This is a genomic window from Streptomyces sp. NPDC031426 (assembly GCF_055581585.1).
Map to the genome: position 1 here is coordinate 295,526 of NZ_JBVIJE010000002.1, position 47,672 is coordinate 343,197.

Sequence of the window (47,672 nt, forward strand, 5' to 3'; positions counted from 1 at the left end):
GGGGGGTGCGGCGGGCCTGGCGTCAGCCGTGGTCGGACGGCAGCTCGGCCCAGACGACTCGGGCGGGCCGGCCGGACACCGGCGTCACGCCCCAGTCCCGGCTCAGCGTGTCGACCAGCAAGAGCCCGCGCCCGTGCTGGTCGTCGGGTCCGGGGCGGAGCGCGGCTGGCAGTGTGGGGCCGCCGTTTCGGTCCTCGACCTCGATCCGTATCCGGTCGGACGTACCGTGCAGCCGGCAGGTGATCCGCTCGCCGGCCGTGTGCACGAGGGCGTTCGTGACCAGCTCCGAGGTCACCAGGACCGCGTCGTCCCGGGGGCCGTCGGGGATGCCCCAGGCGGTCAGCAGGTCCTGTACGACACGCCGGGCCGTGCCGACGGCCGCCGGCTGCGCGGGCAGGTCGAACGCGGCGGCGCGGCGGGGGAGCGGGTCCCCGGAGGCGAGCCGGTCGGGGCCGAGGGGCCCAGGGAGTCGACCGAGGCGCCCGCCTCCGGGTGGTCTCGGGACACCGGCCCCGATCGGCGGCCGGTACGGGTGCTTCAGGGGGCCCGGGACGGGGTGTGGGCCCGCCTCGGAGTCGTCCGTGGCCCGGTCCGGGACGTCCGCCGTGTCCGTGCGCCGGAGCGGTTCCTCAACGGCGTCCACCCGGCCGCCCCGCCGTTCCGCGCTCTCCGGCGCCGGGCGTGACTGGTCCGTGCCGTCCAGGATTCGGGTTGGCTGGTTTGCGCTGTCAAGCGATGGGTGCGGCTGGTCCGTATCCGACCCGCCCGCGTCGTTCGGCATCGGGTGTGGGCGGTCAGCGGTGGCGTCCGGGCGGTCCCCGTAACCGTTCTGGCGGGGTAACGCCGACAGGCGGGACGGGCCGGGAGGCAGGGGTGCCTGGGCGGCGCTCCGGTTCTCGGGTCGGTGGTGGAGCGGTCGGGGGAGGGAGGGCGGAGCCATCGCCGTGCGCCTTTCGTCCGGCCTCGCATGGGGGGTTGCGGTGTCAGGCCGACCGTGCGCAGCGGACGACACGGCTCCCGCGAGGCCGTGATGCGGCCCTGGTCTCCCCCAACCAGGCCGCGCCGCCTGCTCCTTCGGTCGGCCGGAGCAGTGAATCCACTCTCGCATCGCCCAACAACGGTCCGCAACCAGCAAGTTGAAATTTGCAAGTGGCGAAGTGCATGCTGCTCCGGCCAGAACGTGATCGAATGGGCCCGGGAGAGCGACCGTGTGTGACGGTGTCCCTTGACCTGGTGAGGGGGTGTGGGGCATGACCGCGGAGACCGACTGGGGCGGCGCCCCCTCCGTCCTGCGCATGATCCTCGGCCGGCAACTGGAGGAGCTGCGGACCCGGGCCGGCCTCAGCTACGCCGAGGCGGGCACCGCCATCGGCGTCAGCCACTCCACCATCCGCCGCATGGAGGCCGCCAAGGTGGCCCGGCTGCGTCTCGCGGACGCCGAGAAGCTGCTCCAGGTCTACGGCGTCGCCGACCGGGACGAGATCGACACCTTCCTGAAGTCCGTGCGCGAGGCCAACAAGCGCGGCTGGTGGCACACCTACCGCGATGTGATGCCCGACTGGTTCGCCGCCTATCTCAGCCTGGAACAGGCCGCGTTGCAGATCCGCGCATACGAGAACCAGTTCGTGCACGGCCTGTTGCAGACCGAGGACTATGCCCGCGCCCTGATCGCCGCGGACAGTCCGCACGCCTCCGCCGAGGCCACCGAGCGCCGGGTCGCGCTGCGCATGCGCCGCCAGGAGCTGCTGGCCCGCGAAGCGCCGCCGCGGGTGTGGGTGGTGATGGACGAGACGGCGCTGCGCTGGCCGGTCGGCGGACCGGCGGTGATGCGGGCGCAGATCGATCACCTCGTCGAGATCAACCGGCTGCCCCACGTGACCCTGCAGCTCATGCCGTTCGCCAACGGACCGCACCCGGCGATGCGGGCGGGCGCCTACCATCTCTTCCGGTTCAGGGCCCGCGAACTGCCCGACATCGTGTACCTCAACGGCCTGGTCGGGGCCGTCTACCTCGACAAGGCCGACGACGTCGTGGTGTACCGGGAGGCGCTGGACCGGCTCGGCGCCCAGGCCGCGCCCGCCAGGAAGACCGAGGCCCTGCTCGCCGCGATCCGCAGGGAGTTGTGACGCACGCCCGCACCGCCCCCTGTACGCGAGAACCTGACCCCTCGACCGAATGGAGACACGGCGTTGCCCGACAACGGATGGCCGGCCGACCGCATCGACACCGAGAACGCCCACTCCGCCCGCATCTACGACTACATCCTCGGCGGCAAGGACTACTACCCCGCCGACCAGGAGGCCGGTGACGCCATGTCCCGGGAGTGGCCCGCGCTCCCGGTCCACATGCGCGCCAACCGCGACTGGATGAACCGCGCCGTGCGCTGGCTCGCCCAGGAGGCGGGCATGCGCCAGTTCCTGGACATCGGCACCGGCATCCCCACCTCGCCCAACCTGCACGAGATCGCCCAGGCCGTGGCGCCCGAGTCCCGGGTCGTCTACGTCGACAACGACCCGATCGTCCTCAGCCTCTCGCAGGGCCTGCTGGCCAGCGCGCCCGAGGGCCGTACCTCGTACATCGAGGCCGACTTCCGAGACCCGGCGGCCATCCTGGACGCCCCTGAGCTGCGCGAGACCCTGGACCTGGACAAGCCCGTCGCGCTCACCGTCATCGCCATCGTCCACTTCATGCTCGACGCGGACGACGCGGTCGGTGTCGTACGCCGGCTGCTGGAGCCGCTGCCCTCGGGCAGCCATCTGGCGATGTCCATCGGCACCGCCGAGTTCGCCCCCGCGGAGGTGGGCCGGGTCGCCCGTGAGTACGCGGCCCGCAACATGCCGATGCGGCTGCGCACGATCGATGAGGCCCATGAGTTCTTCGAGGGCCTTCAGCTGGTCGAGCCGGGCATCGTTCAGGTCCACAAGTGGCACCCCGACGGCACCGGAGAGCGGGACATCCGCGACGAGGACATCGCGATGTACGGCGCGGTCGCCCGCAAGCCCTGACACTCCGATTTCAGGCCTCGACAGACCAGGGGCCGGGGTCCGCACCCACCTCCCGGACCCCGGCCCCGCCACCCCTTTCGTACGGCGGGGCGGCGGTACGCCGGCCGGTATGACCGCCCGCGTCCATACCTTCGACGCCCGGGAGGGCGGTACCTTCCGGGTCTCCCTGAGCTACGACGACCCGTCCGCCACGGGCATCCCCGACGACATCCCCCGCGAGGACAACGAACTGGGCACCCGCATGGCCCTCGACAACCTCGCCCGGCTCGTCGAGGGACCGCACGCCCGCCGGCCGTCCGTGGCGGAATGACCGAAAGGACGCTGAAAGGCGACCGGAATTCGGCACAACCATCCGACTGCCTCATGTTCCGGGTCCGGAGTGGGAAAAAGCCGAGAGAAAGCGGAACCGGTGCGAGGGAAATGAGGTCTTAAAGTCCGTCGACGGCCGGGATCAGTCCGGTCGTACCGAAACCGGGGGAATAAGACCTATGTCCGTCCGCAGTCGCAAGATCATAGTCACCGCCGTCGCCCTCACCGGCGGCCTCACGCTGGCCGCCGTGACCCCCGCCCTCGCGGGCACCGGCGCGAGCCGCACCACCCGTGCCGCCGGCGTGTCCTCCGCCCAGGGCGACCCGCGCAATGTCACCCAGCACGTGGCCGACTTCTACGGCGCCTACATCGACGCCGTCTGGTCCACAGACGACAAGTCCGCCGGTGACGCGGCCAAGGCGCTGCGGGCCTTCTACCTCTCCGCCGCCGCACAGAAGAAGGTCGCCGCCTTCGAGAAGAAGGAGCACGCCGACGGCATCCTCTTCGCGCAGAACGTGCCGGTGAAGTGGAAGGTGACCTACACCGGCTCCGGCGCCGGCCACGCCACCAGCCGGGTCACGCTCACCTGGAGCGATGGGCCGCACGCCGAGGTCAGCCGGATCGACGTGCAGTCCGACCTGAAGACCCTGAAGATCACCGACCTCAAGTCGGTCCGCTGACCGGGGGGCGTGCGGTCCCGCCCCGCCCCCACTCGGGGCGGGGCCCACGCCTGCCGTGACGGCAAGGGCAGTTGAACCGGGCGGCCGTGCGTCCGCAGTGGCCAACCTGTGCGCCGTCCGGCACTGCACCGGGGCCGAGAGCCAGCGCTGGGCCCGCTTTTCGGCCCGGACGGCAACACGATCACCAACCGGCTCGCAAGGCGGTCACCCCGAAGGGCAACTCGCTCGCCGACGGCACCTGGCTGACGCCGTGGACGAAGAGCGGGGCCGATGTGCAGGAGTGGAGCGTGGACGGGTTCTGAGCGCGCACGGCCTTCGAGCGTCCCCGGCCTTCCGGCAGGTGCCGCCCGCCCTCACCCGTACCGGAAGCCGTTCGCGCCGGCGACCCGGCCGTGGTGGCGGCGTCGGTCGACCGTCGTGCGGTGCAGCGCGATGAGCGCGGCGTCGTCGTCCAGCCGGCCACCGGCATGGGCCAGCAGGTCGCGTCGCACATGGTGCATCAGCGCCTCAGGGGCGTCGTCGGTCCAGAGCGCGGCCCGCTCGGTGAGCGGATAGAACCGGCCGCGGGCGTCCCGGGCCTCCACCACGCCGTCGGTGTACAGCAGCAGGGTGTCACCGGGCTCGAAGGAGAAGACGTCCAGCGTGTGCTCGCTGTTGCAGCTGTGCACCCCGAGCGGAGGGGAGGGGTGCAGGCTCGGGACCGTGACGGCGTGGCCGGGGCTCAGCAGCAGCGGCGGCGGATGGCCGCAGCTGGTCATCCGGGTCACCGGATCCCGGTCCGGGATCTCCACCAGCAGCGCGGTGGCGAACCGCTCGCCCGCCTCCTCCGGCGGGTCCAGATCCGCCGCGTAACGAGTGACGCTCTGCTCCAGCAGATCGGCCAGTTCCTCGAGCGGGATGTGCCGGTGGGCGCTCTCCCGGAAGGCGCCGAGCAGCAGCGCGGCCTCGCCGATCGCGGGCAGCCCCTTGCCGCGCACGTCACCGATCAGGACCCGTACCGCGCCGTCGCACCGGGTCGCCGCGTACAGGTCGCCGCCGATCTGCGCCTCGTCCTCCGCCGCCAGATACAGCGAGGCGATCCGCAGCGGGCCGATCTGCTCGGGCAGCGGCCACATCAGCACGTGCTGTGCGGCCTCGGCGACCGTGCGGACCTGGGCCAGCTGGGCCTGCCGGCGCTCCCGCAGCGCGCTGTAGACCACCAGCGTCACCGTCAGCACCGCGAGGGTGATGATCTGCACGATGTGGTTCGTGGTGCCGATCCCGCCGTGGGTGAAGCCGATCAGGGTCTGCGCGGCGAGTGCCAGCCCCCCGACGGCCGCCGTGGTCCGGGGCCCGGCGAAGGAAGGGGTGATCGCGGGCGCGATCACCAGCGCCGGGCCCAGGTGGATACTGGTGGGGGCCTGCATGTCCACCACCGTGATCACCACGATGAGGGCAACCGGGAGCAACAGCAGAGCGTGCACCGACTGCCACGGCTGCCGCGGGCCCGCTCTGAGCCAGGGGGTCATCCTTCCAGCGTGCTCCCGGCCCGCAGACGATGCACGCCCGTGCGGCCGCAGGCCGACGAGACGGCGTCCGGCGGGGCACGCTCACCGGCCTCGGCGTGCTGAGCACGCCGGCGGTCGCCACGGTGCAGGGCGATCCGCGACCCCGCCACCCTGGCGCCGGCCGGGGCGGGCGAGCCGCCGTGAACCCGCCCGACCGTGCGCCGTGTCGGTGCGATCGCGCCGGGTACCCGTACGCCCCTGGGTCCGCAGCCGACCCGGGGCCTAGGGGCCGCGAACGGAGATGCCATGACGCACAACGGGGAGGACGCCGCTCCCCTCCGGCGCCCGGAGGTCACCGAGCTGCGCCTCGCCGCGGGCGGACCGGACCAGCCCGCCACGCCCGGACCGGACCTGCCGCAGGACCGCAGCCAGGCGATCCTGGAGGCCGCCAAGCAGATCGGCGCCCTGCTCAAACGCGCCGGCCACCGCTTCGCGCTCGCCGGCAGCGTGGCCGTCTACGCCCACGGCGGCAGCCGCTACCTCCAGCACGACGCCGACTTCTGCGTGCTGCCCGACGACGCCGAGGCGGTGGCCGCGTCCCTGCGCGAGGCCGGCCTGCCCATCCGGACACCGCCCGAGGACTGGCTGCTGAAGACCACCTGCCGTGGGCAGAACATCGACATCATCTTCGCCCTCGCGCACCAGCCCGTGACGGAGGAGATGCTGGATCGCGCCCATGTCCTGCCGGTCGACTCGGTGCTGATGCCCGTCCTCTCCCCGACCGATCTGATCCACAGCCTGATCAGCGCCTTCTCCGAGCACTACTGCGATTTCGGGGCCGTCCTGCCGGTGGCCCGCGCCGTCCGCGAGAAGGTCGACTGGGACGCGCTCCGGGTGGCCTGCGGCGATCAGCCCATGCCGGCCGCCTTCCTCTTCCTCCTCGAACGGCTGAACGTGATCGACCCCCAGGAGGGGCAGCCATGACCGACACGAGCCCGCCGCCCCCGTCGGCGGCCGGCAACCTGGACTACCGCGTCGCCCATCTCGCCGAGCGCCTGGCCACCGGGGACCTCGGAGAGCTCGGCGTACGGCTGGAGCTGCGCGGCGACGCTATTCTGCTGACCGGCACCGTGCCGTCCAGCCAGTGCCGGGACGACATCTGCCACATGGCCCGCGAAGAACTGGCGGGGCACCCCGTCCACTGCGACATCCTCGTCGCCGGGACCTCCTCGCCCGACCACGGAGAGGACCTGACATGATCCGCGTCGCGGCCGTCGGGGACATCCACATGAGCCCCGAGAGCCAGGGCACGCTGCGCTCCTCCTTCGAGACGCTGCGCGAGTGCGCCGACGTCCTGCTGCTCGCCGGGGACCTCACCCGGCACGGTACGACCGAGGAGGCCGCCGTCGTCGCACGGGAGATCAAGGACCTCGGGGTGCCGGTCGTCGCCGTCCTGGGCAACCACGACCACCACGACGAACGGCCCGAGGAGGTCAGCATGATCCTGCGGGACGCCGGGGCCCACGTCCTGGAGGGAGAGGCCGCCGTGGTGGGCAACGGCGGGACCCGGATCGGGGTCGCCGGGACCAAGGGCTTCGGCGGCGGATTCGTCGGACGCTGTGCCGGGGAGTTCGGCGAACCCCTCATGAAGGAGTTCGTCCGCTACAGCCGTCGGTGCGCCGACAGTCTGCACGCGGCCCTGAAGGACCTGGCCGACCGGAACTGCGACGTCCGGATCGCCCTGACCCACTTCTCGCCCGTTCCGGACACCCTGGCCGGGGAGCCGCAGGAGATCTATCCGTTCCTCGGCAGCTATCTGCTCGCGGAGGCGATCGACACCGCCGGCGCCGACCTCGCCGTCCACGGCCATGCCCACGCGGGCACCGAGCACGGCATGACCAGCGGCGGCGTTCGCGTACGGAACGTGGCCCAGCCGGTCATCGGCCAGGCCTTCCACGTGTACAACCTGCCGGGCCACGAGGAGGACGCGCCGGGGTGAGCCGGGCGGACCGCCCGCTTCCTGGTCCGTCCGGGTGCGTGCAGCGCGTTTCCTGCCTTGTCGGGGGCGGGGCCGAGCGCGTGTCTCTGGGCTGGTCGGGGGGCGTGGCCGGTGTCTTCGGGCCGGTGTGGCAGCCGGATTCGGGGCTTCCGGCTGGTCAGGGGCCGTGCCCAGCGTCTCTGGGCTGGTCAGGGGGCCGTGGGCGGTGTCTCCGGGCTGGTGTGGGAGCCGGATTGGGCGCTTGCGGCTGGTCAGGGGTCGTGCCCAGTGTCTCTGGGCTGGTCAGGGGTCCGTGGCCGGTGTCTTCGGGCCGGTCAGGGAGCCGTACCCAGGCGACTCTGGGAGGGTCAGGCGCACGTGCCCAGAGCCTCCCGGGCGGTCATGTCGCCGTCCTTCGCGGGCACGGTCACCGGCACCAGCCCACCCCGCCGCCGGACCAGCAGGCCCGCGCCGATCGACCCGGCGATGAGGAGACCACCGGCGATCAGGGCGCCGCGTGCGCCCGCCCACTCCATGAGCAGGCCCAGCAGGGGCGGCCCGCCGAGGCTCCACACGGTGCCGATGCTGCTCCACACCCCGAGCACCCGGCCGCGCAGATGGGCCGGCGGGTCGGTCTGCAGGACGGCCGTCCCCGCGGTGTCGGAGACGGACTCCACCACGGCCATGGGCAGCACCAGCACCATCAGCACGGCCAGCGAGGGCGACAGGCCCGCGACGACCTGGAGGAGGGCGCCCGCCGCCGCGAGCAGCCCCACGACCCGTACGGAGGGCTTGCGGAGCCGGGCGCCGAGGATCGCGCCGATGATGCCGCCGACCGCGAGCACCGTGGAGACGGTGCCGAACGAACCGGCGCCGCCCGCGAGCGGGCCGGTGACGAGGACGGCGAGGGTGAGGCCGTAGTTGCGGCCGAAGACCGAGCTGATCCCGGTGATTCCGGCGAGGGCCATCAGACGGGGCCGGCGCACGAAGAACCGCAGGCCGTCGCGCACGCTCATCTCCGCCTGTGCCGGGGCGGGGGCCGTCTGCGGCTCGGCCGCCGGCTCCCGCACCGCTCCGTGGACGGGCCGCAGGAAGGGCACGACCGAGGCCACGAACAGGAAGGACAGCCCGTTGGCGGCGTACGCGGCGCCCGTGCCGACGAACCCGACGGCCACACCGGCGAGCGCGGTGCCGGCCAGCCGCCCCGCGCTGTGCACGAGGGCACCCACACCGATCGCCGACGGCACGTCCTCGCGGGGCACCAGATCATTGCCGAGCAGCGCGCACGCCGGCCCGTCGACAGTGGCGATGATGCCGGTCACGGCGGCCAGCACCAGCAGCGTGGTCATGTCGATCCGGTCCAGCGCCACCAGCAGCGCCGTGGTGAACGCGACGGCGCCGAGCAGCGTCTGGCTCACCGCGACCGTCAGCTTCCGGGGCCAGCGGTCCACGGCCGCGCCGCCGAGCAGGCTCACGAACAGTGCGGGCGCCGCCTGCACGGAGATCGACAGGCCGGTCGCCGCGGCGGAACCGGTGATGTGCAGCACGAGCAGGTTCTGCACGGTGAGCTGCATCCAGGTGCCGGCGTTCGACACGAAGTTCGCGGCCGACCACCAGCGCATGCTGCGGTGTCGCAAGGACCGCCACGGCGAGCGGGAGACGGGCGCGGAACTGGGCACGGCCGTGGGCTGGGCAGGGGCAGCAGACACAGGGGGGTACTCGACAACCAAGGGAGTCGGGGAGAGACCGGCGGAACCCGTCGAGCCGGCTGCACTGCGCGGCCGGGCCGCCCGGTCAGGGCGCCAGCCCATCGTGGCAGACGGGAGGGCACAGTGGTCGGCGAGGTCTCTGCCGAGGGGCTGTCGGGAGGGCCAAAGCCCCGGGCAGGTAGGGCATTTGAGCCCGGCGTGGGGTTCCTCACAGGCCCCGGTTTGTCCGAGCGCGAGTGCGGGCTGCGCGGTCGGCAGCACACCGTGACGTCCCGCCGAAGGAGGCCCTTATGCGTGACGAACACCACGGACGCACAGCGCCACCGGAGCCCCGGTCACGCTCCGGAGCGTTCGGTCACCGCTTTCCGCGCACCGGCACCGAACCGGCCACCGCCCGCAGCGCACTTCGGCTGCGCCAGCTGCTGTCCGCCGTCTTCCTGCCGCTGTTCGCCGCGGCGACGGCCGGCTTCGCCGTCTGGGCGGCGCACTCGGGTCCCGGCGCCGGCCCGGGCAGCGGTCCGCTGACCGCCCTCGCGGTGGTGTGCGGTGTCCTCACGCTGGCAGCGGCGCTGGATCTCGCGGTGGTGACGGCGCGCAGGCGGCGGGAGCGGGGCGTGGACGCCGCGGGTCCGGGCCCTCGCCGGTGAGCGGGGCGTGCTCACGAGCACCCTCAGCACGCGCGCACCTGAGGACCACAGACGGGGCGCGCCCCAGCCGCCACCGGTGATCCGGGCCCGCCGCTGCGTCCTCTCGGCGGACTGGCGTCTGAGGTCCTGGGTCCCCGGCTGTGCCGGATCTGGGTGGTGCGTCCTTTCGGCGGACTGGTGTTTGCGATCCTGGGATCCCGGCTGTGCCGGAGCTGGGCGGTGCGTCCTCTCGGCGGGCTGCCGTCCGTGGTTTCGGCTTCCGGCCGTGCCGGGCCCCCCGGTGTGTCCTCTCGGCGGACTGGCGTCAGCGGTTCCGGCTTCCGGCCGAACCGGGCGCCGCGGGGATACGTCCGAGGGCCGCCTGCCGGGCGGCACACGAACCCGTCGAGGGTCCGCAGGCCCACCTGATCGCCTGCGCCCTACCGCTGCGGGTGGCGGGCAAGCCCCGTCCCGGATATGCGGCTACCGCGCGGGCGCGAACAACCACGACGGACCTGCAGTCACCGGATGGCAGACCCCTTGCACCTCCTGAGGCGCTCAGCGATTGACCGCGCGCATCCCCGCCTCGTCGTACCGCTCGCCCGCCACCTCGGGCAGCTCCGCGTCGATGCGGGCCAGGTCCTCCTTGGTCAGCTCGATGCCGACTGCGGCAGCGTTCTGCTCCAGGTAGGTGCGCCGCTTGGTGCCAGGGATCGGCACCAGGTCCTCACCCTGGGCCAGCACCCAGGCGATGGCCAACTGGGCAGGCGTCACGTCCTTCTCGGCGGCGATCTCCTTCACCTTCGCCGCCAGCCGCAGGTTCGCCTCCAGATTGGCGTCCGTGAAGCGCGGGTTGTTGCGCCGGAAGTCGTTCTCGTCCAGCTCGTCCGGCGACGTGAAGCGGCCGGCGAGGAAGCCGCGGCCGAGCGGGGAGTACGGCACGAAGCCGATGCCGAGCTCCCGGCAGGCCGGCAGCACCTCGGCCTCCACATCGCGCGTCCACAGCGAGTACTCGCTCTGGACGGCGGTGATCGGGTGCACCGCGTGCGCCCGCCGGATGGTCTCCGCGCTCGCCTCGCTCAGCCCGATGTGCCGCACCTTGCCCTCGGCGACCAGCTCGCCCAGCGCGCCGACCGTCTCCTCGATGGGCACGTTCGGGTCGACCCGGTGCTGGTAGTACAGGTCGATGTGGTCGGTGCCCAGCCGCTGCAGCGAGCCGTGGACCGACTCACGGACGTGCTCGGCGGAGCCGTCCTGCCGGCCGACGGTCGACATGTCGCCGGGCACGGCGTCGTCCATCCGGTAGTTGAACTTGGTTGCGAGCACATACTCGTCGCGGTGCCCCCGGATCGCCTCGCCGACCAGCGACTCGTTGGTCAGCGGCCCGTACACCTGCGCGGTGTCGAGGAAGTTGATCCCCAGTTCGAGGGCCCGCCGGATGGTCGCGATGGCCTCCTCCTGGTCGGCGGAGCCGTAGAAGGCGGACATGCCCATACAGCCAAGGCCGAGAGCCGATACTTCGAGATCCCGCAGACTGCGCTTCTGCATGTGATGTCCCAGCCTCTCCTGCACACACTCGATGGTCGCTCCGTACGGCACACGGATGCGCACACCCGCGTGCCGTACGTCTGCGACGCTACGAGTTGGAGCGCTCTCCAAGTCAAGCAACGCTCCGAGCGCGACCAGGAATCCAGCCGCACCGGCAACTCGAACAGGTCGTTCTGGTTGACCACCGTGTGGGCGCGTCCCCGGCCGGGATGGTCTTGCCGCCGACCGGCACGTCCTCGGTGGCGAAGCGGATCAGGACGTGTGAGGTCGGGGTGGGCGGACCGCCTTGCGGAAGCTGTTGAAGCGGGCGGCGCGGGCCTTGCCGGCGTCGGTGCCGGGCGTGGGCCGTGGCCCGCCGGAGGGGGGCGCCGAGCGGAAACGTTCGGCTTCGGCGAGGGCGCGGCCGGGCGGCGCCCGGGGAGGCCGGCCGGGCCCCCTCCGGCGGGGCGGCGGGCCCGTGGACCGGGGCGGCCGCCACGGCGGCCGGAGCCTCGGCCGGCGCGGCGGTGCGCGGCAGCGGCAGCGGCCTCGAGGGGTCGGTGAGGATGTCCCGCGGGACGAGCATCAGCACACCCGTGCCGCCGCGCGCGGACGGCCGGAACGACACCGTCAGCAAGGTTCCGCGCTCCATGAACTGAGCGGCCGTACCCGCGCGTTGACCGCGAAGAGAACGACTCGCGCGCTTCGGGCCCGCGCCGCGCCGAGCCGTTCAAGGGGCCTGCATGGGAGGACGGATCCGAGGGGGTGAAGGTTGCCTCCAGGGCCCGGATTCCGCCGCTGTGGGCCTGTGGGTCTTCCCACACCCCTGTCCGTCCGTAAAGGATCTTGACGCTTGCCTCCCGGCTCGCTGAACTGTCACCGATCGGGTCTCACCACCACAGAGGCCCACACCGGGGGAGGGACCGGGCGCATGTCGGAACGGCAGCGGCGCGACCAGCAGGTGATCGACGAGTTCCGGACGGCGGCCGGCGTCGGCGGCGGCCGCCCGCACCACCCGGCCCTGCACCACAACCCCCGCGCCCGCCCCGCCGCCCGCGTCGAAGTCAGCACCGGCACTTGATCCGTACATCTCTACGATGACGGTTGAAACGGGTGGATCACGAAAAAGCGCCCCGAGGCCGGAATACCGGGACCGGGGTGAAGGGGGCGATGGACATGACGGGGGAGCCGAAGGCGATGGGCTGCCGTGTCTCATGACGACTGAAGCGCGCATCGAGTGGTGCCGCCCGCTCCTCGCACGGCTCGCCCGCTTCACCGGGCGCACGCTGCGGGGCGAGTGGCACGCCATCGTTGTCGAACCCGTGCGGCGGCTCATGCGGCGCGGACTGTCCGGGCTGCTGCTGGCCTTCGTCGCCGCGTTCGGCGTCATCTTCTTCCACGCGATCGCCCAGCATCCGCTCGGCGCGGTATGGGTGACGCGGCTCGGCGGTGTAAGAGCCGACCTGCCCCTGTGGCTGTCGCTGCTGCGCACGCCCGTGTCTCTGTACGTCCCGGCGCTCGACCTGCCCGTGTGGGCGGGCATCACCCAGCTGTTCCTCGCCTTCGCCTGGGCCGAACTGGCCCTGGGCCGGGGCCGGACGCTGGCGATCTCCTACGCCACCACCGTGGCCGGCACGCTCACCGCCCGCGTGATGATCGCGCTGGGTCCCGGCTGGTGGGGCTTCGGGCTGCCGCACACGTACGCCGGGGTGCTCGACACCGGACCCTCGGCGGCCGTCGTCGGCCTGTTCACCTATCTCTCGGTGGTCAAACGCGCGCCCGTGGTGTTCACCCTGACCGGCGGCTCGATGGTGTGGGAGTCCATCGCCGTGCCCAACCTGGCCGGCCGTGAGCACCTGATCGCGGTGGCCTCGGCGATCGTCCTCGGCCTGCTGCACGGCCGCCGCGCACGACTGCGGGCCCGTCTGGGGTCCCTGCTGCCTGTCCGGGACCGCGGACCCGCGCCCACGGAACCCCCCGTGACCCCCGCGTCCGCACCGCCCCGGACCGTGCCGGTACAGGCGAGCGCCGAACGGTCGCGGGCAGCGTCGCAGGAACGGTCGGAGGACACCGCGATGACCTCCCTGGAGTGCTGATTCCATCGCGTGTGCCTGTGGCGCTGCCCACCCCGTCGATGTGATGGTTTTCGCACGTCCACACACGCGGCCACCCCCTAAGGTTGCCGCGAAGTACCGCAGGGCGTGGCTGACACCATGGTGTTCGTCGCCGGCAGGCAGCTGAAGGGAATCCAGGATGTTCCGCAAGGTGCTGGTCGCCAACCGTGGAGAGATCGCGATCCGCGCGTTCCGGGCGGGCTACGAACTCGGCGCGCGTACCGTCGCCGTGTTCCCGCACGAAGACCGCAACTCACTGCACCGGCTGAAGGCCGACGAGGCGTACGAGATCGGCGAGCCGGGGCATCCGGTGCGGGCGTATCTCTCCGTCGAGGAGATCGTGGGCGCCGCCCGCCGGGCCGGTGCCGACGCCGTCTACCCGGGCTACGGCTTCCTGTCCGAGAACCCGGAACTGGCCCGCGCCTGCGAGGAGGCGGGCATCACCTTCGTCGGCCCGAGCGCGGCCACGCTGGAGCTGACCGGCAACAAGGCCCGCGCGGTCGCCGCCGCCCGCGCGGCCGGCGTGCCCGTGCTCGGCTCGTCCCAGCCCTCCAACGACGTGGACGAACTGGTGCGCGCCGCCGAGGAGATCGGCTTCCCCGTCTTCGTCAAGGCGGTCGCGGGCGGCGGCGGGCGCGGCATGCGCCGCGTGGAGGACCCCGCCCTGCTGCGCGAGTCCATCGAGGCCGCGTCCCGCGAGGCCGACGCCGCGTTCGGCGACCCGACCGTCTTCCTGGAGAAGGCCGTCGTCAACCCGCGCCACATCGAGGTGCAGATCCTCGCCGACGGCGAGGGCAACGTCATCCACCTCTACGAGCGCGACTGCTCCCTCCAGCGCCGCCACCAGAAGGTCATCGAGCTGGCCCCCGCTCCCAACCTCGACCCCGAGGTGCGGGCGCGGATCTGCGACGACGCGGTGCGCTTCGCGCGGGAGATCGGCTACCGCAACGCGGGCACCGTCGAGTTCCTCCTCGACCCCGCGGGCAACCACGTCTTCATCGAGATGAACCCGCGCATCCAGGTCGAGCACACCGTGACGGAGGAAGTCACGGACGTGGACCTCGTCCAGGCCCAGCTGCGGATCGCCTCCGGCGAGACCCTCGCCGACCTCGGTCTCGCCCAGGACACCATCACCCTGCGCGGCGCGGCCCTGCAGTGCCGTATCACCACCGAGGACCCCGCCAACGGCTTCCGCCCGGACACCGGCCGGATCAGCGCCTACCGCTCCCCGGGTGGCTCCGGCATCCGCCTGGACGGCGGAACCACCCACGCCGGTACGGAGATCAGCGCGCACTTCGACTCGATGCTGGTCAAACTCACCTGCCGCGGCCGGGACTTCAAGGCGGCCGTCGGACGCGCCCGGCGTGCCGTGGCCGAGTTCCGCATCCGCGGTGTGGCCACCAACATCCCGTTCCTGCAGGCCGTCCTGGACGACCCGGACTTCCAGGCGGGCCGGGTGACCACCTCCTTCATCGAGCAGCGCCCCCACCTGCTCACCGCCCGCTCCTCCGCCGACCGCGGCACCAAGCTGCTCACCTACCTCGCCGACGTGACCGTCAACAAGCCGCACGGCGAGCGCCCCGACCTGCTCGACCCGGTCACCAAGCTGCCGCCGCTGCCGGCCGGCGAACCGCCCGCGGGCTCCCGCCAGCTGCTGGTCGACCTCGGCCCCGAGGGCTTCGCCCGCCGGCTGCGTGAGTCGCCGACCATCGGTGTCACCGACACCACCTTCCGCGACGCCCACCAGTCCCTGCTCGCCACCCGCGTGCGCACCAAGGACCTCCTCGCCGTCGCCCCGGTCGTCGCCCGCACCCTGCCGCAGCTGCTGTCCCTGGAGTGCTGGGGCGGCGCCACCTACGACGTCGCCCTGCGCTTCCTCGCCGAGGACCCCTGGGAGCGGCTGGCCGCCCTGCGCGAGGCCGTCCCCAACATCTGCTTGCAGATGCTGCTGCGCGGCCGCAACACCGTCGGCTACACGCCGTACCCCACCGAGGTGACCGACGCCTTCGTGCAGGAGGCTGCCGCCACCGGCATCGACATCTTCCGCATCTTCGACGCCCTCAACGACGTCGGCCAGATGCGCCCCGCCATCGACGCCGTACGCGAGACCGGCACCGCGATCGCCGAGGTCGCCCTCTGCTACACCGCCGACCTGGGCGACCCCGCCGAGCGGCTGTACACGCTCGACTACTACCTGCGCCTGGCCGAGCAGATCGTCGAGGCCGGCGCCCACGTCCTCGCGGTCAAGGACATGGCCGGACTGCTGCGCGCCCCGGCCGCCGCCAAGCTCGTCTCCGCGCTGCGCCGCGAGTTCGATCTGCCCGTGCATCTGCACACGCACGACACGGCCGGCGGTCAGCTCGCCACCTACCTCGCCGCGATCCAGGCGGGCGCCGACGCCGTGGACGGCGCGGTCGCCTCCATGGCCGGTACGACCTCCCAGCCGTCGCTGTCGGCACTGGTGGCCGCCACCGACCACTCCGACCGTCCCACCGGGCTCGACCTGCAGGCTGTCGGCGACCTGGAGCCGTACTGGGAGGGCGTCCGCAAGATCTACGCCCCGTTCGAGGCGGGCCTCGCCTCCCCGACCGGCCGCGTCTACCACCACGAGATCCCCGGCGGCCAGCTGTCCAACCTGCGCACCCAGGCCGTAGCCCTCGGCCTCGGCGACCGCTTCGAGGACATCGAGGCCATGTACGCCGCCGCCGACCGCATCCTGGGCCGCCTGGTCAAGGTCACTCCGTCCTCCAAGGTGGTCGGCGACCTCGCCCTGCACCTGGTCGGCGCCGGTGTCTCCCCGAAGGACTTCGAGGAGACGCCCGAGAGGTTCGACATCCCGGACTCGGTGATCGGCTTCCTGCGCGGCGACCTGGGCACCCCGCCCGGCGGCTGGCCCGAGCCGTTCCGCACCAAGGCGCTGCAGGGCCGGGCCACGCCCAAGCCGGCGCCCGAGCTGTCCGCCGACGATCGCGAGGGCCTCGCAAAGGACCGCCGGGCAACTCTCAACCGGCTGCTGTTCCCGGGCCCGACGCGGGAGTTCGACACCCACCGGCAGTCCTTCGGCGACACCAGCGTGCTGGACAGCAAGGCGTTCTTCTACGGGCTGCGTCCGGCCAAGGAGTACGCCGTCGACCTGGAGCCCGGCGTCCGGCTGCTGATCGAGCTGCAGGCGATCGGAGAGGCGGACGAGCGTGGCATGCGCACGGTGATGTCCACGCTCAACGGCCAGCTGCGGCCCATCCAGGTCCGCGACCGCGCCGCGGCCTCGGACGTGCCGGTGACGGAGAAGGCCGACCGCGCCAACCCCGGGCATGTGGCGGCGCCCTTCGCCGGTGTGGTGACCCTGGCGGTGGCCGAGGGCGACGAGGTCGCCGCCGGTGCCACCGTCGCCACGATCGAGGCGATGAAGATGGAGGCCACCATCACGGCTCCGAAGGCGGGCCGGGTCTCCCGCCTGGCCATCAACCGCATCCAGCAGGTGGAGGGCGGCGACCTCCTGGCGGAGCTCGCCTGACTTCGGCGCCTACCCGCTCGCCGGGACTCAGTCCCAGAGCGGGTAGGTCATGACCTGCTTGAATCCGTCCGGCCGGGCGCCGGTGTAGGTCAGGCTGATCTGCGCGTAGCGCTCGAAGGACGGATGCTTCTTCCACTGCTGCTCGCCGGTCAGCCGGATGACGACCGGGTACTGGTGGAAGGTGCCGGCGGCGCAGTACGGGTTGCAGTCGTTGACCCAGTTCACGCCCTCGGCCTTCGCCCCGCCCGGACCCCACTGGGTCCAGTGGAGTCCGGCGAGCCGGCTGTTGCCGTCGCCGCAGGCCAGGATGAAGTCGGTCGGGCGGACGTTCCGGTGGAAGAAGCAGTCCACCAGCACGGGCCGGGCGGTACTGGCCTTCACGCCGGTCCCGTGGGGGGTCGGGGGACTGGCCGAGGCCGTCGTCATTGCCGTGGTCAGCAGGGCTCCTGCCGCCAGGGTGACCGCCGTTCCCACCAGTGCTCCGCGCATGGCCGCTCCCACCGTCGTGCTGTGTTCGACCGTCCACTCGACGCTACGACCGTGCGGCGGTTTGCACCAATCGCGCAGGTCGCGCCGCGTGTCACCCGTGTGCGACGGTCAGGCCGTAGAACGCAACACGGGCGCCGTTGGTCGTGCTGTCCGAGGAGGACTGGTTGTAGGAGCCGGCCTTGAAGTACTGCTTGTACCGCTGGAACGACGACGGGATCCCGTAGTGGGTGGTGGTGCCGTTGACGGTCAGGTCGACGGTGTTGCCGCCGGAAACGGCGATGGTGTAGCTCCAGGTCCTGCCGACCGGCACATGCCCCACGGTGTGCGGGGTCTGCCCGCCGGACGGCGAGTTCTCCGTGCCGAGGACGATGTCGCCGTTCGCGTGGTAGTACAGCTCCAGCAGCGGCTTGGTGGAGGAGCCGCCGCTGCCGAGGTGGATCTGCCCGACGCACACGTTCTTCGTCACGGACACCACGCGCAGGGTCGCGTTCATCCGGTGCGAGCCGGACAGTGCCCAGTCGGCGGCGCTGCCGTCCCGGTTCATCTCGCGCAGCTCGGAGCGGGCGTAGTTGGAGTTCGGGGTCGTCACGCCCTTCTCGGGCGCCCAGAAGGTCATGGCGCCGTCCCGGGCGTCGGTGTAGAAGTACGCGTCCTGGTAGCCGTTCGGGCCCTGGAGCCGGGACGGCGGGATGGTGGTGGGGCTGCCGGGGGAGCCGACGGGCTCCTGCAGCTCCCAGACCGACAGGTCGAAGTTGCCGCCGGGGGCGACATGCGGATCGGCGGCGACCGCGCTGGGGCTGCCGAGCAGGGCGAGGGTGAGAGCGAGTCCCGCGGTGGTCGGCACCGCGAGGAGCCGGGATCGGGTCATGTGGGGGGTCCCTTCCGCGAACCTGAGGCGGACGCGGATGCGTTCAGAATGATGAACTCTGAACGCATCCTTGGTCGCTGATGACCCGAGAAGCTAGAGGTCTGAACCAGACACGTCAAGTGCTCAGCAGGCGCCCTCGTCCTGCCACGGCCCCCATTCCGAGGCGCCGGGCACCTCGTTCTGGGTCCACCACTTGGCCTTCCAGTTGTGCTTGTTGTAGGAGACCTCGTTCCCCTGTGTGTACACCGCCGTGGAACTCCACGCGGGCTTGCAGGAGGACGGTGTCGGCGTGGGGGTCGGCGTCGGCGTCGGGGTCGGCGGGGTGACGCCGGCGAACTGCACCGAGTACTTCGCGAAGTCCCACGAGTTCTGGGTGACGCTGGAACATGTCCCGGAGGTACGGCCCCCGTTGTCGGGCGGGCTGCACTGCCGGTCGCGGTTCAGGGACCAGAACGTGAAACGGTCCATGTTGTGGCTCGTCGCGTAGTCCAGCACCGTCTGGAAGTCGGCCTGGGTGAAGTACTCGCCCGAGTCGCTGCGGCCGTTCATGCCGGAGAAGCCCTCGTGGGCGTACGCGGTCGCCTGGTCCCAGCCGAAGGTCGACTGCAGGATCGAGTTGAAGTTGGTCAGCGCGCTGGTCTGGCTCGCCGCCCCGTTGAAGCCGCCGTCGAACGGCATGATGGAGAAGTTGTTCGGGGTGAACCCCTGTGACTTGGCCTCCAGCAGCATCTGCTTGCCGAACCAGCCGGTGCCGTCCGCCGTACCGGCCGTCGTCACCGAGACGTACAGCCCCGGGTTGTTCTGCTGGAGGATCTTGGCCGCGCCGATCTCGTTCTTGATGGCCGCGCTGTTCTCGTACTCCGGCTCTTCCAGGTCGAAGTCGATGGCGTGCAGCCCGTACTTGGTGATGACCTGCTGGTAGGCCGCCGCCGTGGCCGCCGCGTCCGCGCACGCCTGGCCCAGCTTCGTGCCGCCGTAGCCGCCGATGGAGACCGAGACGTCACCGCCCTTGGCGCGGATCGTGTTGATCAACGACTGCACGGCCGTGTCGGAGGAGACGGGCGCGGTTCCGCCCCAAGTGGGCGAGCAGCCACCGCCGTTGGGGGCGAGGACGAAGGCCAGCTGGAAGGCCTTCAGGCCGGTGGCATCCATGATGGCCGCCGGGTCCGGCGGGTCGTTGTCCAGCGGCATGAGATAGGGGGCGGCGGCGTACCAGCGGTTGCTCAGCGCGCTCGTAGCGCCCGAGGCGCTGCTCGCCATGAGCGCGGTCGTGCCGGCGGCGGCGAGTGTGACGGCCGCCGCCGCGCCCAGACATGCCCGAAGACGTCTCACTGCGTGCCTCCAGAGAGTGGGGGAGTCCCCAGAGCGGGGAGCCCCACCCTCCGGGAGCTGTTGCGGTCACGTCAACAAGTTGGACTAGACCAACACGCTCTTTGGACTAGACCATACGATTCCTTTACCTCTCGTCGACCAGTCGCACAGTGAAGCCCCGGTCCAGCGGCAGGCTCGGTGCGGTGATGGTCGTGACCTGCGTGCCGGCGTCGTACGACCAGGCGGAGACGGAGAGTTGGCGGCCGTCGAGGAGGATCCGCGCGGGCGCCCCCTCGCCGTGCACGGTGAACCGGTAGGAGCGGGCGTCCACCTTGCCGGCATAGTCGCCCCTGCTCGCGCCCACCGAGACGGTCGTCCCGCCGCCGTCGGAGTGCAGGGAGACCCGCTGGACGGCGGCGGCGCCCTCGGTGAAGTCGCGGGTCAGCCCGTCGTCCTCGTACAGCGTGTAGTGACTCGTGCCGTGGGCCGCCGGATACAGGTCCCAGTCCAGCTCGTGCCGGTCCCGGGCCTGCCAACTCGTCGTCCCCTTGGGCCACATCGGCACGATCGCGCCCTCACGCACGAACAGCGGGAGTGTGTCGAGCGGGGCGTGGTAGCCGTTGAGGGTGGTCGGGCCCTGGTAGGTGCGGCCGGTCCAGTAGTCGGTCCAGGTGCCCTTCGGCAGATAGATGCCGTCGCGCGTGTCGGAGTCCTGGTACACCGGGGCGACGAGGAAGTCGGGGCCGGACAGGAACTCGTACTTCGCCTGGTCGGACAGGGTGTCCGGGTCGTCCGGGTACTCCAGCCACAGCGGACGCACCGCGCCGACACCGGTCTTCGCCGCCTCGGCGGAGAGTGTGTACATGTACGGCAGCAGCCGCTCCTTCAGCTGCAGGTACTTCCCGTTGACGGAGGTGTACGGCTCGCCGTCGAGCCAGGGCTGCTGGTCGGCGGGCTTGTTGGTGGTGAGGTCGGTCGCCCAGCCGTCCATGGTCATGATGGCCGGCAGGAACGCCTTCCACTGCAGATCGCGGGCGTACATCTTCGCGTCGTGGCGGTAGATGCTGCCCACGTCACCGGTGTTGTAGGCGATACCGGACATGGTCGCCCCGGCATAGGTCGGGATCTGCCAGCGGATGTAGTCCCACGACAGCTTCTGGTCGCCGCTCCACAGCACCCCGCAGCGCTGGGCGCCCGCCCAGGACACCGGCAGCCACACGAAGCCGCGCGCGCCGCTGTTGTCCTCGATCCCCTTCTTGGCGGCGTCGCACGCGTCCAGCGCGAACCTGTAGCCGTTGCCGACCCAGGCCACGTCCAGCTTGGCCACCCGCTGGCCCGCCCTGACCTGGTCGGCGAGCTTGTCGATGCCGTCCTGGGTCCACAGGCCGAGCTGGGCGTGGTGCTCCTGCAGACCCTGGGCGGTCTGCTGAAGGTTCTCGTACCCGCAGCCGTAGCCGTCGTTGACCAGCATCCAGCCGAGCGGCATCTGGTGCTGTGCGTACCCGTCGGCGATCTTCAACGCGTCCAGGGTGTGCCGCTCGCCCCGGTTGGCGTTGTGCAGGTAGCAGTCGGAGTCGCCGGGTTCGAGACCGTACACCGGCGGCATAAAGGGCCTGCCCACCAACGCCGTGTACTTGCCGATGACCTGCTTGGCGTCGCCGAGGAAGTAGTAGGCGTCCAGCCGCCGTTCCTGCTGGCCCGTGGTCACCGGTGAGCCGAAGGTGTACACGCCCGGCGCGAACGTGTTGCGGAAGGCGCCGTAGCCCGCGCTGGAGAGGTAGAACGGCTGGGAGTTGTTGTAGCCGCCCTCGTTCCAGTCGAAGCTGTTGGCCACGTACATCGTCCGCCCGCGGTGCGAGAAACTGCCGTTCTGCTCCCCGCCGCCGAAGAACTGCTCGTCCGCGCCCCGCGTGAGGCTCTGCCGCATGCCGCCAGTGGACCAGCGCAGCGGCTTGTCCTCCTGCCAGATCCGGGTGCGGTTGTCGGGCTTGTACAGCCCGAAACGCAGCGGCTTCTTGTACACGCGCAGCACGGCCTGCGGCGAGCGGATGCCGTAGTAGTCGCCCGCGTCGAAGGACGAGGTGCGCCGCTCCACGGCCGGCGGCCTGCGCACGATGGCCGTGCCCGCGGGATCGCTCAGCGAGCCGGACGGGTCGGCCTGCAGCCGCAGTTGGCCTCCCGTCAGAAAGTCCGCCCGCGCTGTGAGCTGTCCCGCCTCGACGGTGTAGCTGCCGTCGCCGCCCGAGAAGGACGTGAGATCGCCCGCGTCCGTGGTGGCGGGCAGGTACGCGGCGCCCGTGAAGGAGTTGTCGTGCACGTCGTACGGCACGACCACCACGTGGTACGTCCCGGACGCCCGCGGAATCACCGTGGCCTCGGGGTCGGCCGTGCCCGCGCTGGACGCGACCTGCTTGCCGTGGTCGTCGTACACGTACAGGTCGAAGTCGTCGGAGGGCTTCTGCCACCTGATCGACAGGGGGACGCCGCCCTCGGGGTTGTCGTCCCAGTAGCCGTCCGGCACCGAGACGGTCAGATCGAAGCGGTCGCAGACCTTGCCGTCGGGGTCGGCGGCCGGATCGGGACAGCTCTCGGTGCCGCCGCCGGTGCCCTTGGCGTAGACCGGGCTCTGCCAGCTGACGCTGCTGTGCGCGGCGTCGAGTACGGCGCCGGAGGCGGTGGCGGCGGCCCGGGCGGGCGCCGGGGCGGCGAGCAGGGTTCCCGCCAGGGCGGTCGCCAGCCCCAGCGGTACCCAGGCCGGCCACGGCACACGGTGGCGCAGTCTTCGCGATCTTTGCACGGCGGAACAGCTCCCCTCGCAGTACTGCGGACTGACTGTTCTTGCACTGGTGCGCGCAAGCGCTCGAAACAGGCTTGAATCGAGCAACTTCAAGCAGGCAGCCTCGGGGCTGACGCAGGTTCATGTCAATAGCGAGGGCCTGGAACCCCGCCGGACACGACGAAGGCCGACCCCCCGACAGCAGGGGCCGGCCTTCGCGGGCGGGTCGCTCAGCCCGCGTTCTTCCGGAGCACGATCTGGGTCTGCGTGGTCTGGCCGACCAGCCGGTCCCGGTCGTCGCGCAGGTCCGTCTGCACCACGATGAGCGTGCCGCCGAGGTGCAGCGGCCGGGCGGTGGCACGGACGTGCCCGGAGGTGACCCCCCGCAGGAAGTTCGTCTTGGACTCCACCGTCGACGTACCGGTCGCCCCCTCGGGCAGGTTGAGGTAGGCGCACACCGCCCCGACGCTGTCCGCCAGCGCCATCAGGGCACCGCCGTGCAGGGCGCCGCCCGCCGTACACGCCTGCCGGGACCAGGCCAGCGAGCCGACGGTGCGCTCGGCGGTGGCCTCCTTCAACTCGATGCCCAGCCCGGCCGCGAAGGGCATGGCGGCCAGCAGCTCGGCAGGCTCGGGATGCGACGACATGGCGTACCGCCTTTCGTGAGTGCCACGATGATCGGGCAGTGTGTCAGTCAGCCCCCGGACGGCTCCTGGAGCATGGCGAGTTTCAGGACACCGCCGCCGATGCCCCAGCCGCCGTCCGCCACCTCCTCCACCAGGACCATGGTGGCGGCGCGGGCCCGCTCGCCGTAGATCTCGACATACAACTCGGTCGTACGGGTGACGAGCAGCTCCTTCTGCTTGTCGTCCAGGCTGCCGGCAGGCACCTTGAAATTCGCGAACGGCATGGGTTTTCCTCCTTGATCCGAGGGGTGTCAGAGGGAACTGCACGGGGTGAGCAGGTCGTCGAGGCCGGCGCGGCGGAAGAACTCGGTGCGGATGCGGTCGGCGACCGCGGAGACGACCTCGCTGCCGTCACGGGCGGGGTCCACGTGGGTGCGCAGCGGCCGGCGGCCGGCGGGCAGGTCCACCAGGCGTACGACGGCCGCCGCGACCTGCGCCGGGTCCGCGTCCGGCGGGACCAGTGCCCCGAGCCGCTTGTCCAGGTCCGCGAGCAGGGTGCCGTAGCGCTCGGCATAGGCCGCCGCGCGTCCGGTGTCGGCGGGGGCGCCGGCGTGCAGGAAGTGGTTCGTGCCGGAGGTGAAGGCGCCCGGCACGACGAGCGCGCTGTCGATGCCGAACCGGACCAGTTCACCGGCGTAACTGACCGCCAGCGCGTCCATCGCCGCCTTGGCCGCGAAGTACGGCCCCAGGAAGGGCGGACAGCCGCCGCGGGTGCTGGAGCTGCCGATCCATACCAGCAGGCCCTCGCCCTGTTCCCGCAGCCGGGGGAGCGCGGCCCGGTTCACGCGCTGAGCGCCCAGCACGTTGACGTCGTACAGATCCGCGAGCTGCTCGGGCGTGAAGGCCTCGGCGGGCCCCGTGACCATGTGGCCCGCATTGTGCACCAGCACGTCCAGCCGGCCCTCGGCGGCCAGCACGCGGGCCACCGCCGCGTCGGCGGAGCCCTGGGAGGTGACGTCCAGTTCGACGGCGTGCAGGGACACGCCGTGCTCGGCCGCGTACCGGTCCAGGCCGGCCACGGCGGGTGCGTTGCGGCCGGCCGTCTGCCGGATCCCCGCGTAGACGGTGTGGCCGGCGTCGGCGAGGGCGCGCACGGTCAGCGCGCCGAAGCCGCTGGAGGCGCCGGTGACCAGGATGGTCCGGGGTGTGTGGGTGGTCGTTCGGGGAGTGTCCGTGGTCATGGTTCCTCGATGGCGTGGGGATCGGGACAGGATGGGGACTGGAGGTCAGACGATGCCGCCGTTGGCGCGCACGACCTGGCCGTTGATCCAGTGGCCGGCCGGGGAGGCGAGGAACGCCACCACCTCGGCGATGTCGGCGGGCGTGCCGAGGCGTTCCAGTGGCGGCTGGGCGGCCAGGCGCGCGATGGCCTGCTCGTCCTTGCCGTCCAGGAACAGCTCGGTGGCCGTGGGCCCGGGGGCCACGGTGTTCACGGTGACGTCCCGGCCGCGCAGCTCGCGGGCCAGCACCAGGGTCAGCGCCTCGACCGCGCCCTTGCTCGCGCTGTAGGCGCCGTAGGCGGGAAAGGCCAGGCCCACCACGGACGTGGAGAAGGCGACGAACGAGCCGCCCCGGCGCAGGGTGCGGGCCGCCTCACGGGCGACCACGAACGTGCCGCGGATGTTGGTGCGGTGCAGCGCGTCCAGCTCCGCGAGGTCCAGCTCGGCGATCGGCGCGAGGTACATCCGGCCGGCCGCGTGGACCACGACGTCCACCCCGCCGAACTCCGCGGCGGCCGTCCCGAACAACTCGGCGACCTGCTGTTCGTCGGCGACGTCGGCGCGCACGGCGACCGCGCCGCCGCCGGCCGCGGTGACCTCCTTGACGGCGGCCTCGGCCGACTCGCGGTTGCCGGCGTACCCGATCACCACCGCGTACCCCTCGGCGGCGAGCCGGCTCACGGTCGCCCGGCCGATGCCGCGCGAGCCCCCGGTGACCACGGCCACGCGGGGCCGCGCAGTCGACTCCCGGGGCGCCGATTCCTGGACGGCTGTTTCCCGGATGGCTGTTTCCCGGGTGGCTGTTTCCCGGGTGGCTGTTTCCTCAGCGGACATGAGCGGTCTCCTGCCGGACGGGGCGGTGCGGAACTCCTTCAGCCTGGGCCGCCGCGCCCGGGCCAGCCACGGCTGCGCTCACCCTGGGGTCGGCAACCCCTGGATACGCGTCCCCCCAGGCGCGACCATGGAGGGCGTGAACCATGCCGAACTGGCCGCCTTCCTGAAGTCCCGGCGCGACCGGGTCCGCCCCGCCGACGCCGGCCTGCCCACCGGCCCGCGGCGCCGGGTCCCGGGTCTGCGCCGCGAGGAGGTGGCCCAGCTGGCCGGGCTGTCGGCCGACTACTACACCGAGCTGGAGCGGGGCCGCGGCGCCCAGCCCTCCGCGCAGGTCCTGGCCGCCCTCGCCCGCGCGCTGAGGCTCGGCGGCGACGAACGCGACCATCTGTTCCACCTCGCCGACCGCCCGTTGCCGGCCGAGGCGTCCGGGCCCACCGCGCTCGTCCAGCCCGCCCTGCTCGGCCTGCTGGACCGGCTCACCACGACCCCCGCCCAGGTCATCACCGACCTGCACGAACCGCTTGTGCAGAACCCCCTCGCCGTGGCGCTGCTCGGTGCGATGCCGAGCGGACGCGGGCCCCACCGCGGCTTCGTGTACCGGTGGTTCACCGACCCCGCCGCCCGCGGCCTCTACCCGGCCGAGGACCATCCGCACCACTCCCGGGTGTTCACCGCCGACCTCCAGGCGGTAGCGGCCCGGCGCGCCAAGGACGCCGACGTCACCCGGCTGGTGGCCACGCTGCTGCGGCGCAGCACGGAGTTCGCCGAGCTGTGGGAGCAGCGGGAGGTGGCCCTGCGCCGCACCGACCACAAGCGGATCGTCCACCCCTCGCTCGGCGTCATCGAGCTGGACTGTCACAGCCTCTTCAGCGAGGACGGCCGGCAGCGCCTGCTGTGGTTCAGCGCCCCGCCCGGCACCGAGGGAGCCGCCCAGCTGGAGCTGCTCTCGGTGATCGGCACTCAGGACCTGGACACCACGACGGAACAGCCGGGCCGCCGGCCCCGATGAGGTGGATTGCAGCAGGCTTGTCACGAAGTCGGCAGACCCGTGGCGGATCTTCCGTCGCCTGAGGCACCCTTGACAGTGTGCGCCCTGTTTCGCGACGTTTGAGCAGTCGCGCGCGGAGGGGATGCGGCGCACATCGGAACGAGTGGCAGGACGCGCCCGGCGCGTCATGGGGGGAGCGGTCGCCCATGCGATCCATGAGCCATGATCCACACGCCTCACCGGTCTGCGCCGCTTCGGGCGCGCCGCTCGCGGAGCCTGCGGAAGGGCGGTCGAACTGAGGTGGAGATCACCATCCACAGACCCGGCGAGCTGACGCCCGAGCTGTGCGGGGCCTGGCACCGCGCGATGGACGAGTCGCCCGAGTACTCCAATCCCTTCCTCGCACCGGAGTTCGCGATCGGCGTCGGCCGCTACCGGCGCGCGGCCCGGGTGGCGGTCCTGCGCGAGGGCGGGGAACCGGCCGGGTTCTTCGCGTACGAGCGGGGGTCGTTCGGCACCGGACGGGCCATCGGGCTCGGACTGTCCGACTGCCAGGCCCTCGTGCACCGGCCCGGGGTCACCTGGAACGCCGAGGACCTGCTGCGGGCCTGCGGGCTCAGCATCTTCGAGTTCGACCATCTCGTCCAGGAGCAGCGGCCGTTCGCCTCGCACGTCACCGGCACCTTCGCCTCGCCGGTGATCGATGTGAAGCCCGGCGACGGCGGCTACCCGGAGTGGCTGCGGAGCACCTACCCGGGCCTGGCCAAGACCACGCTGAAGAAGGAGCGGCGGCTCGGCCGGGACATCGGCGAGGTGCGGTTCGAGTTCGACGAGCGCGACCCGGAGGTGCTGCGCACCCTCATGCGCTGGAAGTCCGCGCAGTACCGCAGGACCGGCCGCATGGACCGGTTCTCCCGGCCGTGGATCGTCGGCCTGGTCGACCATCTCTTCCGCGTCCGCGAGGAGCACTTCACCGGAGTGCTGTCCGTGCTGTACGCGGGCGACCGGCCGGTCGCCGCCCACTTCGGACCCCGGTCGAGCACCGTGCTGGCGGCCTGGTTCACCGCCTACGACCCCGAACTGCACTACTACTCACCGGGGTTGATGATGCATCTGCGGACCGCCGAGGCGGCGGCCCGGCACGGGGTGACCCTCGTGGACCTCGGGCGCGGCGACAAGGAGTACAAGGACTGGCTCAAGACCCGTGAACTGCGGGTCGCCGAGGGCTTCGCGGCCCGCCCGCACCCGGTGGCGCTCGCCCACCGGCTGTGGCGCAGGCCGGTGCGGGGGCTGCGGAACACGGTCAACGCCCATCCGCAGCTGCGCGCCCCGGCCGACCGGCTGCTGAAGACGGTGGGCAGGGTGCGCACCCAGGGCGTGGCGGCTTCCCCGGCCGCCCGGAAGAATCGCCTTCCGGAGCGGTAGCTACTGGCAGGTTCTCGTCAAAATTTCGCCAAGCGGCGGCTGTTTTCGCGCGGGCGTGATCGGGTCTCCTGGTCGGCAGTGTCGATGCCCTTCAGGAGGCCCCTGGTGTCCGTACCAACCCACAGAAGACGGTGGTTCACCGTCTGTGCGCTCGCCGCGTCCGCCGCACTGGTCGCGATACCCCCGTCCGCCGCCTCGGGGCGATCGGTGAGCCCCTTCGGTGTGCGGGTCCTCGGCCAACTCGCCAAGGAGCGCGAGCAGTCCGTGGGTGCCATGTCACCGCACGTGGCGGCGGACGGCGATCACGGCAACGAGGCGGACGAGATCGCCGAGGGCGCGGACCAGTACGCCGAGGCCCGCACCTCGCCGGGTGTGGTCGCACCGGGTGCGTACGGCGCGGCCTGGCACGACCTGAACAACCTCCGGCGGACCGAAGGCAGTTGGCGCAACATCACCGACCTGCCGTACAACTCCGACGACCCGCGCTACCGCGACATCGACTCCAACTCCAGCGGCGGCGGCGGGAACGTCACCGGCCGGATGGCGGCGATCGCCGCGGACGACGACGGTTACGTCTACGCGGGCAGCGCCGGCGGCGGCGTGTGGCGCTCGCGCGGCGGGGGCGGCCACTGGAAGCCCATCAGCGACCGGCTGCCCGCCCAGTCCACCGGCGCCCTCGCCCTCGACGGCGCCGGCCGGCTGTGGCTGGGCACGGGCGAGGCGACCACCAACTCCGACGCCTACCTCGGCAGCGGCGTCTACGTCCTCACGCACCCGCACCACGGCACCTTCTCGGCGCGCAGCCGGGTCGGCGGCGACGAGCTGGAGAGCACCACCATCCACGAGCTGCGCTTCGGCGGCGGCAAGGTGTGGGCGGCCACCAGCAAGGGCGTGTGGAGCCACTCCACGAAGAACCTGGGCGGCGCCTGGAAGCTGGAGTTCGCGCCCAACCCGGACTTCCTGCCGGGCGGTGCGAAGGCCGGCGACCCGAACGCGCCGTACAAGAACATCGCCAACGACATCGCCATCGACCCCAAGGACCCGGCCAAGGTGGTCCTCGCCGTCGGCTGGCGCGGCGGCGACGACTACAACGGCTTCTACACCAGGGTGGGCGGCACCTGGACCCGGATCACCAGCGGCCTCGGTGACCTCCCGGCCGACGCCGGCAACGTCGGCAACGTCACCTTCGCCCGCTCCGCCGACGGCTCCCGCTACTACGCCATCGACCAGTCCCCGCAGCAGCTGAGCACCAACCCGGACAGCGGCCTGGAGGGCATCTACGTCTCCAAGTCCGGCTCGCCGACCGGGCCCTGGACGAAGGTCGCCGACTACAAAGGCCTGGCCGCCGACAACTCGGCGCTGACGACCGCCGGTTACATGCCCGGCGTCCAGGCCTGGTACAACCAGTTCCTCGCCGTCGACCCGGCCGACCCGCAGCACGTGTACGCCGGCCTCGAAGAGGTCTACGAGACCAAGGACGGCGGCGCCAACTGGTCGACGGTCGGCCCGTACTGGAACTTCACCTTCTCCTGCTGGAGCATCGACCCGGCCAAGCAGACCGGTGACTGCAACCCGACCACCCACTCCGACCAGCACGGCGTCGCGATCGGCCGCTACCACGGCAAGAGCTTCGTGTACGTCGGCAACGACGGCGGCGTCTACAAGCGCCCGGTGAACGGCTCCCAGGACGCCTCCGGCCACGCCACCGACTGGACCTCCCTCAACGACGGCACCATCGACACCCTCCAGTACTACTCCGTCGGCATCGGCAAGGACCTCGACCACGGCGGCCTGTCCGTCACCGGCGGCCTGCAGGACAACGGCCAGTCCATCCTGCGCGGCGACGACAAGGTCATGGGCTCCAACTTCGGCGGCGATGGCGGCGACACCCTCACCGACCCCGCCAACGGCTGCAACATCGCCCAGGAGTACGTCTACCTCGCCGTCCAGGTCACCCAGAACTGCGCGGTGAACGACGGCAGCTGGGCGACCGACCCGAGCAAGGCCACTTCGTACTCCGTCGCCCCGCCCGACAACGCCACCAGCGAGGCCCGCTTCATCGCCCCGCTCGCCGCGGACATGAAGGACGGCAACACCTGGGTCGCCGGCGGCCGGCACATCTGGGTGCAGACCCACGGCTACGTCATCCGCAGCGGCAAGGAGTGGACCAGCGTCCACGACTTCGGCGCCGGCCGGGTGGCGACCGCCGTCGCCGCGTCCGGCGGGAAGATCTACGCCGCCTGGTGCGGCCCCTGCAACAACCAGGGGTTCGCCCGCGGAATCGCCGTCGGCAACGCGGACGGCACCGGCTGGCACGACATCAGCCTGCCCGCCGACGGCACGGTGCCCAACCGGTACCTGAGCGGGTTCGCCGTGGACCCGAAGAACGCCGACCATGTCTTCCTCGCCGTCAACGGCTTCTCCCGGCGCTGGACCGAGGGCCCCGGCGCGGGCGTCGGCCATGTCTTCGAGTCCACCGACGGCGGGACGACCTGGAAGGACATCTCGGCCAACCTGCCCGACGTGCCCACCGATTCCGCGCTGGTGACCGCGGACGGCGGCCTCGCCGTCGCCACCGACCTCGGTGTCGTCTACCGTGCGCCGGGCCGCACCACCTGGCAGCGGATCGGCAGCCTGCCGGCCGTCGCCGTGCTCCAGCTCAAGACGAGCCCCGACGGCGGCACGCTGTACGCCGCCACGCACGGCCGCGGCATCTACACGGTCAGGCTGTGCGACCTCCGCTGACCTCCCGCTGAATCAGGAGGGGTGACTCCCGGGCCCCGGGGTCACCCCTCCTGCGCGTACGGCACCACGTCCACGTCCAGCGTGAAGACCGGGCGCGCGGCACCGGCGATGTCCGGTGCCTTGGCGGCGGCGGTGACCTGCGCCGTACCGCCCCGGGTGCCCGCGCAGCGCAGGGTGGCGTGCGCGGTGCCGTCCGCGTGCACCCGCCAGTCCGATGCCACCACGAGCGCCGGCGCCGAACTCAGCACCCCCGTCCACCGTTTGTCGTCGAGACGCGGCAGCAGGGTGAGAGCCACGACCGTCCCGGGGCGCACGCACAGCCGGCGCCGGACGGGACCACCGGGGGCCACGGAGACATCCGCCCGCCCGGCGACGCAGCCTCCCGGGGACGTGGAGGCCGGGGCCGAGGGCGCCCTGGAGGGCGCGACCGTCCCACCGTTCGACGCCGAGCCGCTCGGGGCCTTTGAGGCGCCGGGCGACCCGGACGGCCGCGCCGACCGGCTCCCGGACGCTCCGGTACCGGCTCCCGCCCCCGCTCCCCGCCCCGCCGACGCCCCGCACCCCGCCAGTACGACGACCGCCGCGATCGCACATCCACCGGCCCACCACCGCATGCCAGCACCTCCCGGCCTCCCGAGTACGCCTCCCAGGATGCCTCAGCCGCCGCCGCGCACGGCCCGTCCGACCTCCGTGCGCAGCTTCACGAACCCCGGCAGGCTCCGGGTGGTGAGCTGGTCCCGTTCGCCGGGCAGGCCGACCGGCAGATCGCGGACCACACGGGAGCCGGGGCCGGGGGAGAGGACGACGACGCGGTCACCGACGTACACGCTCTCGTCGATGTCGTGGGTGACGAACACGATGGTCGTGCCGTTCGTCCGGTGGACCTCCAGCAGCAGGTCCTCCAGGTCCTCGCGGGTGCCCGCGTCCAGCGAGCCGAACGGCTCGTCCATCAGCAGCAGGGAGGGCCGGCAGACCAGGGCGCGGGCGATGGCGACCCGTTGCTGCATGCCGCCGGACAGCTCGCCGGGACGGCGCCGGGCGACCCCGTGCAGGCCGACCCGTTCCAGGATCGTCTCGGCCTCGGCCCGGCGGGCCGCGCGCCCGAGGCCCCTGCGGCGCAGCGGCAGGGCCACGTTGTCGCGGACGGTGAGCCAGGGCAGCAGCGAGCGGCCGTACTCCTGGAAGACGACCGCGAGCCGCTCCGGTACGCCGGTCACCGGTGTCCCGTCGAGGGTGATCGTGCCCTCCTGCGCGGGCAGCAGCCCGGCGATCGTGCGCAGCAGCGTGGACTTGCCGCAGCCCGAGGGCCCGACGACGCTCAGCAGCTGGCCGTCGGGCACGGTGAGGGTGATGCCGTCGAGGACGTGCTGCTCGCCGAAGTGCCGGCTGACGGAGTCGAGGCGCAGCATCCGTCACCCGGCCCAGGGCTCGTAGAGGGTGCCCGTGCTGCCGCCGACCCGCACGTGCAGCAGGAAGGGGCCGGAGCCGTCGCCCCGGCCCAGGGCGTGGTCCAGCGCGGCCGGCAGCTCGTTCGGGTGTTCGGCGCGGGCCGCGGGGCAGCCGAAGGACTCGGCGAGGGCCGCGAAGTCGATGCCCGTGATGTCCGTACCGGGGACGGGTGCGACGCCGATCCGGCGGCCGAGTGCCCGGACGGCCGCGTAACCGCCGTTGTCCAGAAGGACGTAGGTGACCGGAGCCGCATGCCGGGCCGCGCTCCACAGGGCCTGCACCGAGTACAGCGCCGAGCCGTCGCCGACCACGCACACCACCCGGCGCCGGTCGGCGAGCGCCCGGCCCACCGCGAGGGGCAGGCCCCAGCCGAGCGCCCCGCTGCCCGTGGTGAGGAAACCGCCGCCCGACTCGACCGGCACGCGCGCGTGCAGCGCGTCGCGGTGGCTCGGCGCCTCCTCGACGAGGACCCGGTCGCGCGGCAGCCGGGCGCGCAGCAGATCGAAGAACAGCTCCGGCGTGATGTGCTTCTCGGCGCGGGCCGGGGCGGGCGCGGGCCGGGGCGGCGGCGGGTGGCGGTCGGGCTCCGTCAGCAGCCCGGCGAGCCGGGCCAGGGCGGGCCGCAGGGTGGTGACGATACTGGTGCCGGTGGGCAGCCAGGCCGCCTGGCCGGGGTCGCAGTCCAGATGGAACAGCTCGGTGCCGGGCGCGAGCGGCGGGCCGCCGTCCGCCACGTGATAGGTGAACACCGGCGCGCCGAGGGCGACCACCACGTCGTACGGCGCGAGGCGCGCCGCCAGTTGCCGGGCGATCGGCGGCAGGAACCCCTGGAACAGCGGATGCGACTCCGGGAAGCCGGAGCGGCCGGAGAGCGGACTGATCCACACCCCGGCCCGGATCCGCTCGGCCAGCACCCGGACCTCGTCCAGCGCGTCCTCGTCGTCCACGCCGGGCCCCACCACGAGCGCCGGGCGCGCGCAGGCCGCCAGCCGGGCGGCGAGCGCGTCGAGGGCGTCCGGGGCGGCCGTGAACGCCGAGTGCACCGTGCGGGGCGCGACGGGCTCGGCGGGCCGGTCCCAGTCGTCCTCGGGCACGGACACGAACACCGGGCCGCGTGGATGGGTCATGGCGATCCGGTACGCCTCCGCGAGCACCGCCGGCACGTCCTCGGCGCGTTCCGGCTGGCGGGCGGACTTCACGTACGGGCGCGGGAACAGGGCCGGTTCGTCGGCGCCGAGGAACGGCCGCAGCTGGATCAGGGAGCGCGCCTGCTGTCCCGCCACGATCACCAGCGGCACCCGGTCGCGGAAGGCGTTGAACACCGCGCCCAGCGCGTGCCCCACCCCGCCGGCCGAGTGCAGGCTGACGAACGCGGCACGCCGGGTGCCGAGCGCGTGCCCGGCGGCGATGCCGACGGCGACGGACTCCTGCAGGCCCAGCACATAGGTGAAGTCGTCCGGCCAGTCACGGAACATCCGCAGTTCCGTGGACCCCGGATTCCCGAAGACCGTGGTCATGCCGGTGTCGCGCAGTAGCCGTACGACCGCCTCGCGCACCGTGGCCGTCGTCATGCTGCCCTCCCTGCATACGATCCGGGGCCGACGAGCCGCTTCTCGACCGCCAGCAGACCGGTGTTGAGGAGATACCCGAGCGCGCCGAGCAGCAGCAGCGCGGCCCACACGGTGAGCAGATCGGAGCGCGTCTGGGCGTCGGTGAGCGTGAAGCCGATGCCGTTGTCACTGCCCGGCAGCAGCTCCGAGAACACCATCAGGATCAGACACAGCGAGAGACTGAGCCGGAGCCCCGCGAAGATCCGGGGCAGCGCCGACGGCAGGATCAGGAACCACAGCCGTTCGGGCGCCGTCAGCCGCAGCACGGCCGCCACCTGGAGCCGCAGCGGGTCGGTGGCGCGGGCGCCCTCCGCCGAGTTGATCAGCACCGGCCATACGGCGCTGAACACGATCGACGCCACCTGCATGGGCGTACCGAAGTCGAAGACGACGACGAACACCGGCACCAGCGCGGGCGGCGGCACGGCCCGTGCGAACTGCAGCACCGGGTTGCACAGCGCGTACGCCCGGCGCGAGCGGCCCACCAGGATCCCCACGGTGACCCCGGCGACGGCGGCGAGCGCGAAGCCGGCCGCCATCCGGCCCAGGCTCGGCAGGATGGTGTCGACGGCGGCCGGGGTGAGGAACAGATGGCCGACGGGCCCGGAGAACCACAGGTCGCGGGCGTGCCGGGCGATGCGCAGCGGTGGCGGGAAGTACACGCTGCCCTGGGCACGGGCGGCCAGCTCCCAGCAGGCGACGGCGACGAGGAGCACCGACCAGCGCAGCAGGAAGGGGACGGCCGTGACCCGGCGCGGTTCCGGTGGGGCCGAGATCCGAGCGCTGCCCCGGGTCATGAGCGGCTCCGCCGCAACTCGACTGGTTCCGGGTGGGGTTCCCGCGCCCAGGCGAACAACCGCCGCTCCGCGCCGACCAGTACGCCGTTGATCACCAGCCCGAGACCGCCCGCCCACACCACTCCCGCCAGCACGTCCCGCGTGCCGTCCGTCTCCGTCTGGGCCTGGGCGATGAAGATCCCGAGACCCTGGCCGAAGCCGGAGAGGATCTCCGTCGCGACGGCCAGGATCAGGGCGACCGCGGCCGAGATGCGCACACCGGCCGCGATGAACGGGGCGGTGGCCGGCAACTCCACCCGCAGCAGCACCGCGAGCCGCCCGAAGCCGAAGGCGCGCAGGGTGTCCTTGGCCAGCGGATCGGTCTCGCCGAGGCCGTAGACGGTGTTGAACAGCACCGGCCAGAGCGAGGCGTACGCGATCAGCGTCACCTCCGTCCGCGTGCCCGAACCGAGCAGCAGCGACACCAGCGGGATCAGCGCGACGGACGGCAGGGGCCGCAGAAACTCGATCACCGCGCGTACGGCGGCCTCCACCACCGGTACCGCGCCCAGCAGCAACCCCAGCGGTACGGCGATGGCACAGGCGAGCCCAAGACCCAGCGCCCACGCCCGCAGGGTCACCCCGATCCCGTCGAGGAAGGCGGGGTCGCCGGCCAACCGGGCGGCGCGGGCGAGGACTTCGGAGGCAGGCGGCAAGTAGCTGCGCCGTACGATCCCGGCGCGGGCGACCGCCTCGCAGACCCCGAAGGCACCCGCCGCGCCGAGCAGACCGAGGAGCAGCTCCTGACGGCGTGTCATGTCACCAGCACGGGGGCCGGATCGATGTCCTTGCTCAACAGCCCCTGGGCGCGCATGAGCTTGATGAGCCGGCGCAGTGCCGCCGGGTCGGCGGTCGCCGGATAGTCGGGCAGATGGATCGACTTGGCCTGGTCCGCGGTCACCTTGGTGTACTTGGGCAGCTCCGCGCGGACCGCTCCCGAATCCTCGGCGGCGAGTCTGGAGGCTGCCTCGACGGCACGCCGGAAGCCCGCCGCGGCCTTGGGGTTCTTCTTCACGAAGTCGGCCGTGGTGACGTACCCGCTGGCGGGCAGGCCGCGCGCCGGTCCGGATCCTCCGTCCAGCAGCACCCGCGCGCCCAGCTCGCCCTGGACGGCGGTGTCGAAGGGCTCGACCACGTGGGCGGCGTCCACCTGGCCCCGCTGCAGGGCGGGCCCCATCTGCGGGAACAGGATCTGCCGGTACACGGGCCGGCCGGCGCCCTGGCCGTCCAGGATCGCGTTCAGCGTCAGGGACTGGATGTTGTTGAGGACGGCGACGGCGACCTTCCTGCCCGCGAGGTCGGCGGGTTTCTTCAGCGCCGAGTCCCCGGGCACGAGGACGTCCATCATGTGCGGGGCGATCCGGACGCCCTCGGCGAGGATGCGCAGGTCCAGGGTGCCCTTCTCGTACGCCTGGAAATAGGTGACGTAGTTCGCGCTCGCGATCACGTCCACCTGGCCCTTGAGCAGCGCGGGCAGCGCCTGGATGCTCTGCTGCACGGGCTGGATGCGCACGTCCAGGCCCTCCTTGGCGAACAGCCCGCGGTCCCGGGCCAGATAGAGGGCGGCGGAGTCGGTGAGCGGCAGGGCCGCGACGGTCAGCTGCTGCCGTCCGTCGCCGGAGTGCGACGTGGCGCCGCTGTCGCAGCCCACGAGGACCAGCGCCGCCGCGGCGACAAGCGCGGCGAGGCGTTTCGTTCGCGTCATTCCCGAGCGTGATCGTGATCGACGTAAAGGCATAGGGGCATGACTACCCAGCAATTGTCGTGATCGCTACATTCGGTGCGGGGTCTTTGGACGAACTCAGGCCCGTGGGGCCGCGATGCGCAAGGGGGTCGCGGGAGGTGGTGTCGTGGTGTCGGTGGTGCCGGTCGTGTCCGTCCACCAGTCCGCGCCGTCCTCGATGTAGCGCAGCAGCACGCCCTCGCGGATGGCCCAGGGACAGACGACGGCTCCGCGCAGCCCCATGAGCTTGAGCGCCGTGTGCCCGACGACCGCTCCGGCCAGGCTCTGCTCGGCGCGCGGCGCCGAGATCCCGGGCAGCTGGGCCCGCTCGGCGACCGGCAGCGCGGCGAGGGTGCACACCGCCTCGTGCAGGTCCCGGCAGCGCATCCGCCGCTGCACGAACGGGCCGTAGCGCCCCGGTGCCGCCCCGCAGAGCCGGGCCAGCTGCTGGAACGTACGCGAGCTGACCGCGGCGGTGCGCGGCCGTTCCCAGCGGATCCGCGAGGCCACGTCCCGCAGCTCATGGCGGATCCGGCGACGCAGTTCCTTCAGTTCCTCCGGCCCCGGCGGGTCCTGCACCGCGAGGTGCTCCTGGGTGAGGCGGCGTGCGCCGAGCGGCAGGGACGCGGCGAAGTCGGGCAGCCGGCCCCGGCCGAAGGCCACCTCCAGGGAGCCGCCGCCGATGTCGAGCACCGCGAGCGGGCCGGCGTGCCAGCCCAGCCAGCGCCGGGCCGCCAGGAAGGTCAGCTCGGCCTCGGTCTCACCCGGCAGGGTGCACATGCGGATCCCGGTTCCGGCGGCCACCCGGCGCAGCACCTCCTGCCGGTTCGGCGCGCCGCGCACCACCGCGGTCGCGAAGGCCAGCGGCCCCGTCGCATGCCATCTCCGGGCGGTGGCCCCCGCTGCGCCCACCGCTTTCACCAGCCGCTCCACCGCCTCGTCGGAGATGGTGCCGTCCGGACCGACGTGTTCGGACAGGCGCAGCTTCCATTTGACGGTGTGCACCGGCAGCGGAACGCCATCGTCCACATCCGCGATCACCAACCGAACCGTGTTCGACCCCGCATCCAGCACACTCACCCGCATGGCCGGGGAGTACCCACTTTCCCGCAAGGAACCCGTCATTCAGGGGGTGCCTGTGTGCACAGCACCGGCCGGCGGGTCCGAAGACCGGTCTCCTGTCCTGATCTCGGCCCCCACCCCGCCACCGAACCCGTTCCTGCCCTTAGATGGTCACCACCACTGTCGACGCGAGGAGCGGCACTTGAGCGGGACGGACGCGACGAGGCCACTGGTGATCGGCGGCGGCGTCGCGGGGACCGCGGCCGCGCTCGGGCTGCACAAGGCCGGATACGACGTGACCGTGTACGAGGCACACCCCGACACGGCCGAGGACATCGGGGCGTTCCTGACCCTGGCCAGCAACGGAATGCGCGCCTTGGCCCAGCTCGACGCCACGGACGCCGTCACGGCCGTCGGTTTTCCACTGACCTCGCTGCGGCTGCTCGACAGCGCAGGCACCCCTCGGCGAGGTCGCCGAACCCGGGCTGCGCTACCGCTGTCTGCGCCGCGGCGAGCTCAACGCGGCCCTCCAGCAGGAGGCGGCCGGGCGTGGCATCCCGGTGCGTCACGGGGTCCGCCTGACCGACGTGACCGAGGCCCCGGACGGCGTGACCGCGCACTTCGCCGACGGCACCACCGCCGACGCCGACCTCCTCATCGGCGCCGACGGACTCGACTCGACGGTCCGCGGGATCCTCACCCCCGGGGTGCGGCCGTGCTACTCGGGTCAGCGGGTCTACTACGGCTACACCGGCTCCGCGCCGCGCGTGGCCAAGACCGGCCGCATCACCTTCATCCGGGGCAGCAAGGCGACCTTCGGGTACGCGGTGTCGCCGACGCGGGAGGCGTACTGGTTCGCCCGCGTCAACACGGACCCCCTGCCCGACGGCGGATCCGTGCGCGAGGTCGCCTGGCGCGAGGAGCTGCTGCCGCTGCTGCGCGAGGACTCCGTGCCGATGGGGGCCGTCGTCGCCGCCTCCGTCGGCTCCGTCCTGGTCACCAACGCCACCGAGCTTCCGCTCGGCGCCGTATGGCACACCGGACGCGTGCTGCTCATCGGCGACGCGGCCCACGCCGCCTCCCCGGCCACCGGCCAGGGCGCCTCCATGGCCCTGGAGGACGCCGTCGTCCTGGCCAAGGCGCTGCGCGATCTGCCCGGCCCGCCCGCCGCGTTCGCCGCCTACGAGGCGCACCGCCGGCCGCGCGTGGAGCACAACATCACCGTCAGCGGCGGTATCACCCGAGGCGGTACGGACCCGGCCCGCCCGCGTCCCGTCATCGCCCGCCCCGCCGACCCGGACGCGGGGCTCATCCGCCAACTGGCCTGGGAGAGCCCGCTGTCCGCCGCCCCGCCCGAGGAGCCCTGACCGGCGCGCGGTGGCGTCCGCCACCGCGCGAAAGTGCAAGAGGCGGAGCACTGGAGTCCATTGCCGGGGAAACGCCGGGGCCGGATCGTTCCGTGCGACCGGCCCTTCGGAACCCTCGGCAACAAGGAGCACAGTTGCGACTCTTGAGCAGAGCGGGCGGTGCGGCGGCCGCGACCGCCGCCCTGGTCCTGGGCGGTGGCATCGCGTCCCCCGCACCGGCCGCCACACCCGCCGACGCCGGCTACACCGTGACCGTGGGGACCCCGGTGCCCTTCACCCACCCCACGGACACCCCCGCCAGCCCCTATCTCGACCGGGACGGCACCTTCCACTACCAGCAGTCCGCCGCCCTGTACGGCGCCAAGGACCCGCGCTCCTGGGACTTCTACACGGGCAAGGACTTCGACTCCGCGACCTTCGACAGGACGCTGAGCAAGTCGGTGAACCCGGCCAACCCCGCCGACCGCAACGACGACACCACCTGGCGCTGCAACAACAGCCCCACCGGCCGGGAGGCGACGTACGCGCCGAGCGGCTCCGGCTACGCCCAGAGGAACTACTGCGACCTGTCCGGGGTGTGGGTCGACCCCGACACCGGCGACTGGTACGGCCTGGTGCACAACGAGTTCACCCCGCAGCCCTTCGGCGACGGACTGCACTACGACGCCATCGACTACGCCGTCTCCACCGACCGGGGCCGCACCTGGACCGTCAAGGACCATGCGATCACCTCCCCGTACAGCACCCAGCGCGGGGACACGGCGGCCTTCCCGAACCAGACGTACTCCTACGGCGACGGCGACCAGCGCCTCTTCGTCGACACCGCGTCCGGCTACTTCTACGTCTATTACGGCTCCCGGATCATCGACAAGAGCGGTGGCTGGAAGGCGTTCTACGAGCACGTGGCACGCGCCCCGATCTCGGCCAAGATGGCGCCCGGCTCCTGGCGCAAGTGGTACGACGGCGCCTGGTCGCAGCCAGGCACCGGCGGCAAGGAGAGCGACATCGTCCCCGTCGACGCCGACCACCCCGCCGGCTACACCCCCGCCTCCGCCGAGTACGACCCGGCCAACACCGGCACGGCCGCCCAGCAGATCGCGGCCGGGAAGATGCCGCCGACCTCGCCGCTGTTCGTGATGAACATCGCCTACGACGCCCATCTCGGGCTGTACATCGGCGAACCGCAGACCGTCGACCAGAGCGGCAACTCACCGCAGTACCTCTACGCCACCGACGACCTGAGCACCCAGAGGTGGCGCCTGATCGGGGACACCGGCAGCTACACCAACGCCTCCTGGTACCGCTGGTTCCTCGACAGCGCCAACCGCACCAGCTCCGCGATCGTCGGCAGGTCCTTCCGCTCCTACTGCGCCTTCGGCTGCTCGCACGACGCCTCCGGCGAGTACGTCGACATCACCGTCGACTCCTCCGCGCCCGCCGCCGCCCCGATGGACACGAGCCGCACCTACCGCATCGCGAGCGGTGCGGGCCGGATCCTGGCCCAGGCGGCCCGCGGCGGCGCCACCACCTCGCTGGCGCGGCCCGCCACATCCGGCCGCGACATCTGGTCCTTCACCCCGACCGGCGACGGAGCCTTCACCCTCACCAACGCCGCGAGCGGGCGGCTGCTCGGCGTCGACTCGTCCTCGGCGGCCGGCCGGGCCTGGGGCGCCAGACCGACCGTCACCGCTGCACGGACCGGCGGGCCCTCCGTCGGCCAGCAGTGGTTCGTGATCCCGAACGGCTCCGGTGGCACCTACCGTCTCGTCAACCGCTACAGCGGACTCGTGCTCGGCCTCTCCGGCACCTCGGGCCGGCTCGCCGAGACCACGCCGGTGCGCACCTGGACGGCCAGCAGCGGCAGTTCGGTCGGCGCGGGGCGCTCCGCTGCGGAACAGAACCTGTCCTTCACCGCGACCTGAGCGCTCCACCCAGGCGCCGCGACAGACCGTCGGGGACACTCAACTCCCTTCGTACGCCGGGAAACCTCCGGCTACCCTGCGCCCATGTCGATCATCAACGGGGATTCCGACGCCCGCCTGGCCCTGGCAGCGGCCCAGGCGGGCGCCGCCGTCGTCCGCGACCTCTACGGCAGTCGGCTCGAACGCCACGAGAAGTCCGCCGGAGACTTCGCGACCGAGGCGGACCTCGCCGCAGAGCGGGCCATCCTGGACGTGCTGGGCGCCGCCCGCCCGGACGACGCCGTGACCGGCGAGGAGAGCGGACGCTCCGGCGCCGCCGACGCCCACCGCCGCTGGCTGGTCGACCCGCTGTGCGGGACCCTCAACTACGCGGTGCGGACCATGCTCTTGGGGGTGAACGTCGCCCTGCGTCAGGGGCCCGAGGTCACGGCCGCCGCGACCGCCGACCCGTTCAGCGGCGAGGTGTTCTGGACCGACGGCGAGGCGGCCTGGGTCCACAGCGACGGCGCGGACGAACGGCTGACGCCCTGGGCCGGCTCCGCGCTGGTGGACGTCAACCTCGATCCGCCGTTCCCCAACGCCCCCCGCTTTCAGGCGGTCCGCCTCCTGGCCGACCCGGGCTTCACCGAACGGTTCCGGCCCCGGGTGATCTCCAGCACCCTCGCCGTGGCCTGGGTCGCCGCCGGACGCCGGGCCGCCTACGTCACCGACGGCGACCTGCGCGACAGCGTGCACTTCGCGGCAGGGATCGCCCTGTGCCGGGCGGCCGGCTGCACGGTGACCGACCTGTATGGCGAGCCCGTGCTCAGCGGCGCGGGCGGTCTCGTCGCGGCGGCCGACGCGGAGACCCACGCCGCACTGCTGCAGCTCGTCAAGAACCGGAGGGGCTAGGGGAGTTGGCGGAGGCACTTCACGGTGTTGCGTCGTAGAGTGGTGGGCCTGCCTGCTCGACGGAGGTGCCGCCTGTCTGGTGTGATGCCCGTATGACCTCGGCCGCCGACCTCGTCACCCGCTTCGGCCCCGCCCTGGACACGGGAGCCGAGAGCCTCCGCGCGTGTGCGCAGGACTTCGGGCACATCGTGCATGAGACTCCGATCGGCGTCCTGCGCCCCCGGTCCGCCGCCGAGATCCAGGACCTGCTGGAGTTCGCCGGACCCCGGGGCATCCCGGTGAGCGTGCGCGCCGGCGGTCACTCGATGTACGGCCAGGGGCAGGCTGGCGGCGGGATCGTGCTAGACCTGCGGGAGATGAACCGGGTCGGTCCCGTGGCGGACGGTCAAGTGACCGTCGAGGCAGGGGCGTTGTGGCGCGAGGTGCTCGCCGCCACCCTGCCGTACGGCCGTACCCCGCCGGTCCTCACCGACTACCTCGGCGCGAGCGTCGGCGGGGTCCTGTCGGCGGGCGGACTCGGCGGGGCCGGCCACCGGCACGGCCTGGTCGCGGACCAGGTCCTGGAGCTGGAGGTGGTGACGGGGGCCGGGGAGCCCCGGCGCTGCTCGCCCGACCGGGATCCGCAGCTGTTCCACGCCGTGCTCGCCGGACTCGGCCAGTGCGCCGTCATCGTGGCCGCCACGCTACGTCTGGTGCCGGCCCCCGCCCGGGTCCGCCGCCACTGCCTGTACTACGCCGACCTCAGCCGCTACCTCGCCGACCAGCGGCGGCTCGCCGAGGAGCAGCGCTTCTCCTATCTGGAGGGCCAGGCCCGGCCGACCGGCGAGCACGGCTGGCAGTACATGATCGAGGCCGTGGCCCCGTACGACGGCCCCTGCCCGCCCGACGACGCAGCCCTGCTCGACGGACTCGGGCATGATCCCGCCGCACTGGAGACGGAGGACCTGGGTTACGGCGAGTTCGCCCATCGAGTGGACACCGACGAGGAGGTCCTGCGGGAGACGGGGGAGTGGCTGTATCCGCACCCGTGGCTCAATCTGCTGCTGCCGCACGACAGCGCCGAGTCCGTCGTCCGCGCCGTGCTCGCCGATCCCGCCTTCCGCGATCTGCGTGACACCGGCCTCGTCCTGCTGTACCCGCTGCTCTCCAGTCGACTGCGGGCTCCCCTCTTCAGCCGCCCCTCCGGCGAAGTCCTTCACCTGTTCGCCCTGTTGCGCACGGCGCCGCCCGGCAGCCCCGAGACGGTCGCGGCGATGGTGGCCGCCAACCGCGCCGCGTACGAACTGGCCCGCTCCGAGGGCGCAGTCGCCTATCCGGTGAACGCCCTGCCCATGTCGGATGCCGACTGGCGGGAACACCACGGCAGTCGCCGGCCGGCCCTCTCCGCCGCCAAACGGCGCTTCGACCCGCATCTCGTCCTGGCGCGCGGACACAGTCTGCGGTTCTGAAGGTTTTGGCTTCCGAAGGCTTGCCGGGCGCTTGTCTCACCACTTAAATCAAAACATGAACTAAGCCGCAGCGTCGGCTGCTTGAGCCGTTTTCCCTTGGGAGCCGCCAGATGAGAAGCCGGATGAGAAGCCGCACGGGACCGAGGGCCCTGGGTGTCGCACTGGCCGCCACGGCCGCACTGATCACCCTGCCCCTGGCCCACCCCCCGGCCGCCGCGGCCGGAACCCGGACCTGCGACACGGCCGACGCCGCCCAGGGCCGGCCCGCCACGGCGTCCTCCACCGAGAACGGCGGCACCCCCGCCTCCGCCGCCTTCGACGGCAACACCTCCACCCGCTGGTCCAGCCGGTTCAGCGACCCGCAGTGGCTCCAGGTCGACCTCGGCGCGGTCGAGGACCTGTGCGCGATCGATCTGAACTGGGAGACCGCCTACGGCAAGGACTTCCAGCTCCAGGCCTCCACCGACGGCCAGAACTGGACCACCCTCAAGACCGTCGCCGGCGCGGGCGGCGGCACGGCGTCGTACGACGTCAGCGGCTTGGGCCGGTACGTCCGGATCTACGGCACCGCGCGCGGCACCGGGTACGGCTACTCCCTCTGGGAGATGGCCGTGCACACCACGACCACCGCGACCGGCCCCATCCAGGGCGGCGGCGACCTCGGCCCGAACGTCATCGTCGTGGACCCCTCCACCCCCGACCTCCAGCAGAAGTTCGACGACGTCTTCAAGCAGCAGGAGTCCGCCCAGTTCGGCACCGGCCGCTACCAGTTCCTGCTCAAGCCCGGCACGTACAACGGCATCAACGCCCAGATCGGCTTCTACACCTCCATCTCCGGGCTCGGCCTGAACCCCGACGACACCCAGATCAACGGGGACGTCACGGTCGACGCCGGCTGGTTCAACGGCAACGCCACGCAGAACTTCTGGCGTTCGGCGGAGAACCTCGCCGTCAAGCCGTCGAACGGCGACGACCGCTGGGCCGTGGCGCAGGCAGCGCCCTTCCGCCGTATCCATGTCGAGGGCGGTCTCAACCTCGCGCCCACCGGCTACGGCTGGGCCTCCGGCGGCTACATCGCCGACTCTAAGATCGACGGCACGGTCGGCCCGTACTCCCAGCAGCAGTGGTACACCCGGGACAGCTCGGTCGGCGGCTGGACCAACGGCGTCTGGAACATGACGTTCTCAGGCGTCCAGGGCGCGCCGGCGACCAACTTCGACAGCGGTCCGTACACCACCCTGGACACCACCCCGGTCTCCCGCGAGAAGCCGTTCCTCTATCTGGACGGCTCGGACTACAAGGTGTTCGTGCCGTCCCGGCGCACCAACGCCCGAGGCGTCTCCTGGCCGAACACCCCGGGCACGTCCCTCCCGCTCGACCGGTTCTACGTCGTCAAGCCGGGAGCCACCGCCGCCACCATCAACGCGGCCCTCGCCCAAGGCCTCAACCTGCTCTTCACACCCGGCATCTACCACCTCGACCAGACCATCGACGTCACCCGCCCCGACACCGTCGTCCTCGGCCTGGGCGTGGCCACACTCGTCCCGGACAACGGCATCGACGCGATGCACGTGGCGGACGTCGACGGCGTGCGGCTGGCCGGCTTCCTCATCGACGCCGGACCGGTCAACTCCGACACACTGCTGCGCATCGGCACGCCCGGTGCCACCGCAGACCACTCCGCCGACCCGACCACCGTGCAGGACGTGTTCTTCCGCATCGGCGGCGCGGGACCCGGTCTCGCCGCCAACTCGCTCGTGGTCGACAGCAATGACGCGATCATCGATCACACCTGGATCTGGCGCGCCGACCACGGCAGCGGCGTCGGCTGGGACACCAACCGCGCCGACTACGGCCTGAGGGTCAACGGTGACGAGGTCCTCGCCACCGGCCTGTTCGTCGAACACTTCAACAAGTACGACGTCTACTGGAACGGCGAACGCGGCCGGACGATCTTCTTCCAGAACGAGAAGGCGTACGACGCCCCCGACGCCGCCGCCATCACCCATGACGGCATCGTCGGCTACGCGGCCTACAAGGTCGCCGACTCCGTCACCACCCATGAGGCCTGGGGACTCGGCAGCTACTGCAACTACACGGCCGACCCGTCGATCGTCCAGGCCCACGGCTTCCAGGTCCCGACCGGCTCGGGCATCAAGATGCACGACCTGCTGGTGATCTCCCTCGGCGGCAAGGGCCAGTACGCCCATGTCGTCGACAGCACCGGCGCTCCCACCTCCGGAACCGGCACCGTCCCCGCCAAGGTGACGTCGTTCCCGTGAACCACCCCTGAAGACAGGCCCCCGGGGTTTCGAGTGCGCGCCGAGTGCAACGCGGACGGTGCGGCCCGCGCGGACGGAGCCGCACCCGCATGCCCGCAGGGGCAGTAGAAGAAGAGGACGCTCATGGATCACTCGCGCGCACCGGTACTCGAGGCCCTGGAGGAATTCCGGCGCCGCGGAGACGTCGTGTTCGGGCCGCCCGGGCACAAACAGGGCCGCGGCACCGACCCCCGGGTCGCCGAAATACTCGGCATCGACGTCTTCCGCTCGGACGTACTGACCCTCAACGGCCTGGACGACCGCCGGGAGTCCCAGGGCGTGCTGGAAGAGGCGCAGGAGCTGATGGCGGACGCGGTCGGCGCCGAGCACGCCTTCTTCTCGACCTGCGGCAGCTCCCTGTCCGTGAAGACCGCGATGTGCTCGGTCGCGGGCCCGGGGGAGAAACTGCTGCTGTCGCGCAACGCGCACAAGTCGGTCGTCGCGGCGGTGATCATCAACGGTGTGGAGCCGATCTGGGTCCACCCGAAGTTCGACACCGAACGGCACATGGCCCATCCACCGGAGCCCGACGACGTCCGCGACCGGCTGCGCGAGCACCCCGACGCCAAGGGCATGCTGCTGATCACCCCCACCGACTGGGGCACCTGCGCCGACATCCGGGGCGTCGCCGACGCCTGTCACGCCTACGACGTACCGCTGATCGTGGACGAGGCCTGGGGCGCCCATCTGCCCTTCCATCCGGACCTCCCGGCCTGGGGCATGGACGCCGACGCCGATCTGGTCGTCACCAGCGTGCACAAGATGGGCGGAGCCATCGAGCAGAGCTCGGTCTTCCACCTCCAGCACGACCGGGTGGCGGCCCAGGTACTCAAGCAGCGCGAGGACCTGCTCGGCACGACCAGCGCCTCGTCCCTGGTGTACGGCGCCCTGGACGGCTGGCGCCGGCAGATGGCCGAGCGGGGCCGCGAGCTGCTGGACGCTGCCCTGCACCGGGCCGAACGCATCCGGGCTGAGTTGCGGGAACTGCCGGGACTGCGGGTCATGGGAGGCGAGGTGATCGAGCAGGGCCTGGCGGCCGAGTTCGACCCGATGAAGATCACCATGGACGTCCGGGACCTCGGCCTCAGCGGCATGCAGGCGGTGGAATGGCTGCGGACGCACCGGCATGTCGACGTGGGCGGCTCGGACAGCTGCCGGATCACCGCCTCCATCACCCACGCCGACGACGACGAGACGGAGAAGGTCCTGCTGGACGCCGTGCGCTCGCTGGGGGAGAACGCCAGTTCGATCGAACGGCGGCCCGCCGTCCTGCTGCCCGAGCCGAGGGCGCTGGAACTGGAACAGGCGGTCCTGCCGCGCGAGGCGTTCTTCGGGCCCGCCGACCAGGTGCCCGCCGAGCGAGCCGTGGGCCGGATCTCCGCCGAGATGATCAGCCCCTATCCGCCCGGCGTGCCCGTCGTCGCGCCCGGCGAGGTGATCACGAAGGAGGTGCTGGACTTCCTGCGAAGCGGAGTGGCGCACGGCTTCCTCATCGCCGACGCGGCGGACCCGTCGCTGGAGAGCCTGCGCGTCACGGCCCGACCGTGACCGGTCCGCCCGTGTGCACGGGGCCGGTCGCCCACGGTCCCCTTACCGGCCACCCGGGTGTGACCGGGCCTCTTCGGACTGCGGGGGCCGGGGGCTGCGCCTAAGGTGGCGTGTACGGGCGGCCGGGTGCCTGCCTGTCGGGTCAAGAAGGCGGCCCTCCTGACGAAGACTCCCTCGGCAGGGGGCACTTGGCCCTGCTCGACGGTCCCCGGGTCCGGACGACACGTCCGGCGGGCCTGCCTCCCGGCAACTCGATGAGAGACGGCCCGACTTCACCCCGACCGGAAATCCATCGCGATTCCCGGTTTCGGACGCACCGGCCCGGGGACCTCGGTACGAGGGCCGCGTCGACCTCTTTCATCACATGTGTTCGTGCTGTCGGCCGTATGCCCGGGCGTAGCCACCGCGCTGAAGTTCCACTGGAAGCCGAAGCTGGGCGTGCACTCGCTGGTGTGGGAGGAGGCCCAGATCATCAACGGCGTCGACCCGGACTTCCACCGTGCAGCCCATCGGCCTGCTCACCCTCGACCGCAACCCGCTCAACTTCTTCGCCGAGACCGAGCAGGTCGCCTTCCACCCCGGCCATCTCGTCCCCGGCATCGACATCACCGACGCCCTGCTGCTCGCCGGGCGACTCTTCTCCTATCTGGACACCCAGATCACCCGGCTGGGCGGCCCCGACTTCGCGCAGATCCCGATCAACCGTCCGCGGCACTTCACGGCGGACCGCCCGGCCCGGCCCCGAACGGCGTATCACAACAGGCGGACGGCGCTGGGCGCCGGTGTGATGGAGGAGTTTCTCCGTCAACCAGTGAGGCAGATCATGCGTCTTCGCAGTTTCGCCACAACGGCCGTACTCGCGGGTGTTCTTGCCCTGGGAGGCTCGGCGACCGCCTTCGCCGCCGACCCGACCCCGACGACCGGAACCGCCGTCAACAGCCCCGGCGTCCTCTCGGGCAATGTCATCCAGGTACCGCTCGACGTCCCGGTCACCGTGTGCGGCGACAGCATCAACCTGATCGGGCTGCTGAACCCGACCGTCGGCAACAGCTGCGTCAACCAGTGACGCCGCCGGCGGGGGGGGGGGGGGGGGGGGGGGGGGGGGGGGGGGGGGGGGGGGGGGGGGGGGGGGGGGGGGGGGGGGGGGGGGGGGTTGGGGGGGGGGGGGGGGGGGGGGGGGGGGGGGGAGGGGAGGGAAGGAGAA

At 72.1% G+C, this 47,672-nt stretch carries 37 protein-coding genes and 4 pseudogenes; 22 read left to right on the top strand and 19 right to left on the bottom strand.

Features of this window, described 5'->3' with window-relative positions; genetic code table 11:
* Nucleotides 1–22: 22 nt before the first annotated feature.
* Nucleotides 23–643: an ATP-binding protein gene (locus ACZ5NH_RS04350; protein ID WP_468772907.1), complete on the bottom strand. Its 621-nt coding sequence runs from the start codon at nucleotides 641–643 to the stop codon at nucleotides 23–25.
* Nucleotides 644–1,250: 607 nt separating this feature from the next.
* Here ACZ5NH_RS04350 and ACZ5NH_RS04355 point away from each other — a divergent pair.
* The 4 genes and pseudogenes from ACZ5NH_RS04355 to ACZ5NH_RS04370 all read left to right on the top strand — a co-directional run bounded on the left by ACZ5NH_RS04355 (nucleotide 1,251) and on the right by ACZ5NH_RS04370 (nucleotide 3,994).
* Nucleotides 1,251–2,126 carry a helix-turn-helix domain-containing protein gene (locus ACZ5NH_RS04355; RefSeq protein ID WP_388625642.1) on the top strand — a complete coding sequence of 292 codons (876 nt, stop codon included), beginning with the start codon at nucleotides 1,251–1,253 and terminating at the stop codon, nucleotides 2,124–2,126.
* A 63-nt stretch (nucleotides 2,127–2,189) separates the two neighbouring features.
* Complete coding sequence (locus tag ACZ5NH_RS04360) at nucleotides 2,190–3,005, top strand: SAM-dependent methyltransferase (protein ID WP_468772908.1); 816 nt, start codon at nucleotides 2,190–2,192, stop codon at nucleotides 3,003–3,005.
* Nucleotides 3,006–3,105: 100 nt separating this feature from the next.
* A pseudogene (locus ACZ5NH_RS04365) lies at nucleotides 3,106–3,315 on the top strand (SRPBCC family protein); the annotation flags it as partial.
* Between the two features lie 178 nt (nucleotides 3,316–3,493).
* Nucleotides 3,494–3,994 (top strand): hypothetical protein, encoded by a 501-nt coding sequence (locus ACZ5NH_RS04370; protein ID WP_468772909.1) that lies wholly within the window; start codon nucleotides 3,494–3,496, stop codon nucleotides 3,992–3,994.
* A gap of 353 nt (nucleotides 3,995–4,347) precedes the next feature.
* On the opposite strand, the gene ACZ5NH_RS04375 is transcribed toward ACZ5NH_RS04370, so the two are convergent.
* Nucleotides 4,348–5,502 carry a PP2C family protein-serine/threonine phosphatase gene (locus ACZ5NH_RS04375; protein ID WP_468772910.1) on the bottom strand — a complete coding sequence of 385 codons (1,155 nt, stop codon included), beginning with the start codon at nucleotides 5,500–5,502 and terminating at the stop codon, nucleotides 4,348–4,350.
* Nucleotides 5,503–5,787: 285 nt separating this feature from the next.
* On the opposite strand from ACZ5NH_RS04375, the gene ACZ5NH_RS04380 reads away from it, so the two are divergent.
* The 3 genes from ACZ5NH_RS04380 to ACZ5NH_RS04390 are packed head-to-tail and all read left to right on the top strand — an operon-like array spanning nucleotide 5,788 to nucleotide 7,480.
* On the top strand, nucleotides 5,788–6,465 hold the full coding sequence (locus ACZ5NH_RS04380; RefSeq protein WP_468772911.1) for a nucleotidyltransferase family protein: 678 nt from the start codon (nucleotides 5,788–5,790) through the stop codon (nucleotides 6,463–6,465).
* Nucleotides 6,462–6,740, top strand: a complete 279-nt coding sequence (locus tag ACZ5NH_RS04385) for a hypothetical protein (RefSeq protein ID WP_450983716.1) — start codon at nucleotides 6,462–6,464, stop codon at nucleotides 6,738–6,740. The genes ACZ5NH_RS04380 and ACZ5NH_RS04385 overlap by 4 nt, the downstream gene beginning before the upstream one ends.
* Entirely contained in the window at nucleotides 6,737–7,480 is a 744-nt protein-coding gene (locus tag ACZ5NH_RS04390) for a metallophosphoesterase family protein (RefSeq protein WP_468772912.1), read from the top strand. The genes ACZ5NH_RS04385 and ACZ5NH_RS04390 overlap by 4 nt, the downstream gene beginning before the upstream one ends.
* 347 nt (nucleotides 7,481–7,827) lie before the next feature.
* On the opposite strand, the gene ACZ5NH_RS04395 is transcribed toward ACZ5NH_RS04390, so the two are convergent.
* Nucleotides 7,828–9,081 (bottom strand): MFS transporter, encoded by a 1,254-nt coding sequence (locus tag ACZ5NH_RS04395; RefSeq protein ID WP_468773087.1) that lies wholly within the window; start codon nucleotides 9,079–9,081, stop codon nucleotides 7,828–7,830.
* A 377-nt stretch (nucleotides 9,082–9,458) separates the two neighbouring features.
* On the opposite strand from ACZ5NH_RS04395, the gene ACZ5NH_RS04400 reads away from it, so the two are divergent.
* Nucleotides 9,459–9,815, top strand: a complete 357-nt coding sequence (locus tag ACZ5NH_RS04400) for a DUF6343 family protein (protein WP_468772913.1) — start codon at nucleotides 9,459–9,461, stop codon at nucleotides 9,813–9,815.
* 537 nt (nucleotides 9,816–10,352) lie between these two features.
* Here ACZ5NH_RS04400 and ACZ5NH_RS04405 read toward each other — a convergent pair.
* Nucleotides 10,353–11,342 carry an aldo/keto reductase gene (locus tag ACZ5NH_RS04405; protein WP_468772914.1) on the bottom strand — a complete coding sequence of 330 codons (990 nt, stop codon included), beginning with the start codon at nucleotides 11,340–11,342 and terminating at the stop codon, nucleotides 10,353–10,355.
* Between the two features lie 910 nt (nucleotides 11,343–12,252).
* On the opposite strand from ACZ5NH_RS04405, the gene ACZ5NH_RS04410 reads away from it, so the two are divergent.
* From ACZ5NH_RS04410 to ACZ5NH_RS04420, 3 genes are all read left to right on the top strand, one after another.
* Nucleotides 12,253–12,402 (top strand): hypothetical protein, encoded by a 150-nt coding sequence (locus ACZ5NH_RS04410; protein WP_388625666.1) that lies wholly within the window; start codon nucleotides 12,253–12,255, stop codon nucleotides 12,400–12,402.
* Nucleotides 12,403–12,535: 133 nt separating this feature from the next.
* The gene (locus ACZ5NH_RS04415) at nucleotides 12,536–13,417 is read left to right on the top strand and encodes a hypothetical protein (protein ID WP_468772915.1); all 882 of its coding nucleotides are present in this window, start codon (nucleotides 12,536–12,538) and stop codon (nucleotides 13,415–13,417) included.
* A gap of 157 nt (nucleotides 13,418–13,574) precedes the next feature.
* Nucleotides 13,575–16,949, top strand: a complete 3,375-nt coding sequence (locus ACZ5NH_RS04420) for a pyruvate carboxylase (RefSeq protein WP_468772916.1) — start codon at nucleotides 13,575–13,577, stop codon at nucleotides 16,947–16,949.
* A 27-nt stretch (nucleotides 16,950–16,976) separates the two neighbouring features.
* On the opposite strand, the gene ACZ5NH_RS04425 is transcribed toward ACZ5NH_RS04420, so the two are convergent.
* From ACZ5NH_RS04425 to ACZ5NH_RS04460, 8 genes are all read right to left on the bottom strand, one after another.
* Entirely contained in the window at nucleotides 16,977–17,438 is a 462-nt protein-coding gene (locus tag ACZ5NH_RS04425; protein ID WP_468772917.1) for a hypothetical protein, read from the bottom strand.
* A gap of 91 nt (nucleotides 17,439–17,529) precedes the next feature.
* Nucleotides 17,530–18,306, bottom strand: coding sequence for a polysaccharide lyase family 7 protein (locus tag ACZ5NH_RS04430; protein WP_468772918.1), 777 nt, complete (start codon nucleotides 18,304–18,306; stop codon nucleotides 17,530–17,532).
* A gap of 123 nt (nucleotides 18,307–18,429) precedes the next feature.
* Entirely contained in the window at nucleotides 18,430–19,638 is a 1,209-nt protein-coding gene (locus ACZ5NH_RS04435) for a carbohydrate-binding protein (RefSeq protein ID WP_468772919.1), read from the bottom strand.
* 124 nt (nucleotides 19,639–19,762) lie between these two features.
* Nucleotides 19,763–21,934 carry a glycoside hydrolase family 31 protein gene (locus ACZ5NH_RS04440; RefSeq protein WP_468773088.1) on the bottom strand — a complete coding sequence of 724 codons (2,172 nt, stop codon included), beginning with the start codon at nucleotides 21,932–21,934 and terminating at the stop codon, nucleotides 19,763–19,765.
* A gap of 689 nt (nucleotides 21,935–22,623) precedes the next feature.
* A complete protein-coding gene (locus tag ACZ5NH_RS04445) occupies nucleotides 22,624–23,040 on the bottom strand; it encodes a PaaI family thioesterase (RefSeq protein WP_388625682.1) in 417 nt (138 codons plus the stop codon).
* Nucleotides 23,041–23,087: 47 nt separating this feature from the next.
* Nucleotides 23,088–23,303, bottom strand: coding sequence for a tautomerase family protein (locus ACZ5NH_RS04450; RefSeq protein WP_388625684.1), 216 nt, complete (start codon nucleotides 23,301–23,303; stop codon nucleotides 23,088–23,090).
* Nucleotides 23,304–23,330: 27 nt separating this feature from the next.
* Nucleotides 23,331–24,260 carry an SDR family NAD(P)-dependent oxidoreductase gene (locus ACZ5NH_RS04455; RefSeq protein ID WP_468772920.1) on the bottom strand — a complete coding sequence of 310 codons (930 nt, stop codon included), beginning with the start codon at nucleotides 24,258–24,260 and terminating at the stop codon, nucleotides 23,331–23,333.
* 45 nt (nucleotides 24,261–24,305) lie between these two features.
* The gene (locus ACZ5NH_RS04460; protein ID WP_468772921.1) at nucleotides 24,306–25,133 is read right to left on the bottom strand and encodes an SDR family oxidoreductase; all 828 of its coding nucleotides are present in this window, start codon (nucleotides 25,131–25,133) and stop codon (nucleotides 24,306–24,308) included.
* A gap of 136 nt (nucleotides 25,134–25,269) precedes the next feature.
* On the opposite strand from ACZ5NH_RS04460, the gene ACZ5NH_RS04465 reads away from it, so the two are divergent.
* The 3 genes from ACZ5NH_RS04465 to ACZ5NH_RS04475 all read left to right on the top strand — a co-directional run bounded on the left by ACZ5NH_RS04465 (nucleotide 25,270) and on the right by ACZ5NH_RS04475 (nucleotide 30,291).
* On the top strand, nucleotides 25,270–26,142 hold the full coding sequence (locus tag ACZ5NH_RS04465) for a helix-turn-helix transcriptional regulator (RefSeq protein WP_468773089.1): 873 nt from the start codon (nucleotides 25,270–25,272) through the stop codon (nucleotides 26,140–26,142).
* Nucleotides 26,143–26,421: 279 nt separating this feature from the next.
* Nucleotides 26,422–27,546 (top strand): GNAT family N-acetyltransferase, encoded by a 1,125-nt coding sequence (locus ACZ5NH_RS04470; protein ID WP_468772922.1) that lies wholly within the window; start codon nucleotides 26,422–26,424, stop codon nucleotides 27,544–27,546.
* 105 nt (nucleotides 27,547–27,651) lie between these two features.
* On the top strand, nucleotides 27,652–30,291 hold the full coding sequence (locus tag ACZ5NH_RS04475; RefSeq protein WP_468772923.1) for a WD40/YVTN/BNR-like repeat-containing protein: 2,640 nt from the start codon (nucleotides 27,652–27,654) through the stop codon (nucleotides 30,289–30,291).
* A 41-nt stretch (nucleotides 30,292–30,332) separates the two neighbouring features.
* Here the strand turns inward: ACZ5NH_RS04475 and ACZ5NH_RS04480 are convergent, their stop codons facing one another.
* From ACZ5NH_RS04480 to ACZ5NH_RS04510, 7 genes are all read right to left on the bottom strand, one after another.
* On the bottom strand, nucleotides 30,333–30,641 hold the full coding sequence (locus tag ACZ5NH_RS04480) for an acetyl-CoA synthetase (RefSeq protein ID WP_468772924.1): 309 nt from the start codon (nucleotides 30,639–30,641) through the stop codon (nucleotides 30,333–30,335).
* A 306-nt stretch (nucleotides 30,642–30,947) separates the two neighbouring features.
* Nucleotides 30,948–31,700 (bottom strand): ABC transporter ATP-binding protein, encoded by a 753-nt coding sequence (locus ACZ5NH_RS04485; protein WP_468772925.1) that lies wholly within the window; start codon nucleotides 31,698–31,700, stop codon nucleotides 30,948–30,950.
* A gap of 3 nt (nucleotides 31,701–31,703) precedes the next feature.
* Nucleotides 31,704–33,311: a benzoylformate decarboxylase gene (gene mdlC / locus ACZ5NH_RS04490; protein WP_468772926.1), complete on the bottom strand. Its 1,608-nt coding sequence runs from the start codon at nucleotides 33,309–33,311 to the stop codon at nucleotides 31,704–31,706.
* A complete protein-coding gene (locus ACZ5NH_RS04495) occupies nucleotides 33,308–34,147 on the bottom strand; it encodes an ABC transporter permease (RefSeq protein WP_468772927.1) in 840 nt (279 codons plus the stop codon). The genes mdlC and ACZ5NH_RS04495 overlap by 4 nt, the downstream gene beginning before the upstream one ends.
* Nucleotides 34,144–34,944 carry an ABC transporter permease gene (locus ACZ5NH_RS04500; RefSeq protein WP_468772928.1) on the bottom strand — a complete coding sequence of 267 codons (801 nt, stop codon included), beginning with the start codon at nucleotides 34,942–34,944 and terminating at the stop codon, nucleotides 34,144–34,146. Before ACZ5NH_RS04500 ends, ACZ5NH_RS04495 begins: the two co-directional genes overlap by 4 nt.
* Nucleotides 34,941–35,891 (bottom strand): ABC transporter substrate-binding protein, encoded by a 951-nt coding sequence (locus ACZ5NH_RS04505; RefSeq protein WP_468772929.1) that lies wholly within the window; start codon nucleotides 35,889–35,891, stop codon nucleotides 34,941–34,943. Before ACZ5NH_RS04505 ends, ACZ5NH_RS04500 begins: the two co-directional genes overlap by 4 nt.
* A 96-nt stretch (nucleotides 35,892–35,987) precedes the next feature.
* Complete coding sequence (locus tag ACZ5NH_RS04510; protein WP_468772930.1) at nucleotides 35,988–36,995, bottom strand: Ppx/GppA family phosphatase; 1,008 nt, start codon at nucleotides 36,993–36,995, stop codon at nucleotides 35,988–35,990.
* Between the two features lie 208 nt (nucleotides 36,996–37,203).
* Here ACZ5NH_RS04510 and ACZ5NH_RS04515 point away from each other — a divergent pair.
* The 8 genes and pseudogenes from ACZ5NH_RS04515 to ACZ5NH_RS04550 form a co-directional block, all read left to right on the top strand.
* A pseudogene (locus tag ACZ5NH_RS04515) lies at nucleotides 37,204–38,338 on the top strand (FAD-dependent oxidoreductase).
* A gap of 143 nt (nucleotides 38,339–38,481) precedes the next feature.
* On the top strand, nucleotides 38,482–40,260 hold the full coding sequence (locus ACZ5NH_RS04520) for an RICIN domain-containing protein (RefSeq protein WP_468772931.1): 1,779 nt from the start codon (nucleotides 38,482–38,484) through the stop codon (nucleotides 40,258–40,260).
* An 84-nt stretch (nucleotides 40,261–40,344) separates the two neighbouring features.
* Nucleotides 40,345–41,151, top strand: a complete 807-nt coding sequence (locus ACZ5NH_RS04525; protein ID WP_468772932.1) for an inositol monophosphatase family protein — start codon at nucleotides 40,345–40,347, stop codon at nucleotides 41,149–41,151.
* Nucleotides 41,152–41,243: 92 nt separating this feature from the next.
* Nucleotides 41,244–42,599, top strand: coding sequence for an FAD-binding protein (locus tag ACZ5NH_RS04530; RefSeq protein WP_468772933.1), 1,356 nt, complete (start codon nucleotides 41,244–41,246; stop codon nucleotides 42,597–42,599).
* 122 nt (nucleotides 42,600–42,721) lie between these two features.
* Complete coding sequence (locus tag ACZ5NH_RS04535) at nucleotides 42,722–44,881, top strand: discoidin domain-containing protein (protein ID WP_468772934.1); 2,160 nt, start codon at nucleotides 42,722–42,724, stop codon at nucleotides 44,879–44,881.
* A gap of 123 nt (nucleotides 44,882–45,004) precedes the next feature.
* Entirely contained in the window at nucleotides 45,005–46,468 is a 1,464-nt protein-coding gene (locus ACZ5NH_RS04540) for an aminotransferase class I/II-fold pyridoxal phosphate-dependent enzyme (protein WP_468772935.1), read from the top strand.
* 393 nt (nucleotides 46,469–46,861) lie between these two features.
* A pseudogene (locus tag ACZ5NH_RS04545) lies at nucleotides 46,862–47,225 on the top strand (catalase); the annotation flags it as partial.
* Nucleotides 47,226–47,384: 159 nt separating this feature from the next.
* Nucleotides 47,385–47,534: pseudogene (locus tag ACZ5NH_RS04550) on the top strand (chaplin); the annotation flags it as partial.
* Between the last annotated feature and the right edge of the window lie 138 nt (nucleotides 47,535–47,672).

Excerpts from the sequence above, each read along its gene's own strand:
- ACZ5NH_RS04355 (WP_388625642.1), top strand. The coding sequence starts at position 1,251 with ATGACCGCGGAGACCGACTGGGGCGGCGCCCCCTCCGTCCTGCGCATG.
- ACZ5NH_RS04370 (WP_468772909.1), top strand. The coding sequence starts at position 3,494 with ATGTCCGTCCGCAGTCGCAAGATCATAGTCACCGCCGTCGCCCTCACC.
- ACZ5NH_RS04375 (WP_468772910.1), bottom strand. The coding sequence starts at position 5,502 with ATGACCCCCTGGCTCAGAGCGGGCCCGCGGCAGCCGTGGCAGTCGGTG.
- ACZ5NH_RS04380 (WP_468772911.1), top strand. The coding sequence starts at position 5,788 with ATGACGCACAACGGGGAGGACGCCGCTCCCCTCCGGCGCCCGGAGGTC.
- ACZ5NH_RS04385 (WP_450983716.1), top strand. The coding sequence starts at position 6,462 with ATGACCGACACGAGCCCGCCGCCCCCGTCGGCGGCCGGCAACCTGGAC.
- ACZ5NH_RS04390 (WP_468772912.1), top strand. The coding sequence starts at position 6,737 with ATGATCCGCGTCGCGGCCGTCGGGGACATCCACATGAGCCCCGAGAGC.
- ACZ5NH_RS04395 (WP_468773087.1), bottom strand. The coding sequence starts at position 9,081 with ATGCGCTGGTGGTCGGCCGCGAACTTCGTGTCGAACGCCGGCACCTGG.
- ACZ5NH_RS04400 (WP_468772913.1), top strand. The coding sequence starts at position 9,459 with ATGCGTGACGAACACCACGGACGCACAGCGCCACCGGAGCCCCGGTCA.
- ACZ5NH_RS04405 (WP_468772914.1), bottom strand. The coding sequence starts at position 11,342 with ATGCAGAAGCGCAGTCTGCGGGATCTCGAAGTATCGGCTCTCGGCCTT.
- ACZ5NH_RS04410 (WP_388625666.1), top strand. The coding sequence starts at position 12,253 with ATGTCGGAACGGCAGCGGCGCGACCAGCAGGTGATCGACGAGTTCCGG.
- ACZ5NH_RS04415 (WP_468772915.1), top strand. The coding sequence starts at position 12,536 with ATGACGACTGAAGCGCGCATCGAGTGGTGCCGCCCGCTCCTCGCACGG.
- ACZ5NH_RS04420 (WP_468772916.1), top strand. The coding sequence starts at position 13,575 with ATGTTCCGCAAGGTGCTGGTCGCCAACCGTGGAGAGATCGCGATCCGC.
- ACZ5NH_RS04425 (WP_468772917.1), bottom strand. The coding sequence starts at position 17,438 with ATGCGCGGAGCACTGGTGGGAACGGCGGTCACCCTGGCGGCAGGAGCC.
- ACZ5NH_RS04430 (WP_468772918.1), bottom strand. The coding sequence starts at position 18,306 with ATGACCCGATCCCGGCTCCTCGCGGTGCCGACCACCGCGGGACTCGCT.
- ACZ5NH_RS04445 (WP_388625682.1), bottom strand. The coding sequence starts at position 23,040 with ATGTCGTCGCATCCCGAGCCTGCCGAGCTGCTGGCCGCCATGCCCTTC.
- ACZ5NH_RS04450 (WP_388625684.1), bottom strand. The coding sequence starts at position 23,303 with ATGCCGTTCGCGAATTTCAAGGTGCCTGCCGGCAGCCTGGACGACAAG.
- ACZ5NH_RS04455 (WP_468772920.1), bottom strand. The coding sequence starts at position 24,260 with ATGACCACGGACACTCCCCGAACGACCACCCACACACCCCGGACCATC.
- ACZ5NH_RS04460 (WP_468772921.1), bottom strand. The coding sequence starts at position 25,133 with ATGTCCGCTGAGGAAACAGCCACCCGGGAAACAGCCACCCGGGAAACA.
- ACZ5NH_RS04485 (WP_468772925.1), bottom strand. The coding sequence starts at position 31,700 with ATGCTGCGCCTCGACTCCGTCAGCCGGCACTTCGGCGAGCAGCACGTC.
- mdlC (WP_468772926.1), bottom strand. The coding sequence starts at position 33,311 with ATGACGACGGCCACGGTGCGCGAGGCGGTCGTACGGCTACTGCGCGAC.
- ACZ5NH_RS04495 (WP_468772927.1), bottom strand. The coding sequence starts at position 34,147 with ATGACCCGGGGCAGCGCTCGGATCTCGGCCCCACCGGAACCGCGCCGG.
- ACZ5NH_RS04500 (WP_468772928.1), bottom strand. The coding sequence starts at position 34,944 with ATGACACGCCGTCAGGAGCTGCTCCTCGGTCTGCTCGGCGCGGCGGGT.
- ACZ5NH_RS04505 (WP_468772929.1), bottom strand. The coding sequence starts at position 35,891 with ATGACGCGAACGAAACGCCTCGCCGCGCTTGTCGCCGCGGCGGCGCTG.
- ACZ5NH_RS04510 (WP_468772930.1), bottom strand. The coding sequence starts at position 36,995 with ATGCGGGTGAGTGTGCTGGATGCGGGGTCGAACACGGTTCGGTTGGTG.
- ACZ5NH_RS04525 (WP_468772932.1), top strand. The coding sequence starts at position 40,345 with ATGTCGATCATCAACGGGGATTCCGACGCCCGCCTGGCCCTGGCAGCG.
- ACZ5NH_RS04530 (WP_468772933.1), top strand. The coding sequence starts at position 41,244 with ATGACCTCGGCCGCCGACCTCGTCACCCGCTTCGGCCCCGCCCTGGAC.
- ACZ5NH_RS04535 (WP_468772934.1), top strand. The coding sequence starts at position 42,722 with ATGAGAAGCCGCACGGGACCGAGGGCCCTGGGTGTCGCACTGGCCGCC.
- ACZ5NH_RS04540 (WP_468772935.1), top strand. The coding sequence starts at position 45,005 with ATGGATCACTCGCGCGCACCGGTACTCGAGGCCCTGGAGGAATTCCGG.